Origin of the sequence: Tolypothrix sp. FACHB-123 (genome assembly GCF_014697075.1) — a bacterium.
GTDB lineage: Bacteria > Cyanobacteriota > Cyanobacteriia > Cyanobacteriales > Nostocaceae > Aulosira.
The window spans coordinates 1-57,671 of record NZ_JACJRE010000018.1; the positions used below are offsets into that span (position 1 = coordinate 1).

Genomic DNA, 57,671 nt, shown 5'->3' on the forward strand with positions numbered 1-57,671 from the left:
AGTAGCGCGTCTAGTCTAATTTGTTGGGTTCAAAAAATGGAAATGCCATAATTGCGGAATAATATCATTAATCAACCAAACATTTTAAGGTTGCCGCGCTAGTAGGTTGGGTTGAGGAACGAAACCCAACATTTTCGCGACTTTGGTTTAGTAGTTTTGTTGATTTTGGTAACTAGTGATGTGACAGGTTACTCGGCTGTTACCGTTAAGCCATAAAAGTGATTTGTGGGGCCGCCATAACAAAAGATGTAATAATCTCCAGAAGATGGAACTTCATAGGTAAAGTTATTGCGTTTTGCATTCGCAGTCAGTACAGCCAATTGTTTACCATTTGTGTCAAAAACATAAACTCCTGCACGAGCACCTGTATTATCAACGTTAATTTCTAAGCTATTACCTTTTTTGAGATTGAGCGTATAAACTCTATCAGTTGCTCCTCGAATTACCACTCCTACAGTAAAAGGTGAAAATTGTAACCGCGTGGATGGCGTGTTACGTAAGAGATCTTTAACGTTTAAATGTTGCGCTTTTACAGGGGGTGCAAGCAACAAACTAGTTACGAATACAGTTAAGATGAGCTTTGAGCGCAAAGATAAAAACATACTCATCGTTATAAATAAAATCCGTATAATCTTACCGGACTGAACTGTTGATTACAAGGTTTTTTGGTTACTTGCTGAGTTTGCAGTCAGCCAGTTATATTTAATTGCGCCGACTGACTGAAAATCGAATTGCTAGATATTACAGGACTTACGCACAATTTACGGAAAATTGAACCGCAGAGGACGCACAGTCCACAGAGGAATAAGAGTTTCGGAGATTTCTGGCGTAAGTTCTATATTATTCATCCTCATCGCGAATAATTGTTAAACCTAAATCCTTATACGCCGCCAACATATCATTAGATACTGTGGGTGCAGTGACAAGATAAGTCAATGCATGAATTGACTCGACTACATAAGGTGCGGCTGTGTCTAACTTTTGCGCTGTGACTAATCCGACTACCTCAGCCGAACCCGCAATCATGGCGCGTTTCACATGGGCTTCATCTAAATTTGGCACACTAATTCCCACTTCTGGATGCAAACTGCACACTCCTAACATGCACAAATCTGCACGAATCATCCGCAATGACTCAATGGTGACTGTACCGACGTTAACTAAGGCTTTTTTGTAGAGCTTACCGCCTAACATCACAACTTCTATATAATGATGTTCCGCTAAAGCGATCGCAATTGGTGGGCTATTCGTCACCACAGTAGCTTGCAAATCTGGCGGTAAATGGCGCGTTACTTGCAGCGTTGTTGTCCCGCCATCTAATATTACCACCTGCCCCGGACAAACTAATTTAGCTGCGGCACGCGCGATCGCTTCTTTTTCTTTCGGTGCTTGTTTTTGGCGATCTGCATAACTGGCGGTTGCTGGAGAAGTCAGCAATGCACCACCATGTACCCTCTGTAAAAGTCCCGCTTCTGCAAGTTCACGCAAATCCCGCCGAATCGTATCTTCGGAAACCTTCAATACAGCACTCAGTTCCGTTGATAGCACCTTCTTATCACGATGGAGAAGTTCAAGAATGAATTGTCGGCGTTCAGCAGTCAACATAAAAATTTTCCTGAAGTTGCGTTTTTAATCTTGAAATTGCACGTTTGTGAGTTTATACTTATTGCATAAAGTCCAATACCAGCAAATCACAAGCATTAGACTCAATCTGATGTCCGCCTAATTGCCGATCAATAAAAATACCCCCGTGCCCATTGCTCTGAATCTCCACAGAGTAAGGGTTTCAATTGACATGTGTCAACCCATCGATCAGTGTTTAACCGGACTTGATATAACTCCTAACTGCTTCTTCCTATACCAGGAGGGAGACAATTCAGCCTATCTTCTGTCAAAAGAGAGATTGCTGCTAGGGTTATTCATTTCACAATAGCGGTAAAGTGCATGTTTTCGTACATTTAACCGTATCTTCACTTGCATACAAGCAGATTCGTGCAAACTTGATTTTTGACGGTTGACGGTTGACTGATGACAGTTGACTGTTCTCAATGCCCAATGCCAAATGCCCAATAATTAACAAAGGACAAATAACAAATGACTAAATTCCCTATCGATCTCGGTGCTTACAAATATTTAGCGCTCAATCCTGGGAATGCTACCCTAACAGCAGAACAGCGAGATACGCTCAAGGCAAATATTCAACTTTGCCGAGATGCGATCGTGTTTTTTACAGCCACAGGTGCGGCTAGAGGCGTAGGCGGGCACACTGGCGGCCCCTATGATACAGTTCCAGAAGTGATGATTCTTGATGCTTTCTTCCGGGGTGCGGCTGAACAATTTGTGCCGATTTTCTTTGATGAAGCCGGACATCGCGTGGCTACTCAGTATCTCATGTCAGCGCTACACGGGGATTTACCCGCAGAGCAGCTTCTACAATATCGTGCAGCCCATTCTCATTTACCGGGGCATCCAGAATTAGGATTTACGCCTGGTGTAAAATTTAGCTCTGGACGTTTGGGGCATGTGTGGCCTTACGTAAATGGTATCGCAATGGCGAACCCTGGAAAAGTGGTTTTCTGTCTCGGTTCCGATGGTTCCCAGCAAGAAGGTAACGATGCAGAAGCGGCGCGTTTGGCGATCGCGCAACATCTCAATGTTAAACTCATTATTGATGATAATGATGTCACTATCGCCGGACATCCTTCTAAATATTTACCTGGGTTCACCGTCGCCAAAACCTTAGAAGGACATGGTTTAAAGATACTTGAGGGCGATGGGGAAGATTTAGACGATTTGTACAGCCGCCTTTGCACAGCTGTAAATACACCAGGCGCGATCGCAGTTATTAACAAACGTCCCATGTGTCCCGGTATTGCAGGTTTAGAAGGCTCAACCCACGGACATGATGTGATTTCCGTCGATTTGGCGCTTAAATATCTCGAATCTCGCGGACAAACTGCGGCGGTGGAATACCTGAAAAATATCGAAAAACCCAAGCAAACCTATACATTTCTCGGTGCTAGCGACAAATGGGGCGCAAACCGCAACGTTTTTGGGGAAGCTGTGGTAAATGTCCTCAGTCGCATGAGTGAAGCCGAACGCAAGGAGAAAGTCAGAGTAATTGATAGCGACTTAGAAGGCTCCTGTGGATTGAAGAAAATCCACGATACCTATCCCGAAGTATTTATCCCCTCAGGCATCATGGAACGGGGTAATTTCTCGGCTGCGGCTGGGTTTGGGATGGTAAAAGGCAAACAAGGGATTTTCGCCACCTTCAGCGCCTTTTTAGAAATGTGCATTTCCGAAATTACAATGGCGCGGTTAAACCAATCTAACGTTCTCTGTCATTTTTCCCATGCAGGTATCGATGACATGGCGGATAATACCTGTCACTTCGGCTTAAATAATATGTTTGCCGATAATGGCTTGGATGATCGCTATGACACAAAACTCTACTTTCCCGCCGATGTCAATCAAATGACAGCTTGTGTAGAAGCTATATTTTCCGATCCGGGATTGCGGTTTATTTTCTCCACCCGTTCCAAAGTCCCGAATATATTGGATAGTAAGGGTAATGAATTGTTTGGCGATGGTTACAAATTTATCCCCGGTAAAGATGAAATCATCCGCGAAGGAAGCCAAGGTTATATAGTCAGCTTTGGCGATGCTTTATACCGTTCCTTGGATGCGGTAGAACGCTTAAAACAGGAAGGCTTAGATGTGGGTTTGATTAACAAACCGACTTTAAATGTCGTGGATGAAGAAGCGATCGCTAAAATTGGTAAAGCACCCTTTGTTTTAGTCGTCGAAGCCTTCAACCGTCGCACAGGCTTAGGTAGCCGTTTCGGTACCTGGTTATTAGAACGGGGGTTAACTCCCAAATATGCCCACCTGGGAACTTATAAAGAAGGTTGCGGTGGTTTGTGGGAACAGTACCCGCATCAAGGTATCGATCCAGTGGGCATTATCAAGAAAGTGAAAGAATTAGTTGGCTAGATAAAGTGCGATCGCTAAAATAGCATTGAAAAATCTAGCTATAAGCCTTGAAAACTATACCTGTTATTTTGGCTTTTCTGTCAATGCGTAAGTTCTATACCTATCGTTAGAGATGGTAGAGCAAGTGCTGACGTAAAATGTAGAATCCCCACCCTTAATCAAATCTAGGGTGGGGAATTTTAATACTTAGAACAAATTTTGACAGGATAGAGCAATGCGTCGCTTTACTGTGTTTACAGTTTTGTATCTAACCGTAGGAACTTGTTTAGCCGCAATCGCGCTTCAGCAACCTGACACCGCTTCACAGCTTAAAAACGTTCTGTTCTTCAATGTAGGGCTATTGTACCTTTTCGCAGTGCTTAGTACCTTTCAGTTTTGGCGGCAATACCTTCTCAATAGTCACAGTAGACTCCGTGAGCGAGCTGTATGGAGGCAAAAAATAGGCGCGATTGCTCCCTGGCTAATCATTGCCACAACGCTTTTTTCCTTCGTCTTTATCGTGCTGACTGAAAACTGGACAAATTATGCAATCGGACAAGCAGCAACGACGCTAACGATCATCTTGTTATGTGTTGAACAGCTTTTCATCAGACATCGAAACTCATTATAAGCGAAACTCAACGACTGACTTGAAATTAAATAATTCTCGCAACATATCAATATATTCTAGAGGGCATGGCAGTGCCAGTGCCCCTACAATCTGCCCCATTATTTTTGCAATTGGTATAAGATTTCACAGGTATGAAGCATTATTAGCTTTTCCCATGCCCAATGCCCCATGCCCAATGCCCAATCTCAATTCATCCGCCGCCAATTGCCAGAAGGAATAAAACTCGCCCAAAAATAAGGATGCTGATATTGCGGATTATTGAGTAACTCTAACTGCACCTCTCGCAACGCTTCATGTCTACCCTTGCCCGCTTGCAATTTCTCATAATATTTCACCATTAAATCTTTAGTGCCATCATCAGCTACTTGCCACAAACTTAACAGTTGAGTTTGCGAACCTGCAATTACCAAAGCACGACGCAAGCCGTAAACACCGCCACCAATTTTCACATCACCTAGTCCAGTTTCACAAGCAGATAAAACTACTAATTCTGTGCCGCGTAAATTTAAACCAGCAACTTCTAAAGCTGTGAAAACTCCATCATCTGTATCAGTTTTTTGTTGACGGTTGTTGAAACCAGCTAAAGCTAAACCAGAACGTAATAAGGGATTTTCTACATTTAAAGCTGGGGTTTTATCTAATTGCTGATTAAAATCATTGGTTGGTGGTTTAACTTCTTCATCTGGTAAAAAGAATCCATGAGTAGCTAAATGTAAAATCCTCGGTGCATTTAATTGTTTAATAGCGGCTTCTGTGGCTTGTTTTCCTAAGATGATATTTGTCTGGGGAAGAATCTTTTGGATTTGTTGCCCTTCGGCTAAAGTCGCTGCCAATGGATAAAATTTTAAATTAGCAAAGTCAATAGAACGTTTATTTTCAGAACCACGAGATTTAGCTGCAACTGTGGTATCTTGTTGTTCGTAGTCAATATCTGCAAAAACTACAGGATTTGCGGTGGCTTTAGCTGTGGTTTGCAAGCTGAGTAAGTCTCGCCCAGTGGTGAGGTAAGAGAAAGCGTAACGCTGGACGAGATATTGATTTTGCTCATCTTTGAGGGCTTCAAAGGGTATCAAGTTTAACTGCCCATCTGGTGAAAGCAACAGGTGACGCGCATCACCTAACAGGGGACGAATGGGAGCCATGATTTGCTCATCTAAAGCGCGGGCGGCTTTTTGGAGGCGAGATTCCGGGGTGTTGCCATCAGCTGGTTTGGGGACAATTCCACCCCGTTGTTTGGAATTAGTGTTATTTTCTTGAGTAAATGCTGGCGCATACACCAAAACCTGGCGGAAACTCGCAACAGATTTATCAATAGTTGCAGCATCACCCAAATCAACCCACTTCGGCTCACCCGCAGCACGCAATACCACTGCTGCATAACGCGGTTTACTCCATTGTTCGCCTTTTTTAGCTTTGGGATTGTATGGCTTATATTGCACAATTTCCACCAATGCAGCATCCTGGGGAATTTGGGCTTGGATAGCAGCTAATTCCACAGGTTGAATTGCTTGGCGGAACTCGGCACTTTTAGCACTTACCTGTTCTTCTAAGCGTTCTTGTTCGGCTTCTAGTTGTTTGATTTGCCCTTGATAAACTTCAAATTTTACTTCCCCCTGTCCGCGATATACTAGGGCGGCTAACTGTTGCTGTACTTTCAACCAATCATCAAACAGCTTTTTGGTTTCTGGGTTGTTTGCTAACTGGGTGCGTAATGTCTGCACTGTGTCAGTCATGGCATCTAGCACTCGTCCTTTACGCCTCAGTACAGTAGTTAAGGCGAGTTTGGCTAATGTGGGGTTTTTGGTAGATTGTTGTAGGGCGAGGGAAATAGTAGCGTTGGTACTTTTACTAAACTTTTGAGCGTAGTTTTGTTTTCTTTGTTCTGAACCCACAGCATAAATGAGTTGCAAATTTTGTTCTTGAATTGCGAGTCCACGGGTGAAAAAATCAGTGGTGCGATTGATATCACCCTGTGCCCAATAAAGTCCTGCTAAGTTGTTCAGGCTAACTGCCACATTGGGATGTTCTTTACCCAGTACTTTCTCGTAAATAGCCAGAGAGCGAAGGTAAAGGGGTTCGGCTTTGGCATAACTCCCCTGTGAGTCATAAAGTTGAGCTAAATTGTTCAGGCTACTAGCCACATTGGGATGTTCTTTACCCAGTACTTTCTCGTAAATAGCCAGAGAGCGGAGGAACAGGGGTTCAGCTTTGGCATAATTCCCCTGTGACTCGTAAAGTCCTGCTAAATTGTTCAGGCTAGTAGCCACATTGGGATGTTCTTTACCGAGTGCTTTCTCCAAAATTCCCAGGGAGCGGAGGAACAGGGGTTCGGCTTTGGCATAATTCCCCTGTGAGTCGTAAAGTGCAGCTAAATTGTTTAGGCTAGTTGCCACATCGGGGTGTTCTTTACCCAGTACTTTCTCCCGAATCGCCAGGGAGCGGAGATAAAGGGGTTCAGCTTTGGCATAACGCCCCTGTTCCCTGTAAAGTGCAGCTAAATTGTTCAGGCTTAGTGCCACATCGAGATGTTCTTTACCCAGTACTTTCTCCCGAATTGTTAAAGCTTTTTCTGCAAGAGGGATGGCTTCACTATATTTGCCTTGCTGATACAACTGCATCACTTGTTGACTCAGTCGCTCGGCTTCGGCTAATTCTGCGGACTGTTGGGCTGATAGTGGTGGTTGGGTTTGTCCGGCAACTTCCCTGGGTATACTCACCAGTAGTCCTAATGTCATTGCTGTAGCGATTGACCAAGTTAGCAATTTTATGGGGTTATGCTTGGGGGGTTGTGGCTGGGATAATTGAGGAGACAAGTTTTTCTGCTTCCTGGTGCGGGGGGTAAATACGGGGAAATTCGTAATTCGTAATTCGTAATTCGTAATTTTTAAGCGGGGAAGGTGGTTTTTGGCTGTTTTAGTTAGTATGGCAGGGTTTATCCGTAGTTTTGCGGGGATTATTTGAAGATTTAATAAAAGTTGTCTGAGCATAGGAATCGCCTGACGCTGTTGGTGCTGAGTTTTTTGGCGTTGCGATTACATATATCTCTGACGGTTGAGGGGTTATGCAGTTTGTCATCGATTATCTCGTTTCCAGCCTCCGGCGGGAAATGCGTATTTGTTGGCTACCGCCTCGCTTGCTCATAAATTGAGACGGAGCCTCATGCTCTGTGGAGCTAGATGGAAAGTTGACTAAATCTCTTTGCATACCCTGAATTTACTTCAGTAGACTCAAGTCCTGAATACGAAATAAATTAGGGAACTCCAAAAAATAAATTATTCCGTTCAAGTCGTTGACGGTTGACAATTCACTGTTAACAGTCAACTGTCAACAGTGAACAATAGTAATGGTAGTAATGGAATATTTTTTTACTTGGAAGTCCCTTACAAACTTATTTTTTTAATATCACCGTAAGCGCGATAAAATCCACCGCTAGCTGACTCGCGAATTTCTTGCACCAGATAACGCTGTCCTTCTTGACGAATATCTTTAGGAAACTGCACTTTCCAATTGGGGTTATATCCTGGCGAAACAACTCGCACCCGCAGTTTACTTCCCTCCCGATAGCATTCCACAATTACACCTTGGCTAGTATCTGTTGTTGTTTCCACCACAGATGAGGGTGCTGCACCTTCTGTAGTTGGTGCTTTAATAATCGCGGCTTGGGGAATTGTCCCTCCTTGTGCGGCTTGAATCGCTGCTTCACTCGTATCAATACAAGCTAAAGCACCATCGGTAGTGACAATATATATACGATTGTCAAAAAACTGCATCGATAAAGCAGAACCGCAATCAGTCGCCAGTTTCCACAAACGTTCCCCTGATTGGTTAAAGCAGTAAATCGAAGAACTGCTATCACCAGCAAATACATATTTCCCATCCTGCGCAGTAGCACAAGAGTAAACAGACGCATCACATTTATATACTGCGCCAGCTTCACCTTTTTTACTAAAGCTGTAAATTTTTTGGTCGCTTGCACCTGCATAAACGGTTGATGCTTCTTGCCAACCAAATAATACACCACCACCGGTTTTTTGATGCCAGAGCATTCGCCCTTCTTGAGTATCATACATAGTCACACCTTGACTATGACCGTGATAAACACCAACTTCGTCACAGCGTACCATCCAACCATATTGGCCTTGGCTTAAACGAGTCCACTGGGATTCATCATCATGATCGATGATAGTGACACCACCGTTAGCATCAGAAACGCCTAACAACCCGTTTTTGATATCTAGCCAGAAAATATCCACATTTTCGTCAATTTCGTAGGCGACTCGCGGTAATTTACCTGTGAGGTCGTAGACATTGCCATTATCGCAGCCAGCATAAATCCAGATATCATCAGCGACTAAACACTTTACACCATCGGGTAACTTGAATTGATTAATCACTTTACCTTGGTGATTAAGTGCAAAGACTTGACCTGCTTGATTACCTAGCCAACAGCGATCGCTATCTATAAAAATACCAAAAGCTGCGGAATTTGCATTAAATTTCCAAAGAATTGGCGCTTGTTTCGCTGTAGAGGCGGTACTGGTAACAGCGCGACGGGTAACGGAACGTTTTTGGCGCACACCCATCACAGCATGTTCGTAACCCTTGGCTAATTTCTCTTTGATTTTTTTGTTCGCGTCAGCTTTCGCTTTATCTGGGGTAGGATAAGTTTTCGTCTGCGTTTGTCCTTTGTCACCTATACGACCATAGCGAATACTAACTTGCGTATCTTTAACGATAACTTCATAAAATTTATGAGCGCCACCATCCGCCTCAGAAAGCTCTAAATAAGTCTTTTCTTCCGACATAGTACTTTCTCGCTTATATAAAATTTAAAATTTATATTTTAGACTTGTTATAAATATTACTTTAAAAAAAGCGGAATAATGCGATCGCTTATTCAGTCAACAGTCAACAGTCAACCGTCAACTGTCAACAATACTGTTCAACGTCGCCTCAGTTTACAAACAACCTGAAGCCTTATCAGAACATTCAAATAGATGTAAACCTAGCTGTTGGGAAAGTTCTTCACATACCTTAACCCCCCGCACGCTGTTACCCCTTCTATCTAATGGGGGTGAAAATACAGCAATTCCCATTTTCTGGGGAACAACAGCCATAATACCACCGCAGACTCCGCTTTTTGCCGGAATACCAACTTTATAAGCCCATTCTCCCGCAAAATTGTACATGCCGCAGGTATACATCACACTCAGAATATCTTTAATATAAGTTTTCTTAACTGCCTGTTCCTGGGTAATGGGGTTAATACCTTTATTCGCCAAAGTCGCCGCCATCACAGCTAAATCGCGACAATTTACCATCACCGCACATTGCTGGAAGTAAAGATCCAAAGATTCTTCTATATTTTGGTCAATCATGCCAAAATTCAGCATGAGATGAGCCATAGCGCGGTTACGATGTCCTGTGCTGCGTTCTGAGGTAAAGACAGAAATGTCAACGAATACATCATGACCAATATAGCGTTTAAACATATCTAACATGCGGTTGAGGCGTTCGGTGGCACCAGCACCTTTAATTAAACTAGTAGTAGCGATCGCCCCAGCATTTACCATTGGATTTAATGGTCGATTTGACTGTTCATCCAGGATAATGGCATTGAATGCATCTCCTGTTGGTTCCACCCCAACCCTGGTCAACACATAATCTCTTCCATGATCCTCAAGGGCCAGTCCGTATGCAAACACTTTAGAAATCGACTGAATTGTAAATAGGTGTTCCAAATCCCCAACTTCGTAAATCTGACCATCTACAGTCACAATACAGATGCTAAACAAGTCGGGATTTACCTTTGCTAATTCAGGAATGTAGTTTGCTACTGCACCTTCCTTTAGTGACTTGTACTGGGAATGCAAGTCCTTGAGAACTTCCAAAAAAGGTAATGGGACTGTTTCTAAATCTCCTTGAGTTGCCATGAAATCTACAGTTGGTTCTAAAAAATGATACTCAATCAACTATAGGGCTTATGTTACAGCCAAGAGTTACAGGGGCGGTTTTTGGGATATATTTAAGCGTTGACGGTTGACGGTTCGCTCAAACAACTGACAACTGTACGGGCGGGTTCACAGATATCTTCATCCATCAAAGACGATCTAAATAAACCCGCCCCTACTGACATTTATCTATAACTTTTGTGTTATTTTCGTTGATACATCTTCTTGCTTGGTAACAAATAACACATGCCACTTTTTTGGTTAATATCACTGAAGAGTACAAATACTTAATGTATTTTATATTACTCAAACTTAAAATATCAGAATTGTTACTATATTAATATTTGTAACAAAAATAACTATTAGAATATCTAATAATAGTCTGCTATTTTTATAAATAGAAAGCTGTAACTCTTGTTACAGAATGCTTAAAAGGCAATATAAAGATTTAATAAAAATATTAATATTAAGTAATTATTCCCAATAACTAAATTTTAAAGTTATTTTTTATTTAAAGTTTATCTAGTTGATTATTAGAATACAGAAAATCACCTACAGAGCCAATATTTGAGTAAAATTTGCAGTCTATAAATTCTATTTGAGACGCCAAAAATGTTAATTTTCCATAAAAAAAGTATGACTTATCAAAAAAAACGTTACACAGTTGAAATCCGCACTTGAGAAAGGTTTGAGGCTTGAAAAAGACACAAAAATTTGCTAAAGTTACCAAGACTTACGCTAAATCCCTGATCCCCAAGCTCAAAAGTTCGTGTTAGTCTGTTGCAGTTATGAACAAAAAAGTGAAAGCGGAACGAGTTCGAGTTGTAGGGTACTCACTTTCAGTGGTCAAAATCCCACGAACCGTAAAACTTCTGTTCTAGAGTCGCTTTAAAAATCGGACGCATGAATCAAAGACATTTGTGGACTATTGTCGCCCTGTTTCTGACTGTTGTCGGGATGCCCTCAGTCGGTCGCACGCAAACTACCAAAGAAACTACCCTTGCTTCCCCAAAATCGGCAGCAGGTGATGTTGTTAAGGTAGGAGAGTATCAATCCCTCGCAGGGAAACAGACCGCTGATGCTGCGATCGCCCAAATTCATTCTCACAGCATTGAAGGTCGCCAGGCGGCAACCCTTTTCATCCGAAATATTCCTGTTCTTACCTTTTTGAGTTCTTTACCTTCAGCTAGTGCTGATAGTAAAGTCGGCGTTATGGGAAATTCTGGGGGCGTGCAAATGTACGCCCCTATTGCTAGCAACGCCACCAAGGTAGCAAGCATTGGCAATGTTTCGGATGCAGGTAACCAAATAACTGCGGCGCAAGATGACCCGATCCAAAAAGCTGGCGTAATAGCAGCAAAAATTAACCAGATGTTTCGGGACAATGTAGACGCTAGCCAGATTAGTGTCAGTTGGAGAGGAAGCAGCGAGGCGAAAGTTGCCGAGCAAGCCCAAAATAAAGCTGCTGACTCCCAACAAAAAAGCGATCGCTATACCATCAAGGTCAACGGTCAAGAACTGGTGGAACTCAACGAAAATACTCGCCTAGCCGATTCCACCAACAACTCCGCCCAAGATGCATTGCAAGCAACCAACCGGATGCGTAGACTCATTGGCAATGCATCCCCCATCAGCGAGATTGCAAATTTACCCACTCGTTCTCCCGTATCAATAGCTAAGCTACCACAACAAATTGCCATTGGGCCAGTGCGAATTACCCTGCGTGGCATAGCTTCCTGGTATGGATATGATGGTTCTGGCAGCCGTACTGCCAGTGGTAAGAGATTTAATCCAGAAGGAATGACTGCCGCTCACCGTAGCTTACCCTTTGGTACCAGAGTTCGCGTAACCAACACCCGCAATGGTCGTTCTGTAGTGGTGTCTATTACCGACCGAGGCCCATACATCCGGGGTCGAATTATTGACGTTTCTGCTGGTGCGGCGCGAGTTTTAGGCATGATGGGCAGTGGTATTGCACCAGTGAAGATTGAGGTTTTGGGAAGATAAAAACCAGCTTCATGAGTGTCAAACAAAGACAGAAGGCAGGGGGTAGGAGGAATTTTGTTTTCCTATCCTGCCAAGATGAGGATACCAAAATCTTCTTCTCCAGAAACCCTACGAGAAGGATTTAGTGAACTGCTATTGTGATGAGTCTCAACCCCAAACATAGCTACCTTCTGCCTTTTGCTTTTTGCCCTCTGCCTGCTTCACCCCCTTTGCTTAGCCGCATTTCACTCCCTACACTCGAGTTTTTATTAGCTATCACGGAAATTCCCCTAGTTAAACATCTTTGCCCCCTATTTCAGATATAAACTAACGGGGGAGAGACAAGAAAAACTAGGGGTATTTTGTGCGCCTGCTGACAACAGTTGCAGCTTTAAGCTGCTATTTAACTCAACGCCGCGCGGAAAACAATTGTGCGGTTTTAGATGATGTAGTGCTAGATGAAATGACTAGTTGGGATCGGACTGCTGTTGGTTTAGTGCCGACAATGGGAGGATTACACGCTGGTCATTTAAGCTTGATTAAACGAGCTAGGCAAGAAAATTCTACCGTAATTGTCAGCATATTCGTTAATCCGCTGCAATTTTCCCCAAATGAGGATTTTAATCGCTATCCCCGGACTTTAGAGCTAGATATGCAACTGTGCGAACAAGCTGGGGTAGACGTAATTTTTGCGCCCACTCCGGAAAAAATGGGAGTTCCACAGAAGAGTATACAAGAAGCTAAGGTTACACAAGTAATCCCTCCATCTGCTATGATAACAGGCTTGTGTGGTGGGTTTCGGCAAGGGCACTTCCAAGGTGTGGCCACGATTGTGACCAAGCTTTTCAACTTGGTGCAGCCTGACCGAGCCTACTTTGGGCAAAAGGATGGTCAGCAACTAGCGATTATTAAACGCTTAGTAGCAGATCTGAATTTTCCTATAGAGATTGTTGCTTGTCCAACGGTGCGAGAAGCCTCTGGTTTGGCCTTAAGTTCTCGCAATCAATATTTGACTGCAACTCAAAAACAGCAAGCTGCGGTGTTATATCGCGGCTTACAAAAGGCTGAGGCTATGTTCAAGTCAGGGGTGCGCAACAGCAGTCAGCTGATTGGCGCAGTGCAGCAAGAAGTAGCAATGGTCAGTAATGTTTTAGTGGAATATATTGAATTGGTTGAGCCAACTACATTGATGTCTTTAGTAAAAGTTCAGGAGGAAGGAATGCTCGCGATCGCAGCTCGAATGGGTTCTACAAGGTTGATTGACAACATTTTGTTGTGCGATCGCCTGCCAATTATCGCCATAGATGGCCCTGCTGGTGCAGGCAAATCTACAGTGGCTCGGCAAGTCGCTAATAAATTAGGGTTAGTGTATTTAGATACTGGTTCAATGTATCGTGCTGTTACATGGCTCGTACTGCAAAAAGATATTCCCTTAGATGATGAATGCGCGATCGCGGAATTAGCTAGTTCTTGCGAAATTCAACTGACTCCCAGCCAAAATTTACAATCCCCCGTGCAGGTTTGGATTAATGGTAGCGATGTCACTCAAGAAATTCGCACCATTGAAGTCACATCTAAAGTATCGGCGATCGCAGCTCAAGGTGCTGTGCGTAAAGCTTTAGTCAAACAACAGCAAAGCTGGGGTAAAAGAGGTGGTTTAGTCGCTGAAGGTAGAGACATTGGTACTCATGTCTTCCCCGACGCAGAAGTGAAAATCTTTTTAACCGCTTCTGTCAGCGAACGCGCCCGTCGCAGACAGCAAGATTTTAAAAAACAAAATCAGCCAGAAGTCAGTCTAGAGCAGTTGGAGCGAGATATTGCTGAACGTGACTGGAAAGATAGCACGCGCAAAGTTTCACCCTTACAAAAAGCCGCAGATGCGATGGAAATTCAAACCGATGGCCTCAGCATTTCTGAAGTCACAGATAAAATCGTTAGCTATTGTCAACAACAGTTCTCTCAAACCTCATCCCTGTAATTTTCTGTTAATTGCTGATGTGGATGTACAGAGGTGAGTGATTTAGCACCCACTCACCACTCTGAAAATTTGCACATCCAAAATTTGAGTGCGATCGCTTTAGCGTTAGTTTTTTTATCAAGCTTTTTATCTTTAAAAATTTTTAATTTTATAATTAATACATCTAACTAAAGACTGATTTTGTAAATATTGAATATTTCCTACTTGAGTTAGAAGTTTTTCAACTCCAGAAATTAGCTAAATGTAGTAGCAGTGTCCACCAAAACTAAGATATGGTGGGCATTGCCTATTATCGCTCAGGAGACTTTTGCCAAAATCACATCTGATTTATATAGATAAATTATTATCATTTCAGTCAATGAATTTGCATACAAAAAAATACCCAAATTTTCCGGCACACCCAGCAAATAGCTGTTTTGGTCAAAGTTTGTGGCTGCTACCTACTTATGGAATCTGGGTTTTTTTCTCTCCACCCAGCAAAATCGTCCATTAATCCCTGACTCATAAAAGGTGGGACAATTGTGCGAAAATCAACCGAGATGGTTTTTTGTCTTGACAAACTTTTTGCGAGCAATTTGGGAATTCCCCTCAGCCCTACTGGGGATTTTACTAATTTGAGAAACCCTGTGTTTTAATTTTCACTTTGGTAGTAGAATGACGATGTTAAGTTTTATGTTCCAGTATGAAGAGCATAAAACTTATCAAAACAAAACCTGCAATTTCCTAAGCTTCTAAATAGCTGTAAACTGGAAACCGGTACAGAGAGGATTTTACACAATGGCATTTCAACAGCCCCCCCTACCCTACGACTTTAATGCCCTAGAGCCGTATGGTATGAAACCTGAGACTTTCGAGTATCACTATGGCAAACACCACAAAGCTTATGTAGATAACCTCAATAAGCTTACCGACGGTACAGAACTTGCGGATAAATCATTAGAAGAGGTAATCAAAACCACTTTTAGAGATGCTTCTAAAGTAGGAGTTTTTAACAACGCAGCGCAAGTTTGGAACCACACCTTCTTTTGGAACTCACTCAAACCAGCAGGTGGCGGTCAACCTTCCGGCGCACTAGCCGATAAAATCGATAAAGATTTTGGTAGCTTCGAGAAATTTGCAGAAGAGTTCTCCAACGCTGCTACAACTCAATTTGGTAGTGGATGGGCTTGGTTGATCGATGATGGTGGTACTTTGAAAGTAATCAAAACACCAAATGCAGAGAACCCCCTAGCTTATGGACAAAAAGCACTTCTCACCTTAGATGTTTGGGAACACGCCTACTACATCGACTACAGAAATGCTCGTCCTGCATTCATCAAAAACTTCCTTGAGCAATTAGTCAACTGGGACTTTGCTGCGGAAAATTTAGCTAAAGCCTAAGTTTAGAGCCAAGCTTAAATTATTCCGTTAGTGCAAGTATCACTAAGATTACTTCATATTTTCAGGTAAATAACCAAGGAGTAGGGGTTTAAGCATTGCTAAACCCCTACCTTAATTCAAATTATACTGGTTATCGTTGACACGCTTACTATGGAGAAAATTGGCAGTCCAAGTCTCCAATATTAACCAGGACGCTGCTCAGTTAAAACCTGATAAGCATAATTAAAATCATCCGTAGTAATCCGGATATCAGCAGGCGAGGTGTGTCCTTGGGAACGGAATCGGCGAATAGACTCAACCGCCGCTTGATTACACAGCAATGTCAAGTCTGCACCGTTCCAACCTTGAGTCATTTCTGCCCAATATTCCAAATCCACATCTTGTAGCGGTCGTCCTTGGCTATGAACTTGTAAGATTGACAGACGACTGGCTAGATCTGGTAAATCGACTTTCATCTGTAAATCTAAACGCCCAGCGCGTAATAAAGCTGGATCTAGAGCATCAGGTCGATTTGTGGCCCCAATCACTAAGATAGTGGTTCCTACTTGTAACCCATCTAATTCTGTAAGTAATTGACCAACTACGCGATCGCTCACTCCCGAATCCCCATTGTAACTACCTCTAGCTGGAGCCAGGGTATCAATTTCATCAATAAACACTACACAGGGGTCGGCTTGTCTGGCTTTAGCAAACAATTCTCGCACAGCTTGTTCACTAGCTCCCACCCAACGGCTGAGTAATTCTGGCCCGTTGACACCAATAAAATTGGCTCTGGCTTGGGAAGCTACAGCTTTGGCTAACAAAGTTTTTCCAGTTCCCGGAGGCCCCCACAATAAAATCCCTTTCGGCGCTAAAGCTTTGGTTTGCAAATACAATTCGGGATACAGTAACGCCCCTTCTACCGATTCACGCAGAGTTTGCTTAATGGTCTCCAAACCACCAATATCTTCCCAAGCCACATGGGGAACTTCAACTTCCACACTCCGCAATACCGCGGGTTTAATTTCTTTTAAGGCTTGTAAAAAGTCAGACTGGTTAACCGTCATATTCTCTGGAATTTGCTCGTCAATCGAAGGTACGTGACGGCGCAACGCAGTATAAGCAGCTTTCTGACAAACAGCTTTCAAATCAGCCCCCACAAATCCCACAGCTCGTTCAGCGATGAAATCCAGGTCAACCGTATTATCCAAAGGCATAGCGCGGCTAAGAATTTGCAGAATTTCCTTGCGACCGTTGCAGTCAGGGATACGAAACTGAACTTCCCGGTCAAATCTACCAGGACGGCGCAAAGCAGGGTCAAGGTGGTCAGGGCGATTTGTCGCCGCTAACAAAATTACACCTTGGCTTTGAGAAAAACCATCCATCAAGCTTAATAGCTGCGCCACTAGGCGTTTTTCTACTTCCCCTTCTACCGCACTCCGGTCTGGAGCCAAACTATCAATTTCATCAATAAATACAATACAGGGAGCATTTTTAGCAGCTTTTTCAAAAATAGCTCGCAGTCTTTGCTCAGCTTCACCGTAATATTTACTGATCACTTCTGGCCCCACAAGGGCGATATAGTTCACACCCAGTTCTTCCGCTAAAGCGCGGGCGGTAAGGGTTTTACCAGTCCCCGGAGGCCCCACCAACAACACACCCCTTGTGGGTTCTAGACCCAGTTTTGCCAATAGGTCGGGACGTTTTAAGGGGATAGCAATCAGTTCCTTCAGTTCTTTGAGAACTTCACCCAATCCCCCCACATCTTTGAGACTATGATCGGACGGTGCATTAGGTGGCACAATCGGGTCAGATCCTGGTTCATTCCCACCTCCACCCCCAGAATTAGCCGGAGGTTGAGTGCGGAAGCGGCTAGTACCCACATCATTAGCCATATTATTTGGACGCGGCATATTCCCATACCGAGGAATACTGCTCATCGGACGAGAATTTATTTGCACATCTGTCTTAATCTCGCCTTTTTCTACCTTTTCTTCCAGAGTTTTGACTAACTCTAATAACTGCTCAAAACCCTTAAACAACTCACTCATAAAATACCTCTGATAGTTGATTTCCAAATCCCACTATTTCCTGGTGAAATTTAGCTGTTATTGGCAATTAATTCCTCGAATTCAAATAACAGATGTGCTGCACATTGAATTCTCGCCAGTGGCTCTACAGAACGTGGTAAGCGTGGTAAGCGAATAATCGTTTGTTCGGGAAATAAACTTCCTTGTACTTCTGCTTCTGGGCTGTAGCGATTCTGTACCACATAATGTTGATTAACTCCCATCTTTGCCAATGATTCTGTTAATCTTATGTGTTCGGCGATAATTGCTGATTCTGCTTGAATCACACCAACAAATTGAGTTTCCTGGGGATTTTTCAATTTCTTTTGCGCCTGCACAACTTGTTGGCGTAAACCCCGCAACCGCCCAATTACATCTACATGACCCAAAACATTTTGATATTTCATCCACAACTTAAATATCCAGGTTAACCAATCTCCTAAAGCCGATGGCATTTCCAAAAAGCGCAGCAGATGGCCTGTAGGTGCTGTATCTAAAATAATCAAGTCTTCTTGGTTGCTGCTTAATAAATCCATCACCGTGACGAGAGATAATATCTCATCAATTCCCGGTAAAGCTTGCGACATAATTTGTCGCCAAGCCTCAGGTAAATAAGCCACATTTACTGTCGAATCTGTTTGTGAGCCTTCCCCACTAATCATATCTGCTAATTCCCACAGATAATCAGATCGGAATTTGTCTAAAACCTGAGTTTCATCAACTTCTTGCCCGCTCAAATTAGGAGTTAACATTAGCGGCTCATGACCTAAAGTTTGCCCAAAAGCATCGCCTAAAGAATGAGCCGGATCTATGGAAATTACGCGAATATTTTTATGGGGATAATGCTGCGCACAAGCCCAAGCAATTGCAGCTGCTACTGTTGTTTTACCTACACCTCCTTTACCACCAACAATAATTAGTTGACATCCTTCCGCCAAAAAATCGCTAAAACTAGGTAGGATTTTATTCGGCCATTGGATGAGTGGTGGTGGCGCAAGTTCAACATGATTGATAGTTTGAATTTGGTCAACTAAACTATCTAGTAACATTCCACCTAAGGGAAGTGCTTGCTGTTGGGGGACAATAAAAACAGGTTTTTCAGGTGCTATCTGTAAGTATTTATTGAGTAAATTTTGCTGTTCAGCGTAACGGTCGTTTTCGAGAGCCGCTTCTGTCAAAATTCGATTGATAAATAATCCAGCATAGGGAATTTCTAACTCTTTTAAACTAGCTAAAAAGCGTTCAGTTTCTAATAAACACATCGGTTCAGAAACTGCTACCACTAAACAACCAGTAAAATTTTCATCTTGCAGTAAGCGTCTGCCTTCTGCTAGTTGAAACTTCATATCTACCAGGAAGTTGTCAACCTCATCTTCTTGATAACTTCCCTTAAAAGTTTTAGTGATTACACGATGTTTTTCTTGAAATAATTCAAAGGAATTTAAAATAACATCTAAAAAATCTTTTAACCTTAATAAATTTAATGTATGCCCCGAAGGAGCCATATCGAGTACTATCCGATCTACCTTCTTCTCGGAAAGCAGCCGTTGAATTTCTAGCAAGCCCATGAGTTCATTTAACCCCGGCCAGTTTAAATCCCAAACTGGTGCTAAATCTTCTCCATCTGCTAAACTACCTCGCTCAACTAATAATTCTAAAAAGCGGCTATATTTTGCTTTAAATTCTAATAGCAATTTTTGGGCATCTAATGCCTGAATGCTCAAGTTAGATAAATCGCTTATAGGTAAGGCATTATCTGTAACTTCTGCAAGTAAAATATCGCCTAAAGAATGGGCTGGATCTGTAGAAATTAATAAAATTCGCTCTTGGGGAAACTTTCTGGCCCAATAACGCGCAAAACTGCAAGAGATGGTGGTTTTACCAACCCCACCTTTACCGCTAAACATGACTAAATTTAGAGAATCGTAGTTTTTCATCATCCACCTATTTAAACGAAGTGATAGGGAGGTAGACCTTCTCCTAAGAAGAAATCCCAAGATGGGCAAGCTGTTTGCCAAATATAAAATTGCTCTAAAAATAAAGCTTTATCTTGGTCGCTAATTAAAATATAAATCCGAATTTCTTCGCCTTTGTTTTGGATAACAACGGAAGATTGATAAATTTCCGTAATTAAATTAATCAGACTAGATTTTTCATCAGTCTGGGAAATCATGAAAGTTTTTTGCTGTTCAAAATGCTGTTTTTTCGCCAGAAAATAGTCTCTACCTCCGCCTATAGTTGCTTTTACAGGTTCTTTAAAAATCTGAGGTACGAGTCTTAAAGTATATTCAGTTTTACCCTGAATATTTTCTAATTTTTCTCGATATTCTTGACTATGAACTTCTATATGGTGAAGTAATGTGTCAACAGAAGTAAAAGAAGTACCAAACCGTAAAGGTAAAACTGTGGTTTGATGAAATAGCTCGCAGATAACGCGATCGTGCGCTAACACCATTTTAATGACTTCTTCATCATTATCTTGAACTGATTCTAAAGATATCCCTTGTTCAACCACAGCAGAAATACCAGAACCATGAATTAAGCATAATTGACCTAAATTACCTGTTGGTAAAGTTAAGGGTATATGAGAGGTTTTTAAAAAAGCATAAGTATAAATATTTAATGATTCCATTGTTGTAAATGCATCCAAATGAGTGAGATTTTCGTTACTATTTATGACACCCATAATCACCTGAAATAAAAAAATAATAAATTAACTTTTAGCCTTTACAATCTTATTTTGTTGGTTATAATACAATCAATTGTTCAGGTTAAGTAAATGAAAATTCTTCGTAATCGCGGTTCTATTAGACCTAAAGTAACTACTATGCCACGTAGTAAATCTGAAGCTTCTAGTCAGTTAGAACTTTATAAACTGGTTACCGAACAGCAAAGAATTAAGCAGGAGTTACAGTTTATAGAACAGCGAACAGTACTTTTAAAACAACGTTTGAGTTCGCTCAAAACCCAGATAGCAGAAACTGAAATCAATATTAGTAAGTTACGTCAATCTGATTCTAGACATTCTCATTTACCCAAGCGTCCTAATATTTTCTCCGAAGCTAAAAATTACCAAACTTTTGAAATTGAATATTAATTTTCACTGCTTCAATTAATAATTAAACTATTAACCCGCAAACGCGGGTTTTTAATTTAATATCAACATTCAAGTTATGTACTCAGAAGATTAGGGTGATAAAACGAGATTTTCATTGTCTTCATATTGCTGATTACCCCGAAATGCATCTGCAACCAGGACTTTAGGTTCTTCAGATTCTGGAATAAAGTAGGTTTCTTCTACTTCCTCTTCTTCGTCCTCTTCATATTCTTCATCTTCTAAAGATTGCGCTTCTAGTTGAGCTTGTTCTTCCAAAGCTTGAATTCTCAGAAGTAGTTCTTCCTCTCTTTCTTCAAATTCTTCTTCAGAAATTTCACCAATATCAAAAGAAAGTTGCAAACTTAATAATTGTTTATTCAGGTTTTCTTGAGCGTCAAATTCAGTATTAGTACGTTCTTGAATTTGTTCTCCGATCCACATCAATCCACTAATCGGCCCCATGACAGGAAACAGTAAAATTTTTCCAAGCATACGATTTTCTCCAATTAAGATATCTGGGCAAATGTATAAGGCGCAGTAAAATTGTTGTAGCGAATACGTAAACGGTTACTAAATTGTTTATCAATGGCTTCTACACGTTCGCTAAACTGAGATTCGTTATCCCAAGGAATTAAAAAAGCAGCGTTGTAGATCATTTCCTCAGTCATGGGGTCACTTTCTACAACTTCGTCTGCTAAAGGCTTTAGTTCGTTAAAAAAGGCTTGAATTACAGATTCTTTGCGGAGTTTCAAATTGGCCTCAATTAATTGACCAATTTCAATCACTTCCTCCATACTTAAGTTTTTACCTTCCATGCGATCGCGCTTCTGTTTCAGATCAGAATTTGACTCCATCATGGCTTGTAATTCAGCTTTTGTATCCCAAAGAATCTTAATGCTAACTTCTCGCTTACCTGCCAATTTTTGGAATAGTTCGCGCAATTGTCTTTCACAGGGTTTAATTAGTTGGGTAATTACTGTTTCCCAATTTTTGACCACTAATCCAAACCTTAAAGGTAGCAAAGTGCGGAAGCCTTCCTGCATTGCTTGTTCTAAAACTTTTTCATGGCTAATTAAATTTCTCCGCGAAGCTAAATATTTTTCTTGTTTAGCATCGGAATATAAAAAGGTAAATCCCTCGATTACTTCACTATAAACAGGCTGAGAATCTAATCCTTTAAGATTAATTGTAGAAGGAATTGAATCGGAAAAAATACCGTACAAATAAAGACCAGCATCCATAACAAAAAATTACTTTGTAATTACAAAGGTTTTGAGGTTAATACTACCCGCAATTTAGCGTGAATGAGATTGAGTTGAGCAACTCCTAAATCTATTTCGCCGTCTACAACAATGCCAGTATTTAATAGACGGTCTAATAGTTCTAAGATAGACGGAGAATTTCCAGTTTCCCCAGGATAATAAGAGCCAGCAGGAGGAAACAGACTACCAAGCTCTCCTAAATGGATATTTAAGTCGGCTGGATCAATCTCAAAAATTTGACACAAATTTAAAACTTGTTCTTCTAACTTTTGCAAACTTTCTGCAGCTCGCTCTATGTCAGATTCAGTGAGGCACTCCTGTTCCATGCGGCGAATTACTTGAGCTTCCATCAGCTGACGTATTAGTTCCACTACAGTTAACAGTAAGGGAACTAATCCGGCTTGATTATTAGCTTGAGAATTGGTAGCTACCAAGTCGTTGGAATTTTCAACTGGAGTGCAGGCCATTGCCATGATGCCACCTTTGGTTAATTTCTTTTGTGAGTAAACTCAGTCTAGTCATCAAGTTGAGAATTTATTGGCAATGGCAAATTTTCGGCATCGCTGTGTCCATGATCTTCAGCTTTTACTGTGAATAATTCTGGCTTCTTGCTATTAGCTGCTGTCAGCGCTTTTAGTTGCGCTTCTAGACTGGCAAGTCGTTGCTGAAGTTCTTGGTTTTCTTCAACTAAATGTTGATTCTTATTACTGAGATAGGGGTCATTTTCCCACCAATTAATACCAAGTTCTTTGGCTTTATCAACGGAGGAAATTAACAAGCGAATGCGAATATGCAACAGTTCAGTTGAAGCGATAGATACAGAAATATCACCAGCAATCACAATGCCCTTATCTAACACTCGTTCGAGAATATCTGCCAAGGTAGAACCTTGAGTAGATGTGGTAATAGCTCGACTAGAGTTAGATTGAGGACGTTGTGGCAGGATGGGTGTAGTAGTCACGGTAAATTAGACTCTTGAATGAAATAAAAACAGTCTTTTTTGCGCAATCAGCTTGTTGTTAGTACATCAATTGGGATTGTCGCTTAATAAGCTTTCGTCTAGGGTGACAGGTTCAGCGATAGCTTCTGTTTGCGGCTCAAGTTCACCACTTATTTCCTCTTCGGCGACATCATAGGGATCGCTATGATCAACTTGTTCTACCGACTGTGATTGTACCCGTAAGTGATTGAGTAGTTCTAGGAATACAGTTGTAGATTCACTGGCAGATAATTTTGTCCGATTGAACAGAACATCTGCACAAATTTCACGAAAATCGGAATTTTCTGGTGTGACCACAATATCGTGTTCTGCACATATCTTCGCAATGATCAAACAAGACCGTAATCCAGAAGTCTTTTCGCCACCAGTCAACGAGCGAAATGCTTTGACTAATCGCACAACTAGTTGAGCATATTCGTGATTTAAACCTGTTTTATGTGTTAATATTTCGGTTTGAGTTAGCTCATCTGGTTCTGGCATATTAATAGTTACCAGCCGATCCATTAAAGCATCTTGAGTTGCATGAACTCCACAATATTCTTCAGGGTTAGAGGTAAAAATAGCTCGAAATTTAGGATGAACGTGTAAATATTCTGGCTGATTACTGCTAGGAGGAAGGGTCAGAATTTTTTCTTCTAAGGCTGAGAGTAAAACATTATTAACTTCTGGTCTTGAACGGTTGAATTCATCATAGACCAAGGTTAAGCCTTCCCGACAGGCTAAAGTAAGCCGAGAATCAACCCAATTTTGTTTAAACTCATCTTCGACTTTGAGAACGCTGTGAATGTAATTATCTAATAATTTTTTGTGGGTGTAACCAGATTCACTACCAATTAAATCAGAACTTTTAAATTCGTCATCTCCGAAAATCAGCATGATTGGTCTATCTAGACAGTTGGCTAGATGCATGGCTAAGGTTGTTTTTCCTGTTCCGGCTGGGCCACGTAAGTGAATTGCAAATCCTGACGTGAGATAACGTAGCGCCCGAATTGCTACTCGCTCAATCGCAGGTGTGACTACAAACTGACCAGGACGGACACGAAGAACGGCTCTTTTTTTATGATTTTCGGTATTAGTCATAAAGTTGATGATGATGGGGAGAAAAATTTGCAAAAATAACAGAAATTAGATGCGGTTTATGCATCTATGTGCTATGATGGGAATAGAAACTATAAATAACCCTCTAATCAGTTTTTGGGATAATTGTTACTCATTAGAGTGATATTGTTCGCTGATAGAAGAGAGATAAATAGGTTGTCAGTACTGCTTACTGAAGCCTTGTCATCAGTGACAATATGTGTTATTTGTGTTTCGTGCTAAAACTCATTGTTGAATTTGACTACCCCCTGGTCTTACCAGTTTTACCTGGAAGACTAGGGGGTTTTACTATTTGGCCCCGTTCTTCAACAGATAAACTCCGTTTGTTCGGAGCATTGATTAACCAATAGATATGCCAAAAATGCTAGCAAACAAATCTTGGCGGAATTGGTGCAGCTCTTGTTTTTGTTCTTGAGCTTGCTCCATTCTTTCTTTAGCTGTTTCGGCTAAAAATTCATGGGTTGTTTGTTCAAGATTTTGATGGAATTCGTGCAGTTGTCGCGCTTGTTCCATAGCTTGCGCCATTCTTTCTTTAGCAGTTTCAGACAAAAACTCCTGGGTGTTTTCTTCCATTTCCTTATGGAATTGGTACAGATTTTCTGCTTGCTGTTTAGCTTGCGCCATTCTTTCTTTAGCAGTTTCTGTCAAAAACTCTTCGGTGTTTTGCTCCAAATCCTGATGGAATTGGTGCAGATTTTCTGCTTGCTCTTTAGCTTGTGCTTTTCTTTGAGCTGTGGTGACGGACAAGAATTCTTGAGTATCTTTAAATAGTTGAGTTACTTCCTCAGCTATTCCTTGATGCTCTTGCCGGATTCTTATCATTAAAGGAGTCATGAGGTTCTCCGCAATAAAACTAAATCATCGTGAATTAACTACATCCACTGCATAGGTTCTACCCAGTGAATGTAGCTCAAGGAATATCTGCTCTTTTCCTTTTATCTTTGGATAAGCTTGGTCGGAGCAGATCCGGATAATCAGAAAAAAGCAGAATAAACATCAGAATCTCAACCCAAAAATTCTGATTTTGAATGCTGCTTAAATAATTAAGCAGGTACTGCGGCTGACTGAGTTAAACCAACAGCTTCTGCATATTTCAAGTAGGTTTCAACGGAAGCGATAACGATCCGAGCTTCAATAGCTAGTAATTCAATACCTACCAAAGAAACACGTACCCAAGCGTCTACAACGATACCTTTGTCTAGGATACGATCGATAACTTCTGCCAAGCTGGAGGAAGAATTAGTTTTTTCAACTGCCATTGTTTTGCACCTTAAATTAGTTATGGTTTGCGTTGGATTCGGACAAGGGTGAGACAATAGAATTAGTTAATTAATTAGTTGCTAATTCTATTGTTTTTCTATCTACTTAATAATTAAGCAGGTACTGCAGCTGATTGAGTTAAACCAACAGCTTCTGCATATTTCAAGTAGGTTTCAACGGAAGCGATAACGATCCGAGCTTCAATAGCTAGTAATTCAATACCTACCAAAGAAACACGTACCCAAGCGTCTACAACGATACCTTTGTCTAAGATGCGATCGATAACTTCTGCCAAGCTGGAGGAAGAATTAGTTTTTTCAACTGCCATTGTTTTGTACCTTAACTCATTGTTGTTGTTTATAAGATTGATTCGCTTTCGCTTTTCTCAATCTCTAAAACCATACTATTAACCCTTTCTTGAAATGTAAAGAGCGTTACATGGTTAATGCTGTAAACAAATATAACAACACTTAGGCAGTATCTACGCACGTTTATTTAGATTGTATGCTTTGTCATCCTTTATAACGATTTATTCAAGGGATTTGAGTGTTTTTTACTTGCTGACGTTTATTTTGTATAAATTCATTCTATGACACATTTTGTAAATCAGAATTCAGAGCCGACGCGAATCACTTATTAATAGTGATAATGTGGTTTTATTTCAGTGTAATTACGGATACAAAATAGTCAGTTACATGAAATAGGATGATGGCAACAATTATCGATATCGAAAAAACATGTTTAAGGAAGCAAATCCAGATCCAGTTCGACAAGAAGCTTTAGCGGGCTTAATAGCTCATTTGGTGCAACAAGGGCATGAACCGAAATATGCTCAATTGATGGCAACTTCAATTATTTTTCAGACAGATCTAGATTTAAGAAATGCCCAGATGGCTAACCTTTTAACTTGGCTACAACAGGAACATAATGATATTTATTCTTTTGCTGTTGGCGTAGTTGAAAAAACTCGTTCAGATTTTGAAAACCGAGTGCAACGCGGTTAAATTAATATGTCTATTTATTAGTGCGATCGCCAGCAGTTGATTTTCCACTAATTATTGATATTTGGAGATGAGGATGAGGCAAAGATAGCTATCTTTTATGGGGCACAACAACTGTTGTGCCCCTGCCGTTTGGAGATAGAGTTAAAACAAAAGAGTAATAAACTCAAGTAAAGAATTAGTTTATGTAGTAACTAAGGTTGCTAGGATAGGGAAAAAGGCAAAGATTGTGGCCGTACTGGAAATTTGTTGTTTGCTATGACTAGTCTGGAAATTGCTTCTCCCCTAATTGCGATCGCGCAAAAAACTCGCTCTGCGGCAAGTAAGTTAGCTGTTCTCTCGACTGAGGCGAAAAACCAAGCTATTGAAGCGATCGCTCAAGCTTTAGAATCAGCAACGGATGAGATATTGCGAGCCAATCTTGCTGATTGTGAAGCTGCAACTGCCGATGGCATTGCCAAACCATTATATAAGCGCTTGCAGTTGGATGCACATAAATTAAGAGATGCGATCGCAGGAGTCAGAGATGTTGGTAAGCTAGCCGATCCAGTAGGGAAAGTGCAAATTCACCGCGAAATCGACACAGGCTTAATTCTCAAGCGGATTACCTGTCCTTTGGGAGTTTTAGGCATTATTTTTGAAGCACGTCCCGAAGCCGCAATTCAAATTGTCTCTTTGGCGATCAAGTCAGGTAATGGCGTCATTCTCAAAGGTGGTAAAGAAGCAATACGTTCTTGCGAAGTGCTTGTGAAAGCGATTAAGCAAGGTTTAGCAAGCACTGCTGTGAACCCAGATACAGTCCAGTTGCTGACAACTAGAGAAGAAACTTTAGAACTTTTGAATTTAGATAAATATGTAGACTTAATTATTCCCAGAGGTTCTAATGCCTTTGTCCGGTTTGTCCAAGACAATACCCGCATTCCCGTACTCGGACATGCTGATGGCATTTGTCATCTATATATAGATAAAGCCGCCGAACTAGAAAAAGGCGTTAACATTACTGTCGATGCTAAAACTCAATATCCCGCCGCTTGTAATGCGATTGAAACTTTACTAGTTCATGCTGATATTGCGAGTGAATTTCTCCCCAAAGTTGCAGCCGCTTTGCAAGCCCATCATGTGGAACTGAGAGGAGATGAGCGCACCACCAAGATTTTGCATCATATTCCCATTGCTACAGAGCAAGATTGGCAGACAGAATACAGTGATTTGATTTTAGCAATTAAAATTGTCAATTCTTTAGAAGAAGCGATCGCTCATATCAACGCATACGGTTCGCGCCATACAGAAGCCATAATCACCGAAGATTTAGCTGCTGCGGAAACTTTCTTAGGATTGGTGAATGCAGCCGGAGTTTATCACAACTGTTCTACCCGCTTTGCTGATGGCTTCCGCTATGGCTTTGGGGCAGAAGTAGGAATTAGTACTCAACAAATGCCCCCCAGAGGCCCCGTTGGTTTAGAAGGCTTAGTCACCTATAAATATCAAATGATCGGTGATGGTCATATTGTCACCACCTACACTGGGGCGAATGCTAAATCATTTACCCATCGGGATTTAGATTAGGGCATGGGGCATGGGGCATGGGGCATGGGGCATGGGGCATGGGGCATGGGGCATTGGGCATGGGGCATGGGGCAACAGTCTGTAGGGGCGGGTTTATTTAGATCATTGTTGATCCACGAGGATGTCTGTGAACCCGCCCGTACAACAGTCAACAAACAGACAATGGTGATTTTTCCCCCTTGTCTCCCTTGTCTGCCTTGTCCCCTTCTAGCCCCTAGCCCCTAGCCCTTACTTAGTGATTGTCTCCTCTGCACCCGTATAACCAGTGGCTACCCAAAGTATCGCTCTCGCACCATCGCGTAAAGTTTTTTCAATAGGTTCCGATGTATTTTTTGAGGGAACGGGTACAGCTTTAAATTCAATCCCCCGACTACCTAAAACAATCTCAGCAATGACACAAGCACGCCGCATATGGAATTCGGAGGTAATTAAGTAAACACTTTTGATGCCACGAGCTTGCAAATCATCTACCAAGGTTGTAAAATTAGTAACTGTATCTACAGCTTCATAATCTAAATTCAAACGCTCAGGATCGACTCCTGCTTTGGTAAATACCTTTTGAGTTGATCTAGGTGGACTACCACCACTAATCCAAATTGGTAAATTCGGATGCTTCTTGGCAAAATCTGCTGTAAACTTTTCTCGTTCTAAATTTTTTGTGGAACCGCCTAAGACTAACAGTGCTTGCGGTTGGACAATTTGGTTTTTGATTTCCTTGTATCCCAACCACATGAGTAGCGGTAGGGCGCAAGCCATAAAGCGGAAAGATTTACCTGTAAACAATAGCTTATTCAAGGCTCTATTACTTAGTCTACTGAGTCCAAATTTCTCTAACTATAAGAAACAATAATGATGTCAAGCAGCAGAGTTTCCCAAAAACCTAGCCAAATAATAATTTGGTAATTTTTCTGGTAAAAACTCAATTAACTTGAGTTCGATAAATGGGATTTTGCCTCTCTGGAATCAAAGTAGAAGCGGAAGACCCTGATTTTTAGATTACTTCTTCGTTTACTCGTAGTCTAGAGAGTTGAGGTAGGAGAGGTAGATCGAACTTACATTCTATTTAAAGGCGTTTTAACACTTTCTTTGTTAATTGTCGATGTCTCATCCTACCCTGTATCGGTACTTGATTACTAGTCTGCTGATACTTTGATACAGTTGGATTTTGTGCTGGCAATAGAACCTGCCAAGTTTCCATTTTCAAAATTGGGCATTCGGAACAGGAAAGACAGATTTTCAACAGGTGCTGCTGTACGCAGAGTTTGGGAACTGTTTTCCCGTAAAAATTTTAGCACCTCATGCCTAATTTTCTTTTAATCTTAAATCGATGACCGTGGCATTAAAGTTGTAGTTAAAGCCTTCTAATTCAAATGGCATCCCAATTTTGACTTTGCTGTTACCTAAAACTGGGCCATTGGCTGTAATTTGAGCTTTCCCTTCTAAGGTCAGCAGCATATCTGTACTATAGTTGTTGGTTTTGGGATCTGGTAACTCTTTGAGGGTACCATCTGGTTGGGGAACGTTGACTGTTCTGGGTAGTTGTTTAACAGATTTAATCGTAATTTCACCGTGGGGTTGATTGCGGATAATTACGTTAGTTTTACCATTGGCTTTCAATCCCTTATCAAATAACTGCTGCGGATCGCGAACATTCAAGCCGCGAACTACTAGATCTACCTCCATCGGTACTGTTTTTGTCCCCACTTGAGCAACAGAACCGGAAGTACCAGGGAAAACAAAGATACCGAAGATAACTAGCGCAATTACCAGTAAAGCACCTAAGTCCAGAAGATTAATTTTGCCGAACAAGCGGCCTTTGGAATCTAAAATAGCCATAACAAGTTTTTCCCCATACGAGCGGAGTCATCGATTTTAGCGGTAGGCTTGACTAGGGATATAGAGATTTTCCCTATTTGCTAAGTCCCAAAGTTAGCTGGGCGTTGCAGTCAAGCGACAGTTTATCACGACTTCTAAAATTCCGGGACGAGGCAAGCAATTTTCGGAATTCTTTTCCAGAAATCACCTTAGTTAAGTGCAAAAGCGGTTACGCATTTTGCGTTTTGGGTAGAGAATGCAACATAGAAAGACCTAAATTCGTCTCATTATCTGATGTTCTTCCACGATTATCCATAAAGACTGGATTATGAATGCTTGGAATGCGTTTTTAACAAATTACCGTTTTTGGCGGCGTCGTTGGTTTTACCCGATAGTTTCCCTGGTAGTAACCCTGAGTGTCTGTGTGACTGCACCTCTTCCTGGAAGGGCGATTGACTTATTACCGCTGATATTCCAGGGAGTGCAAATACTTCAGCTATCTAATATATCCGATCGCCAAGAGGTCGATCTGGGTAAAGATATTAATCAGCAAGTAAATAATGAACTTCGGCTTTATCGCAATGCAGAAATTAATCGCTATGTCGAACAAATTGGTAGGCGGTTGGCTGCAAATAGCGATCGCCCAAATCTTCCTTATACATTCCAAGTAGTGGACGATCCGGCTATTAATGCTTTTGCAACAGCGGGCGGCTTTGTTTATCTTCATACGGGTTTACTCAAAGCCGCAGACAATGAAGCGGAACTAGCAAGTGTGATTGCTCATGAAATCGGTCACATTGGCGGTAGACATTTAGTCAAACAAATGCGACAACGAGCCATTGCTAGTGGTGTCGCTACCGCCGCAGGTTTAGATCGCAATACCGCAGTGGGAATTGGTGTGGAACTAGCACTTAACCGTCCCCGCAGTCGTCAAGATGAATTTGATGCCGATCAAAGAGGTTTAAGAACTTTGACGCGCAGTGGTTACGCTCAATCTGGGATGGTTTCCTTTATGCAAAAGCTGCTAGGAAGGGGTTCGACGCCAACATTTTTAAGTACTCACCCAGCAACGAGCGATCGCATTAATTCTCTAAAACGCTCTATTAATCAGCAACCTAGCAATGGGCGTTATGGATTAGACAATGCTGCTTATAAAGCGAATATCCGAGCCTTACTTTAATTTTCGATCTATTTTCGCTATTTTATTTACACCTATGCTCGCTGCTTATTGCGGCGAGCACCTTTTATTTCATATGGATCGATGGTGACGGCTGCTTCTTCTAAAGGTAAGGTGCGGATGCGGTTTTTAAACACGTTCACTTGATAAACTAACTGATTTGTCACATCCAGTGCTGTCAACCAGCCACTACGGGGATGATATGCGCCAGTATCTATGTCTAACCAGCCCTGTCCTTGCGCCAGTTGACCTGGAGTAACACCAGGAAAGGTAAAAGTAATAGTATGACCAATAATAATTAATTTATCAGGGAAGTATGGTTTTTCCATACTGTGAAATTCTTCTCTAATCCAGCAGAATTGCTCAGCTGTTTGTTTGTTTAAAGGCATGAAGGGGTCAACACCTGCATGGGTTAACCATATATCGCCTAAATCAATATATGTAGGTAGGGTTGTTAACCAATCGATATGTTCTTGGGGAATTGTCGCTTCTTGGTAACTGGCTATGGTTGCTTGTCCGCCACTGTATAACCATGCTTGCATCGTTGAATTGGAAGCGTTGCCACTGGTTAATACATTTAACAACATCTGTTCGTGATTTCCCAACAGACATGGATAGTTATTATTTTTGACAAAATTAACTACCTGGGAACTTTGAGGCCCGCGATCGATTAAGTCTCCTAGAAAATAGAGGCGATCGTTAGACCCTGGCGCAATTGCTGTCAATAAGGTCATTAGTCCTTCATATTGACCATGTACATCGCCAATTACAATTCTACGCTGGCTAGTTTCGCTCATTTGCTCTTAGCTGGAATGATATTGCCCACTACTTTTGCTACAGTTTTACCTGTACTGTTTTCTTACAAAAGATAATAATCTTTTGAGAAAGTTTGATTTTATTGTATTCTATTTATACATGTATTTGAAATATAAGAATCCTAACTGATTTTTGCCTACATAGGTAGTTTTAATACCGAGAGTACAGAACCAAAGTCTGCAAACAGTGGTAACGGACTCTGTGTTAACACACTCTATAAATGAATAGCAGTTACTTAAGCAAAAGTTGCTGTCTAGATGCCAGATTGCTTCAAGGCGCAGCGGATATAAACTCCGCTTAAGTAAGTTACATGCCACCCTATAAATACTGAGATTTTGGCTCTAATTAAATTGGATTGTGATAGCGAATATTGCAGATTTATACAGTCAAAATTACAAATAACTAATCCAATCACTCCAACTACCTGCATAGAGTTTACCTGTAGAAATACCTGCTAACTTCAATGAAAGTAAATTCACACAAGCAGTCACACCAGAACCACAATAAACGATAATTTCGGCAGATTGTTCTAGGTTTTTCCACCTACGACTTTGTTCTGTTGGAGGTAGTAAATATCCTGAAGAATCTGTAACTTCTTGCCAAGGATAGTTAACTGCACCGGGAATATGACCGGCAATTTTATCAATTGGTTCCCGTTCGCCTCGATAGCGATCGCTCTCTCTAGAATCTACCAAAGCTACCTCTGGTAAATCTTTTTTACTCTTGACTCCATGAATATCTAATACCATATCTGTTTTGATTTGGGGTATAAAGGTAGCAGTTTGTGGTTGAGGAATTATATTTGTCAAGGGATAACCAGCTTTTTGCCATCCCGTAAAGCCGCCATCGAGGACAGCTACTCGTTCATGTCCTAAATATTGCAGTAACCACCACAATCGCGCTGCAAAGGCGAAACGGGAATCATCGTAAGCTACAACCAAGGTTTGTTGGAAATTGACGCCAATTTCTGACAATTTGCGCGCTAAATCTTGTGGATTAGGTAAAGGATGTCTTCCGCCATGTTCTTCTACAGGACTGGAAAGATCCTGGTTCAAATCTAGATAATAAGCTCCAGGTATGTGGTTTACTTGATATTGCTGTTGTCCCAGTTGTGGATCGGCTAGCGAAAAGCGACAATCTACGATCGCCACTTGCGGATCATTTAGATGTTCAAATAACCAGGCTGGTGAAATAATTGTTTTGTCAGTTGTCATTGGTCAGTTGTTAGTGGATATGGGCATGGGGCATTGGGCATTGGGCATTGGGCATTGGGCATTGGGCATTGGGCATTGGGCATTGGGCATTGAGCAAAAATAATTTCTCCCCTGCTCCCTGCTCCCTACCCCCTTATCTCCCTTTTCTTCCTTGTGGTTCCGAAAATGCCAGATTTTGAGCAATTTATCCCCCAAACTACAGCAGATGGTTCTTTTACTTTCACTTCCCAGGAGTTTGGCGAAGACTTTCATAGTCATTACGGAGCGAAGCAGGAGAGTTTTCTTAAGTTTGCAGTTCCTACTCAACTAGCTGAACGTGCGCAAACACCATTATTGCGGCTATTGGATATTTGTTATGGTCTAGGATACAACACCGCAGCAGCTTTGCAGACTATTTGGGATATAAATCCTGGTTGTAATATTGAAATCATTGCTTTAGAACTTAATCCGGCTGTTCCTCAAGCGGCGATCGCTCATAAATTATTTGATAATTGGGACTACAAGTATATTGATATTTTGCATCAGCTGGCTTTTGAGTATCAAGTGCAACAACCGCACCTGAAGGCTGAGTTAATTATTGGCGATGCGAGAAACTCGATTCAATTACTCAATCAGTCTGGTTTTCTTGCTGATGCAATTTTTCTCGATCCTTTTTCACCGCCTCAGTGTCCTCACTTATGGACTGTAGAATTCATCAAGCATGTTTCTCAGTGTTTACATCCAGACGGTATTCTGGCTACTTATTCCTGTGCGGCTGCTGTCCGCGCGGCTTTCTTGAGTGCTGGTTTAACTATCGGTTCTACCCCACCAGTCGGTAGGCGATCGCCTGGTACAGTTGCAGTGCATCAGGGATATTCTGGTAATTTAGCACTTCCTCCACTTTCAACAGCAGAAACAGAGCATTTGCTCACTCGTGCGGCTATTCCCTATCGCGATCCTCAATTGAGTGACTTGGCTAATGTCATATTAATGCGGCGACAACAAGAGCAACAAGCTTCTACATTAGAATCTACCTCTCGCTGGCGCAAAAGATGGCAAATGGAATAGTGCAATAGCAATTCTTAGGGAACTCCAGAAAATAAATTACTCTGCTTTATTTCGTTGACTGTTGATTGTTTACGGTTGACTGCGAACAATAGCAATGGAATATTTTTACCTCATTTTTAATTTGCTCATAGAGAAAAAATGATTTTTCTCTCAAAAGTATTTTTGCTACATAACTTATATTTTGTCAGCAAAACAACCTATGTACTTGTGAATGATTAAAAATACATTCTTGATAAGTACAGAACATTTTTTAAGTAATTATACTAAAATATGCAGATTTACTCTTGTGAGAGATTTGTGTAACTGTCTAGCGACCGGGATTTTTCTACACACATCTTCAATCGACAATACCAAATTGGTGTTATTTCTGATAGTGGCTTGAGGCTTTGCTAGTAACTAAGATCATTACTCTCTGTGTTCTAAATCACTCAAACCTAGAGATTATTTAGTAGATAATAGATTCGAGCCGATTAGCGAAATTACTGAGAAGCTCTATCAAAATCTCAAATTTAAATTCAACCACGTACCGATAGATAATGATAGTAAAAATAAAAAAATCAAAATTACGAAGCGTTGCAACATTTCTTTGAAAATTGTCCTGTAGAGTGAAAAAACGATTTTCAAATTCAAGGCGATCGCCCAGATCAAAATCCTCTATTGCCTATTAATTATAGAATATGGAGTTTCCAGCGCGATTTATCACCCCCTAAAACCCAAGACAGTAGTGACTTTGCTTATCTGTGATCAGAGCAATTTTCATCTATATCGATAGTTCCAATTGACGATTGGACTAAATTATACTTAAGAGCATTTGGACAAATCCGGCTTAAAAACAGGATTGCAGATTTAAGTAAATAGGTACTGGATACTTTATTTAATTTTTTTTAATATTTATTGAAAAAAATAATGGCTATAAGGTTGAAAAATATGTATATCATAAATTAAATAACTTTGTATAATAATGGCTGACTGTGATAACGGCAAATACGAAAGTTAGATATTTTGAAAAACTAACAATTGTTGGCGTTTTTTGAAAAAACCTGGAGCAATTCTGTGAGAGAAAGGGAATCCAAGCATACAAACTCTACCGAAACAATCGTTAATGGGTCTAACCCCCTAAGCAAATTAACGAATATAAGTTCCAATCATTCCCTCGAATTACAAAGTGTAGAGGGTGATTCAATGGGCTTATCTCCAGGGGAGTTGATGCTTGAAAAAAACCCAGAGTTGTCTTCTTGGATAAAACAGAAAAATGCTAATTCCGATGGCGAGTCATTGGATTTTAAAACTCCACAAGCCGAAAGTTCTCAGGTTAATAGTTCGGATTTAGATCTACCAAAAATTTTAGTAGTTGATGACCATGCGGCTAGTCGGATGACTGCTGTGGCACTGTTGGGAATGGAAGGGTACGAAGTGATTGAAGCTGACAGTGGTTTAATGGCAGTAGACATAGTTGCACAACAACAACCAGATCTGGTGTTGCTGGATGTAATGATGCCAGGAATGGATGGGTTTGAAGTCTGCCAGATTCTCAAACAAAATGAGCATACAAGGCTGATTCCCATAATTTTTATTACTGCTTTAAATGATAGGCGATCGCGCATTCGGGGGATTGAAGTTGGTGCAGATGATTTTCTCACCAAACCCTTTGATCGTGTAGAACTAGTCGCGCGTGTTAAATCTCTCGTTCGTCAGAAGCGGCTGAATGAAGACTTAGATCATGCTGAAAAAGTACTATTTTCAGTTGCAAGAGCGATTGAAAGTCGAGATCCTAATACTGGCGATCACTGCGAACGGTTGGTAAAACTCGGACAAGCTTTTGGTGAATACCTCTGTCTCTCACGCAGTCAAATTCGGGATTTGATGTGGGGTGGCTATCTGCATGATATTGGCAAAGTAGGCATACCTGATGCCGTGCTATTGAAAAAAGGCAAACTTACCCCCGAAGAGTGGGAGATTATGAGACAGCACGTTTCTATTGGGGAAAAAATCTGCCAGCCACTACGCAGTATGCGCGGTGTCATTCCCATTATTCGCCATCACCACGAGCGCTGGGATGGAACAGGTTACCCTGATGGTCTTCAAGGTAATAATATTCCCTATCTGGCACAAGTATTTCAGATCATTGATATTTATGATGCTCTCACCAGTGAAAGACCTTATAAAAGAAGTTTTACCCTAGAGGAAGCACTTAATATCATGCGAGAAGAAACTAATTCTGGTTGGCGCAATCCCGAACTCGTGCAACAGTTTATAGATTTCATCACCACAAAAGTTGGTTAGCGGGCTGATGCCATGAAGTTCATTTTGAAGCTAGCCTAGTATGATAAACAGGAAAGGATATTTCAAATAAACTTGATGGATTCTCTCACCACTTTAACTTCTGAGGCGATCGCTGCTGGCTTTCATGCACTTTCTGAACCTTTGCGAATTCAGGTTTTGGAACTGTTGCGCGAGCAAGAACTGTGTGTGTGTGACTTGTGTGCAACTTTAGGAGTTACTCAGTCAAAGCTATCTTTTCACCTGAAGACTCTTAAAGATGCTGGCTTAGTGCGATCGCGTCAAGAAGGGCGCTGGATTTACTACAGCCTGAATGTAGCTCAATTTCTCGTTCTCGAAGAATATTTATCTGATTATCGCCGCCTAGCTAAAATCTTACCTGCTCGACCCTGCGAAAATTACTAATAGTACATCAAGTTTTTTTGATGAATTTTTATATTCTGGTAGTTGACAAGACACGGACATATCAAGTTTCATTGAAATGAGACTTATAAACATTTAGCTACAACACAGGGTGGAGAGATGGAAGCCAAACTCAAGCAATTGGCTCTCGCACTGGGAATGATGACTTTAATTAGTAGTTGTGCAGGTAGCTCAACTTCTAGTACCGAAAGTCAACAGCCCTCAAATGCTATTGAAGCTAGTAATATTACCAAAGCTGGCACGAAGATAAGAATTGATGGTTCTAGTACGGTATATCCAATTACCCAGGCGATCGCTAAAGAGTTTCCCAAAGACTCCAATGACAAGCTGCAAGTAGAAGTAAAATTTTCTGGGACTACCGGCGGATTTGAAAAATTCTGCGCTGGCGAAACAGATATCAACAACGCCTCCCGACCGATTTTGCTCTCAGAGATGGAAGCTTGCAAGAAAAATGCAGTAGGGTACATAGAGCTTCCTATAGCTTTTGATGCCCTTACCGTTGCTGTTCATCCGCAAAATAACTGGGCAAAAGATATCACCGTTGCAGAATTAAAGAAGATTTGGGAACCTGCGGCTGAAGGGAAAATCACCAAATGGAACCAAATACGCCCATCTTGGCCAGATCGTCCTTTGACTTTGTATGGTGCGGGTAAAAAATCTGGTACTTTTGACTACTTTACAGAAGCGATTGTAGGTAAAGCTAGATCATCTCGCAACGACTATACAGCTAGTGAAGATGATGAGGTACTGGTAAATGGGATACGCAAAGACCCTAATGCTTTGGGTTATTTTGGCTACGCATATTACGAAAAACATCAAGATAAGTTAAAAGCACTCTCCATTGATAACGGAAAGGGTGCAGTATTGCCATCACGTCAAGCTGTAGAGAAAGCCCAGTATCAACCACTTTCTCGGCCTTTGTTTATCTATATCAATCCTCAGTCTTTACCAAATAGAGGAGCGCTATACACGTTCACAGATTTCTATATTAAGAACGCACCGAAAGCAGTGAGTTCTGTGGGTTATATACCTTTACCAGATGATGGCTACCAGGTCAATTATGTTCACTTGTATAAAGGCAAAGTAGGAACAGTATTTGATGGCAAAGCCGAAATGAACTTAACAATTGGTGAGTTGTTACGCAAAGAAGCGAAATTTTAGCAATTCCTGTTAATTGTAGGTGAATTTCAATGAATGATAATTCGCAAATTAGTACAGCCAGAATCAAGGCAGGAAGCAATCTGAGCTTTTTTGAAAAATACCTTACTGTTTGGGTATTTTTGTGTATCTTTTTCGGCATATTCTTAGGTAGATTATTTCCAGGGATAGCAGTAGCTCTTGATGCCATGAGCCTGTATCAAGTATCTATTCCCATAGCTGTATGCTTGTTTTTCATGATGTACCCCATCATGGTAAAAATTGACTTTACACAAGCAGCAAATGCTATCCGCGCCCCCAAACCAGTGATTCTGACCTTAGTAGTGAATTGGTTAATTAAACCATTCACGATGGTGATATTTGCGCAATTCTTTTTAGGATGGTTATTTCGTCCCTTGATAAGTGCAACTGAGGTGATTCGTGGCAGCGAAGTCACACTGGCTAATTCTTACATTGCTGGCACCATTTTATTAGGAATTGCGCCTTGTACAGCGATGGTGTTGATGTGGGGATATCTTTCCTACGGCAACCAGGGACACACTTTAATCATGGTGGCAGTAAATTCTCTGGCGATGCTGTTTTTATATGCACCATTGGGTAGATGGTTATTAGCAGCGAATGATTTAATTGTGCCCTGGGAAACCATTGTTTTGTCTGTATTAATTTATGTGGGCTTACCTTTAGCAGCGGGAATGTACAGCCGTTACTGGATTTTTAAATACAAAGGTAAAGAGTGGTTTGAAAGAAGATTCCTCAAGTATCTCACCCCAGTGGCGATTACGGCTTTATTGTTAACTTTAGTACTGTTGTTTGCATTCAAGGGTGAACTAATAGTTAACAATCCCTTGCATATTTTATTAATTGCTGTACCACTGTTTATCCAAACTAATTTTATTTTTTTAATTAGTTATGTAGCCGCATTAAAGCTGAATTTATCCTATGAGGATGCAGCACCGGCAGCATTAATTGGAGCTAGTAATCATTTTGAAGTTGCTATTGCCACGGCTGTGATGTTGTTTGGTTTAAATTCGGGTGCAGCACTGGCTACAGTAGTCGGGGTTTTAATCGAAGTTCCAGTGATGTTAATGTTAGTTGAATTTTGTAAGCGGACAGCACCTTGGTTTCGGCGAGAGCCGCAAAAAGCAACATTACCAGATCCGCGTTGTTTTGGTGCTTTTAAATAATTACCAAATGGTATTACTTGGATTAAACCAAGGCTCGAATAAGGCTCAAACTAATGGAGCAAGAAACAATTCAACCAATTTTAGAAAACCTGTGGTGGGTAATTCCAGGGAAACTAGCAGGTGTTCGCAAGCCCATAGCAGAGGAGTTGACAGAGTTACAAACAGCAGGGATAGAGGCAATTGTCTCCGTTATGGATGATTCCTCCAACTTAGATTTGTATCAAACGGCGAATATTCCTTATCTGTGGTTGCCAATTAAAGGTGGTACTACACCCAGCTTGGAGCAACTTCAGGATTTACAAAATTTCGTTGATCATCAAAATATACTTGGTAACGCTGTTGCAATTCATTGCACCAATGGTAAACGACGAACGGGGACAATACTAGCTGCTTACTTGATTTGTACTGGCTCATCTTATAACGATGCAATCGAGGCGATTGGGCGTGCAAACCCCGAAATCGAACTGCGAGAAACCCAACACAACTTTCTAAAAGAATTAGAGCAGGGTAGACAAATAACATAACTCATACCATTTTGGATTTTAGATTTTAGATTTTGGATTGTGAAACATCTATTGGATAAGCGTTTCAGATTTCCATCTGTCGCAATCATTTTCAAATTGGTATCACCTACTAATCGTTGCTGGTGACGACGTAGGTAGAGAGCAAAGCTTTTGACAACACAATCATATTTTTTTAATTAACGGTAGGAAAAGTAATGAGCATTCGTATTGCTATTAATGGATTCGGTAGGATGGGACGGCTGGCTCTGCGTGCTGCATGGGGTTGGACAGAATTAGAGTTTGTTCATATCAATGAGATTAAAGGTGGAGCAGAAGCGGCCGCTCATTTACTCAAGTTCGATTCTGTTCATGGGCGTTGGAAACCAGAAGTAGAAGCACAGGGAGAACGCATTCTTATTGATGGTACACCCTTAAGCTTTAGTGAATATTCCCAACCTGGTGAAGTGCCTTGGGAAGACTTAGGCGTTGATATTGTACTGGAATGCTCCGGTAAGTTTAGGACTCCCGCTACCCTAAACCCTTATTTTAAGCGAGGAGTACGGAAGGTAATTGTGGCTGCTCCTGTGAAGGAAGAAGCCTTGAATATTGTTATGGGGGTTAACGATCAACTTTATGAGCCAGATCGGCATCATCTGCTAACTGCAGCTTCTTGTACAACTAACTGTTTGGCTCCAGTTGTCAAGGTAATCCATGAAGGTTTGGGAATTAAACATGGAATTATTACCACAATTCATGATAATACTAATACTCAAACTATCGTAGATGCGCCACACAAAGATCTGCGACGGGCACGAGCTACCAGTCTTTCTCTAATTCCTACTAGTACTGGATCGGCAACTGCGATCGGCTTAATTTATCCCGAACTCAATGGCAAACTCAATGGTTTAGCAGTACGAGTGCCATTACTCAACGCTTCTTTGACAGATTGTGTATTTGAAGTTGCGCGATCCACCACAGTAGAAGAGATTAATAGTTTGCTGAAAGCTGCTTCTGAGCAAGAACCTCTGAAAGGTATTTTGGGCTATGAAGAGCGTCCTTTGGTATCTATCGACTACAAAGATGATCCTCGTTCTTCCATTATTGATGCCCTCTCCACAATGGTGGTAGACGAGACGCAAGTGAAAATACTTGCTTGGTATGACAACGAATGGGGCTATGCCAACCGGATGGTTGAACTCGCCCGTAAGGTGGCTTTGAATCTGAAAGCTTGAAATATTTTCATTCAAAAATACTCTGCGTTTAAATCTCTGTTACCTCATGGTTTCTACTACAGCTCATAGTGCCAATTTCAAGAACTATATCCTAGTCACCCTCGCCTACTGGGGCTTTACCCTAACTGATGGTGCCTTGCGAATGCTGGTGTTGCTATATTTCAACCAAATTGGCTATACCCCAATACAAATTGCCTTTCTGTTTTTGTTCTACGAAGTCTTCGGAGTTGTCACAAACTTTTTAGGCGGTTGGATAGGTTCCCAGTTCGGATTGAAGGTAACACTTTATAGCGGCATCGGATTACAGATTTTTTCTCTAGTCATGCTGTCTTTCCTAAATCCAGATTGGGTACAGTGGATTGCAGTTGGCTATGTGATGGTGGCACAGGCATTTTCTGGGATTGCTAAAGACTTGACCAAGATGAGTTCTAAAAGTGCCATTCGGTTGGTAGTACCCCAGGATGCTCAATCATCTTTGTTTAAATGGGTGGCAGTGCTGACGGGTTCTAAGAATGCCCTCAAAGGAGTTGGCTTTTTTATCGGTAGCGCTCTGTTAGGGGCGGTTGGCTTCATCAATTCCCTGTGGATTATGGCCGGGGGACTTTCCTTGATTATGTTTTCTGGGCTAATGCTGCCTAAAGGAATGGGCAAAATCAAGAAGAAAGTCAAGTTTAGTCAACTGTTTTCCAAGAGTGAAGAGATTAATATTCTCTCAGCTGCACGATTTTTTCTCTTTGGCTCTAGGGATGTGTGGTTTGTTGTGGGATTGCCAGTATTTTTACGTGGCGTTTTGGGCTGGTCATTTTATCAGGTCGGTGGATTCTTGGCTTGTTGGGTAATTGGTTATGGCATGATTCAGTTCTTAGCACCAACGCTAATTCAGCGATTTGGTTCTGGTCGTCCACCACAATCAAAGACTATCCAGTTTTGGACATTTACTTTAACAGCAGTTCCAGCTGCGATCGCACTTGCTCTCCAATTAGGTATACCTGCAAATATTGCGATCGTTGGCGGACTCTTGATTTTTGGCATCGTGTTTGCCTTTAACTCAGCAGTTCACTCTTATTTAGTGTTGGCTTTTACTGATGATGACAAGGTAGCGCTGAACGTTGGTTTTTATTACATGGCAAACTCAGGTGGTCGATTAGCTGGCACTGTTTTATCAGGTTTGATATATCAGTTTTTCGGTTTAGTGGGCTGTCTGTGGACATCAATGTTCTTTGTACTAGCCGCAGCATTGATTACTCTGAAGCTACCCAATCCTCAACCAAGTAAAGCGATCGCCTGGAAAGCAGGGGATGGAGATTAAAACAGTTGTCTAGTGCCAAATTATTAAATTATTTAGCACTAGATCCACCCCCGGAAAAACTGTATGATTAGGCTCTAAAAGGCAGAACGTTGATGGACAAGAATAACTCATCTGCACTAGAGCGATCGCGTCTTTTGCAATTATCCTTTCTCTACTCTGTACCGATTGGGGTGTTAGGAGGATTAATTGGCTTGGGGGGTGCAGAGTTTCGCCTACCAGTATTGGCTGGTGTCTTGGGTTATTCAGTACGGCAAGCTGTACCCCTAAACCTAGCTGTGAGCTTGGTGACAATTGCTGCATCTCTAGCAATTCGGGGTAGTACCCTCTCCTTTAGCTCAGTTATTCCGTTGTTACCTGCGGTATTTTCCTTAATTTGCGGAGCGGTTATTACTGCCTTTTTCGGCGCAGCAATGGCAGGAAAGCTTTCAAATGAGCAGCTTGAGAGAATTATCCTAGTGCTATTAGTATTTATTGGCGTTGCCCTAATAGTTGAAGGTTTTCTTCCCCAAAAAATACCAGCCCTTCTACCTCCCAGCTTGGTTTGGCGCATTGGAGCAGGTATCTTGTTTGGTTTAGCGATTGGGCTGGTAAGCAGTCTCCTTGGGGTTGCAGGTGGTGAAATAATTATTCCAACGCTGGTTTTTGCTTTTGGTGCAGATATTAAAACCGCAGGTACAGCTAGTCTTTTGGTTAGCTTACCCACAGTACTGGTGGGGGTGGTGAAATATGCCAGTCGTGGGGCGTTTGCAAACCGTGCAGCTTTGAGGAATACCGTTGCGCCTATGGGAGTGGGTTCGGTAATTGGCGCTGTTATTGGCGGAATGCTTGTTGGGGTTGTTCCCGCGTCAGTACTCAAAATTACACTAGGGGTAATTTTAAATGTCTCTGCGTTTCGAGTGTTTCACAAAGCTAAATCTCACAATTCATAATTAGTTCAATCTGGAAAGGTTAGAGCTTTTCGTAATATCTCAAACCTTGCTGGTACTAATCGATAGTAAATCCAAGTACCGCGTCGTTCTTTCTCTAGCAAGCCAGCTTCATACAACACCTTGAGATGATGGCTGACAGTAGGTTGAGATAAACCCAGTGGCTCTACCAATTGGCAAACACAAGCTTCTTGTGCAGGTTGAACTGCAATATAACTGAGCAACTGTAACCGAGCCGATTCGCCCAGTACGCGAAATAACGCCGCCATTTGGGCGGCTTCATCTGGCTGCAATAGGTTTTGCAACAGGGAAGAACAACAGCTTGAAGTAGAGTTTGCAGAATTCATACTTATATATTGACACTTATCAATATAGTTGGCAATATATAGATATACATAAATATTGATGACTATCAATTTAAGGAGAACTGCGATGTCCCGTGTACAACTGGCGCTGAATGTAAGTAATATTGATGCTGCGGTTGAATTCTACAGCAAGCTTTTCGGTACTGAACCAGCAAAACGCCGTCCTGGTTACGCCAACTTTGCGATCGCCCAACCGCCTCTTAAACTTGTATTGATTGAGAATTCGGAAGCAGCTGGAAGTCTTAACCATTTAGGTGTGGAAGTAGAGACGACTGGGGAAGTAAACACAGCAACCGATCGCCTGCAACAACTGGGACTACAAACTCGGACAGAAGAACAAGTAACTTGTTGCTATGCTCTGCAAGATAAAGTATGGGTGCATGATCCAGATGGCGCACCTTGGGAAATTTATAAAGTTTTGAGTGACTCACAAGTACGGGATATCAAACCTGTAGAAGTCAGTCATAAAAGCTGCGCCTGTTCTTAATTTGTAGCTCTGCACTTATTTATCTGTATGTGGAATTTTTATGACAACATTTGACCATCCCCCCAGAATTTTGTTTTTGTATGGTTCTCTGCGCGAGCGTTCCTATAGCCGCTTGTTAGCAGAGGAAGCGGCTCGCATTATTGAAGAGTTTGGCGCAGAGGTAAAGTTTTTCGATCCCAGGGAATTACCAATTTACGGTAGCGTTCCCGACACTCACCCCAAAGTGCAAGAGTTGCGCGAATTAAGCCAGTGGTCAGAAGGACAAGTCTGGTGTAGCCCAGAGATGCACGGTCAGATTTCTGGCATTATGAAAAATCAAATTGACTGGATTCCTCTAAATATTGGAGCTGTTCGCCCGACGCAAGGGAGAACTTTGGCTGTGATGCAAGTAAGTGGTGGATCGCAGTCTTTCAACGCTGTCAACACCTTGAGAATTCTGGGGCGCTGGATGCGGATGTTTACTATCCCCAATCAATCCTCGGTGGCTAAAGCTTATCAGGAGTTTAACGAGGATGGTAGCATGAAAGATTCGCCTTACCGCGATCGCGTTGTGGATGTGATGGAAGAACTTTATAAGTTTACTCTGTTGCTCCGAGACAAAGTAGACTACCTCACCGATCGCTACAGCGAACGCAAGGAGAAAGCCGCAAAACAAATAATTGAAGTAGCAAACCAAGCTCTGCGGTAATAGCTTTAGATATAGATCTATTGACTGGGTATTTCAGTCTATGATGATTAGCTGGTAATATTTGAGGCTCAATCTCAAAACACCAAGCGTACAAGCGCAATTCATTAATAGCTGAAAGCTAAGTTATGGTAGTTGTAGCAATTCTAGCGGCGGGACGCGGCACAAGGATGAAATCAAACCTACCCAAAGTATTACATTCTTTGGGTGGGCGATCGCTAGTTGAAAGAGTTATTAACAGCGTAGAACCTCTTTCTCCTTCACGGCGGTTAGTCATTGTCGGATATCAGGCACAGGAAGTGAAAGCTGCTATGCAGTCAATTCCTGGTTTAGAGTTTGTCGAACAAACCGAACAAAAAGGAACTGGTCATGCAATCCAGCAATTACTGCCTCACTTGCAAGATTACACAGGGGATTTAATTGTCTTAAACGGTGATGTGCCCTTATTAACTAGCCAAACCCTGGAAAATCTCTGGCAAACTCACCAAGAACATCAAAATGATGCCACTATTCTCACCGCATACTTGCCTGATGCTAAAGGTTACGGGCGAGTTTTTTGCGATAGTGAAAATATAGTGCAACAAATTGTGGAAGACAAGGATTGCACCAGTGCGCAAAGACAAAATCGCCGGATTAATGCGGGGGTTTATTGCTTCCGGTGGCAAAATTTAGCCAAGGTTCTGCCCCATTTAGAGGCTAATAATAGTCAAAAAGAATACTATCTCACCGATGCAGTCACTCAAGTAGGTAAAGTGATGGCGGTGGATGTCCAAGATTATCAAGAAATTCTTGGGATTAACGATCGCTTGCAACTCGCAAATGCCTACGATATTTTACAAACCAGAGTTAAAGAAAAATGGATGTTGGCGGGTGTCACGCTGATTGATCCTCAGAGTATTACCATTGATGACACTGTAGAATTGCAGCCAGATGTAATTATTGAACCCCAAACTCATCTACGTGGTGATACTGTAATTCATGCAGGCAGCCGCATCGGCCCTGGTAGTTTAATTGAAAATAGCCAATTAGGTGAAAATGTTACCGTACAGTATTCCGTAATTAGGGATAGCTTTGTGCAAGCAGGAAGCCAGATAGGCCCCTATAGCCATTTACGCGGTCAGGCTAAAGTGGGTGCAGGCTGCCGTATCGGTAATTTTGTAGAATTGAAAAATACTCAATTAGGCGATCGCACTAATGTAGCTCATTTGTCTTATTTAGGCGATACAACGGCAGGTACTAGAGTAAATATCGGTGCGGGTACAATTACTGCTAACTATGATGGCGTGAAAAAACACCCAACCAAAATTGGCGATCGCACGAAAACTGGTTCTAATAGCGTTTTAGTTGCGCCAGTCACCTTGGGTAATGATGTTTACGTCGCTGCTGGTTCAACTATCACAAAGGATGTCCCTGATGATGCGCTAGTAATTGCCCGTGCGCGTCAGGTAGTCAAACCTGGTTGGCGCAGTAAAAGCGCTGAGAGTAAGCCATAAGAAATGCGAGCTGAGATACTGCGACATTCTCAATAACCGTAGGCTGGGCATTGCCCAGCCTACGGTTATTTAATTGTGACACCTGCGTAAGTCCTGTAAAAAAATATCTCCATTATTAACTTACCAAGCCCCCAACCTTGTAGGGGCGGGGTCACCCCCACCTGTGTCAACTTAAGCTAAAAGCTATATACAGCGAGTGTTGTACAAAAACCCTCGCGCCCTAATCCCCTAACCCCTTCTCCCTGAGGGAGAAGGGGAATTAAATCTCTTGCTCCCCTCTCCCTGAGGGAGAGGGGTTGGGGGTGAGGGCAAAACCTTGTCACAAAGCGGGTTTCACGTTAAGTTGACACCAATGGGTCACCCCGCTCCTACCGTCTGTCGCATTCTTTTTTCAAATTCGTATCGTATAGCATTACAAAATAACACAAAAAACTTTCTGCTAACGGGAATTTAGTTCTCAAACCGCAATTTGTTTTCTCAAACCGCAATTTGTTTTCTCAAACTGGAGTTTGCTTTCTCATTTCAGTATATTCAGCAAGCAAAAGCTAATATTGTTTTCTCAAACCTGAGTTTGCTTTCTCATTTCAGTATATTTAGCAAGCAAAAGCTGATATTGCTTTCTCAAACTGGAGTTTGCTTTCTCATTTCGGTATATTCAGCAAATATACAAATTAAATCTTTTCTCATGTCGAGAAATGAGAAAATATCCGGTAAAAACCAATACCAGATATTGAATATGCAAAAAACCAATCTATTGTAGGGGTTTAGTATTGCTCATACTTGTCAACTTAATGTGAAACTACGCCAAATCCATAGCCCGCCTCCCTTATGAATTTGGAGTCTAATAGCAAAAGTAAGCTAAAGCTAATTAAAAATTATCATTTATCCCCAGTTTACTTTAGTAGGGGCGGGTTCACAGATATGCTCCAATAATTCACCACTATCTCGCTTAAGCCGCCCCTACTTGGATTATTAGTCTTGGAATTCATTCCAAGGCGAGCAGGTAAGCCTTGCAATCAGCCATCTGTGACTTAAGTTGACACGTATGAAGCACTGCTAAACCCTGCTCAACTGCATAGCGCCGTTATATTTTTTATATAAAATAGCACTATAATCTTGTATCCCTACGTATATTTATCATTGATAATAATTTATCGCCAATCATCTATAACAAACACATCTGGGCGATTATACCCTGGTTCATTCGGTCGATGCATAGCTACACCAATATGTTCGCTACGATACCCACGAGCGAGCATTCTCCGATAAGCTTCATCACGGCTAGTATTCACCCCACCCACTAACTTAGACATTCCTTGGGTAACAGTTAACTGTTCGCACAAATCTAATAACTGCTCAAAACGTTCTCCAGCATTTTTTGGCGATCGCACTACACCAAACTTAATAAAACAAGTATTACTACCAGCTTCTGTATCTGCGCCGTAATGACAAACTGCAAATCCGGCTAAACCGATATCATCCCAAAATAAAACTGTATCGCCTAGTGCTTGCTGTTGCACCGCCTGAATTTCCCTAGTGACATCTAACCCTTGATAAATCGAATCAGTTAGCTGGTAACTCGCTTTCAGGAATTCTTCACGTTCATTTTCAGTTAACTTGGAGTATCTCATACCTGGGGCTATGGGCGCAGAAGACTGCACTGTCTTACCCATGATGTAAGTTAAAAAACGTAAATGAAAGCCAAATTTTTGATAGAGTGCGTGATGCTTAGCACTGGTAGCAAAAGTATATAGTCCAGCTAAGCGAGTATCCCATTGGGTAAAACAAGCGATCGCAGCTTCTATGAGTTGTTGTCCGACTTTTTGCTGCCAAAAATCAGGATGAACGCTTAAAGGGCCAAAATAACCAAAACTTCCCCAATTAATCACCAAATTAGAACCGATTAATCTCCCATCAAATTCAGCGGCAAATACTGCATTTGGATGAGCGTGCCAACGATGAGGAATGTAAGTTGCATCTCCAGCAAATTTACTGGGTTCTGGTAAGCCGATAAAAGTGCCAAAAGCCAACCGAAAAATATAGTCAGCATCAGCTAATTCATGTGCCTGGAGTAACCTAATAGAAGTGTTCATTTTTGATTATGGATAATTTTTTTCAGGCGATCGCTGCCTAGTTTAATATAGTCGGCAATGCCTGAGATGATTTTTTAATCGTGCGGCGCTTGGCGACAACACACCCTACATTTAAACTAGCAGCCCCTAGTCCCTAGTCCCTAGTCCCTAGTCCCTAATTCTAAAATTTCTGTAGTTGCTGTTAATAATTTTCCTAATTCCACTGGCTTAGATAAGTGCATTTGAAAACCGGCAGCAATAGCTTGTTTTTGATTTATCTCCCCAGCAAAAGCAGTCAGTGCGATCGCGGGAATTGTTCCTCCTTGTTCTGGTGGCATAGCCCGAATTAAACGTATTAGCATATAGCCGTCAATTCCTGGCATTCCAATATCACTTAACAGTAAATCTGGGTGAGATTTGGCAATTATTTCTAAAGCTTCGCCAGCAGAATGTACTGCTGTGACTGATGCTCCTAAATCTTCGAGCATAATCGTGATAAATTCACCTGTATCGCTATCATCATCTACTACTAAAATTCGTAAACCTGCCAAATTTTCATACTTATTTAATGTTCCATTATCGCTAGCAATTATTGGTGGATTGGGCATTAACGGTAATTTCACAGTAAATTTTGCCCCCTTACCTTCTCCTTGACTTTCTACTTGCACAGTTCCACCATGTAACTCTGTGAGATGACGCACAATTGCTAGTCCTAATCCTAAGCCACCGAATTCTCTGGTAATTGTGCCATCAGCTTGGCGGAAATATTCAAATACATGGGGGAGAAAGTCTAAGCTAATACCTTTACCATTATCTTTGACTTGAATTACAGCATGGCTATCTACTTGTTCTAGCCTTACTTCTATCTTTCCTCCTGATGGTGTAAATTTCACGGCATTAGAAAGTAAATTCCAAACTATTTGCTGTAAACGAGCCATATCCCCAGCCACAAAGCCAATGTTTGGATCTAAACAAGTTTGAAGTTGAATATTTTTAGCTTCTAATGCTAAATTTACAGTCTCCAAAGCTGCTGTAATAGTATTAACTAAATTAACTGATTGAATATTTAAAACCATTTTCCCTTGTTGAATGCGGGAAACATCTAATAAATCTTCAATGAGTTGAATTTGTAACTTAGCATTGCGCTCGATAATTTCTAAGCCGCGAAATAATTTTTCTCCCTCATATTTATACATTTTAATTAACGATGTCCAACCTAAAATAGGGTTGAGGGGAGTACGTAATTCATGGGAAAGTACGGCTAAAAATTCATCTTTGAGTCGGTTAGCTTTTTCAGCTTCAGCCCTTGCAGCTTGTTCTCTATTTAATAACTGTTCCCGTTCTACTTCTGCTTGTTTGCGTCTAGTGATATTTCTAAAAAAGATACCCAACCCATCTTCTGAGGGATAAGCATGAGCTTCAAACCATTTATTATCAGTTTCAGAAAAAGCTTCAAAATGTACTGCAATTTCCTCAGTTAAGGCTCGATGATATTCAGAATCGAACTTTGTCCCTTGAATATCCGGCCACTGTTGCCAAAAATTTTTACCCAAAAGTTTATCTGAGTCTACACCGATAATTTTGACTGCTTGTTGATTGACATAAGTTATTTGCCAATCTTGATTGACAGCAATAAAAGCATCAGTCATGCTTTCGAGAATATTCGCCAAACGTTGACTCAGAGATTGTTCACGCTGGAGTAATTTATCTTTGTCTCGGTTAGATTCCTCCAGGCGAATATTAGTTTCTACTAGAGAATCATTCAGGTATATCAGTTTTTCTGAAAGTTTAGCACGGGCTTGATATTCACCAAGTCTGACTCTTTCTACTGCTAATGCAACTTCGCTTTTAGCTTTTTCTGTAATTGCCGTTCCTACCAATAACCCAACAGCACATTGCACTAATAAACTTAGTTTATGAACATGTAAAACTTCTGCGGGGACTGGGAAATTGGGCATTAAAATCGCATTAGGATAGACAATAAGATAACAAAATAAAGTTACCAAAACGCAGAATGTAGAAATTACCATCCCACTGGTAACACCAAAGCGACTTGCAGCCCATAAAACAGGAATAAAGCTGAAAAAAGATAATTGTTGGAATCTAAAGCCTGTGTGCTGAGTTTGGGTAACGGTAAGAATGGCGATCGCTACACACAATAAAATAATGATGCTAATTTCAATATTGAATCGCTGCGACTGCTGAAAGTTCACCGTATTCAGGCTAGAATCTGCGGCTTCTCTATGATCTATCCATCCCCTAGACTGGAAAAATGGCGTTAACACTAATAAAGCAGTTGGTGTAATTGCCATCACTCCCATAGCATTACCTAACCACCAATGAGGGATACTTTGCGCCAAGCTAGCCAAGGGCATTTTTCCGGTAGCTACTAAACTTAAACTACCAATCACAGCTATAGTAGTGCAAGCTGCTATTGGTACGCTTAAGGTAAAAATTGCCGCATCTCTGAGGTTATTTAACCTCAACGAACCTCGTTTTACACGACGATAGAGTAACCAAGCTACAAAAGGTTCTATACCATCAGTAAAACCAATGAGTTGTTCCCAACCATACAAGCCCCAAAACGGTGCCATCAAAAACGATGCCAACCCTGTAAGCAAGATACCATAAGGCCCTAACCAAAAAGTCAGCGCGATCGCCACACCTGATGGCGGAAACCATAAAGATACACCAGGCTGAATTCGGTAGATTAGGGCCATTTGATGAGCCAAAATTAAGGCTAATAACCCTAAAAATGTAATCGCAAGCCTTCTACGCATAGTTATAAGCAACAAATCTCCTGATTTTTAGCTCAAACGTCGTTGCAACCACAAACCTAATAACGGCAAAGCTAGTTTATAATCCTGCTCTGCATTGTAAATTAAACCCTTATGCTGTAAACCAGTCAACGCACCTTGTAGGCTGCCACCTCTTGAGAGTCCATGTTTTTGAATATATTCTTTACTTTGCGGTTTTTCTGTGGGATCTAAAGCTAAACATTCCAGCAAGTGTACCTGATTTGCTGGTAATAGCATCAGTAATGACTCAAAAGTAATCGATAAATCTTTGAGTAATCCGGCAATAGCTTGTTGTACATGTTCTTCTGTAATTAATTCATCAGCAGGGCACAAAGTTTGCAAGCGGCGAATCAATGCCATTGCATCACCTATATGTCCTTGTACTGCATCTAAGAAGAGTTGTAAAGCACAAGAACGAGAATCAAATTTTAATCCCTGTGTATGTAACATCTCCCTTGCCCATAATCCTAAAACATCTTTAGCTAAGGGAGGTAACTGTATAATTTCTAAAGGATAGTTCGCCTCATCTGTATGCTGGCTCGTCTCGGCAATAGTGGCAATCAAAACATAACTAACTTCCGTTTGCGCCTTAATTTCTCTACGAAATGTTACTTCCCACAAATTATTGCGATCCCAAGAGCGAATGTGGGGAAAACTCTGCAAAATTAATACTACTCGTTGCTGTAAATCTACGGCGATTATTTGTGTTAATTGCAATAATAATTCAAATGATTGCCATAACTGTTTTTGGTTGAGGGAAGGCAATATTTTGAGTTTTCCTTCAGGATTCCCAATAAAAAACTCGCTAGCATTCTCAGCTACCCAGCTGTGGATTTTTTCTGGTTGCCAATTTTGGCTAATCGTCTCCGCCAACAATTGGACAAATCGCTGTCCATCGATAGCGCGGATACAATCTATTTCCAAGGCGATCGCACCTACTTCTTGAGCCGCACCTCGCACTAAAGTACGCCTCCCACTCCCCGGTACTCCCGTAATCAGCAAATCACCATCTCGCGCCAGCACTTCGACAACATGCTGAAATTCCGCCGATCGCCCGATTAATTGCAAAGGAGTAGCCAAGTCCAAAATATACCCACCTGCTGAATGCAGCCCTATCTGTAACGCCAAGCATACTAAGTTGTGGGAGTAGTGGGCAACCGTGGAATTGGTTGGTGGTTGACGGTTGACGGTTGACTGTTGTTCTATGCCTAATACCTATGATTATTATTGAAATGTTTTAGTGTCTATTCAATTTTGACACTAAGTTTTCGTGTTATACAAAATATAACACTTGAAAAAAAGGTAATAAAGAGTTATGGCTCCAGCTGTATCTACCATCGCTCCAGAAGATAAGCAGCTGACTGTTTGGCATGGCTTGGATATTTCGGAAGCGATCGCGCGTTTGCAAAGTGATGCTGAATATGGGTTGAATGATGCAACAGCAGTTATGCTGTTGAATACATTGGGCGCAAATGAACTGGTGGCGAAGCCGGGTAAACCTTGGTGGTTGAAGTTTCTGCTGCAATTTAACCAACCGCTATTAATTATTTTGTTGTGTGCGGGGTTGGTGAAGGCGGTAACAGGTAGTTTTGTCAACGCTGGGGTGATTTGGGGTGTGACGACTACTAACGCCATTATTGGCTTTATTCAAGAGTCAAAAGCCGAAAGTGCGATCGCGGCTTTAGCCAAAGCCATTACTACGGAAGCCACAATTATCCGTGACGGTCAAAAAATTCGCATCCCTTCCCGCGAGTTAGTCCCTGGAGATATTGTATTACTCACCTCTGGCGATAAAGTCCCAGCAGATTTACGGTTAATTAAAGTAAAAAATTTGCAAATCGATGAATCTGCGTTAACTGGGGAATCAGTAGCCATAGAAAAACATACCGCAACCTTAAACCCAGACACCGCCCTAGCCGAACGGAAAAACATGGCTTACGCAGGTGGTTTTGTTACCTTTGGACAAGGTACGGGAATTGTCGTAGCTACAGGAAATGAGACGGAAACCGGGCGCATTTCCCAGCTAATGGAGCAGCATACCAACCTTTCCACACCTTTAACCAGAAAATTTGATAAATTCAGTCAAAATTGGTTGTATATGGTGCTAGGGCTAGCCACCCTGTGCTTTTTCGTCGGCTTAAGTTCTCGCAGCCTTCAAGATGCGTTAGAAGCGGCGGTAGCGTTAACAGTCAGCGCCATTCCCGAAGGTTTACCAGCAGTGGTGACAGTTACCCTCGCCATTGGCGTTTCCCGGATGGCGCGACGCAATGCAATTATCCGCAAATTACCGGCTGTAGAAACCTTGGGTAGTGCAACTGTCATTTGTTCCGATAAAACCGGAACTTTGACAGAAAACCAAATGACAGTACAAGCCATCTATGCAGGAGGACATCAATATACTGTTACAGGTGTAGGTTATGCACCAGACGGGGAAATTCTCAACGATGAGAAACCTGTAGATTTGAACAGCGATAAGGGTTTGCAAGAATGCTTAATCGCCGGCTTACTCTGCAATGATTCCCACCTAGAGACGAAAAATGGTAGATGGGTAGTCATGGGAGATCCTACCGAAGGTGCATTAATTACAGCTGCAAACAAGGCTGGATTTAGCCAGCCCACCTTAATCAAGCAAATGCCTAAATTAGATGGGATACCCTTTGAATCAGACTTTCAATACATGGCGACTTTACACGCCACACCCAAGGGTAAAACCATCTATATCAAGGGTTCCGTCGAGGCAATTTTGCAGCGCTGCACTTTGATGTTAAATACAAATGGACAACCTCGTCCCCTCGATTGTGTTGAGACATTAAAACAAACTTCCATCGAACGGGAAGTGAATATTATGGCGCGACAAGGCTTGCGGGTGTTGGCGTTAGCGAAAAAGCCTGTTAGCGATGCGCAAAATACAGTAGATCGTGCAGATATTGAGGATGGCTTGATATTCTTAGGCTTACAGGGAATGATCGATCCGCCCCGTGAGAGTGCAATTAAAGCCGTGCAAGCCTGTCAATCAGCCGGAATTCAGGTGAAGATGATTACCGGAGATCATGCTATCACAGCTCAGGCGATCGCTCGTCGTATGGGCATCAACAACAATGGTTCAGTTCTCGCCTTCACAGGTGCAGAACTAGCAAAAATGGAACCAACAGAACTCGCCCAAGTCGCCGAAGAAGGTGTAGTCTTCGCCCGTGTCGCCCCCGAACAAAAGCTACGTTTAGTCGAAGCCTTACAATCAAAAGGCGAAATCGTCGCCATGACAGGAGATGGTGTTAACGACGCACCCGCCTTAAAACAAGCAGATATCGGGATTGCGATGGGTGGCGCAGGTACAGAAGTTGCGAAGGAAGCCGCAGATATGCTGCTTACCGACGATAACTTTGCTTCCATAGAAGCAGCTGTAGAAGAAGGGCGTGCGGTTTACAAAAACCTCATCAAAGCGATTTGCTTTATTTTGCCTGTTAACGGTGGCGAATCAATGACAATTTTGATTAGCACATTATTAGCCAGAGATTTACCGATTTTATCCTTACAAGTCCTCTGGCTAAATATGCTCAACTCCATCACCATGACAGTACCCTTAGCCTTTGAACCCAAAGGACAAAACGTCATGGAACAAGCACCGCGCCATCCCAACGAACCGTTATTATCAGCAAGTCGGTTAAAGCGGATTTTAGCAATTTCATTATTTAACTGGATTGTGATATTTGGCGTATTTGAATATATCCGCCAAACCACAGGCGATTTAAATTTAGCGCGGACGATGGCGATTAATTCTTTAATTGCTGGGCGGATATTTTATCTGTTGAGCATTAGCCAATTAATCCCCAATTTAATTGCCAAAATGGACGGCACAATTCAAGAGAATGTGGATGTTCCTGCCATTGCTTTCGGGATTTTAGGGGCGATTATTTTGCAAATTGTCTTTGCCCATGTGCCGTTAATTAATTATGTGTTTGAAACAGCGCCTTTAAGTTGGCAGCAGTGGTTATTCTGTTTAGGTGTTGGTTCACCGATGATTCTTTGGGCAGCCTTTGTTAATCGTATCGATCCGCCCAATTAATAGTAGGGTGGGCAATGCCCACCTAATTTTTTAATTAAATTGCAAACGGTTAAAAAAAGTTTGATTGATGAGAAGATAGCAGCTTTTATGAAATTAGTATCTCTTTAAGAAAAGTTTTAACCTATGTGGAATTTCTGAAGTACTACGGTAACCTAAACCCACTATCTTCACTGTATATGGAAAATGCCCTGCTGGAGCATCAAGGCTAAAAATAGCCTTTTCATATCTACGCCATTCACTGTCTACAAGGTTTGTCAGCCAGCCAACACGATCGCCAAAACGTTTAAAATCTTCTCTAGAATCCTGCCATATTTGCTTTTGAACACTAAAACCAAACTTCCCATCACTATATTTCAGCCAAAGATTGTTAATAATTCGCAAGTCATGACGCGATAACTTCTTAATTTCTCCATCGTCTAACCAACTTTCGTCTTCTCTATCCGAAATTCTCAGAATATAGAGATAAGTTTCTTTATCTGCTTCTTGCCATTTATGCTCTGCTAACAAATCCCGTAACTTACTGTAGTTTATTCCAGAATTCGGTGATATGAGAGTTAATTCGGCTTCCAGTTGATAAAATTGCGATCGCAAGCTTGATAAAGATTCTAAAATCTCCTTTTGTAAATCACTTTCAGGAGACTTTTGATTTGTCTGACAAAGTTGAGATACTTGCCCTTTAATTTGGGCTAACTCTTCAATAATTTGTAAATTTATAGTTGATTCAGGTAGACTATCTTTAAAATTCTGGATTTTAGCCTGAGCTTCATTAGCAGCTTTTTCTGCTTCTATTGCAGTTTTTTCAGCAGATTCAAGCTTTTCTTTAGTAAGTTGAAGCTCAGATTTCAATGAATGTATTTCTGTTTGAAAAGACTTAATATTTGATTCTAAAGCTTGTACATTACTAGCTTTGATAGTTTCTAACTCGTCTTGCAATTCTTCTTTTGCACGCCTGAGTTCTTCTATTGCTCTTTCGTAGTATCCCAATGGAGTTTTCCAGTCACTGACATCAATATTGTTCATCACATTCTCCATGAATTTTTATATAGCTAAATACAAATTAAAATATTATGGTTTTAGCTTATCTGCTCCAACTCTTACGGTATGATGCCATATAGGGCCACGTTCCCATATACAGTATGTGTCGTATTTACCATCTTTCATATAGTGAAATCTCATCCAATGTTGATCGTCTCTTGCTTGTAATAATGATGCTGCTTTGACACGAATATCATCATGCCAAGTATCATCAATTCTCCAAACTTGTAAACAATGATGATTGACGCTATCAAGTTCACGGAATCTTATCCAATTCCTATCATCTTTACCACGTAACATTAAAGCCTTTTGTGCAACAATCGAACCATCTTCAATACCAGCTTTAACAGATTTAATTTTTGCAATAGCAGAGTCAGTTTGCTTTTTGGTTTGTATTAATGAATCTTCAATTTTTTGTTTTGTCTTTTGTAACTCTACTTTGGTATTATCTAATTCTTCTTTAGTAGCTTTAAGTTCTGCTTGCGTTGCTGCTAGCTCTTGTTTAGTAGCTTGAAGTTCAGATTTTAAATTGGCAAATTCAGACTGAATTGTCCTAATGCTCTGTATTTCTGCCTGTAGTTCTTCCTGTGTACGTCTTAATTCCTCTATAGCTATTTCACAATATTCTAAAGCTGTTTTTCCGTATTTTGAATCAGTTTTATTCATAAACAACCTATAGTTAATTTATTTACCGGACAAAAACTTTTGTGATTGCTGAGACTCTAATAAAGAATTGTCTGTATGAGCATAATCTCTCATAGTTTTTCTCCAAAACTCACACAGTAAACCATACTTTAGCCAGTCTTCAATAGCTCGTCTTTTCAATTCTGGAGATTTTTTGACTAATGCAGCCATTCTTGCTGCATTTAGTTGCATTTGCCCATAAGTTTTTAATACTTCATCTATTGAACTATTTTCATTTAATTTACTTATTTCATAACATTGATTTAATTCATAAAGCTCAACGTCAGATAGCATAGCTCCAGGCTTTAGCCCTATCTTTAACTTTTGTTTACATTTATCGAAAGGATTCGGTAGAGCATGAGCTAAATTCTTTTTTAATTCATATCGAATTAATTCTAGCTTTTCATCAATATTTTCATTAATTTTATCTACTATATAGTTTATGTCTTGAAATAATTTCTCTTCTAAAGTATTAATATCTTCAAAAATAATTTGACTTATTTCTTTAGTTTGGCTCAAGGCTTTCATTACTGTCAAAGAAATTTGATTTATTCTATTTTCTACATAAGCATCAACTTCACCAACAGTGTCTCTTACATCTCTGAGAGCCGATTCACGTATTTCATTAATTTCCTGAAGATTTTTCTTAAGTTTATGATCGGCTTTATCTAG

The 57,671-nt window shown here is 41.2% G+C and carries 49 protein-coding genes (1 of these 49 running past the window's edge); 22 read left to right on the forward strand and 27 right to left on the reverse strand.

What is annotated here, in order from left to right; genetic code table 11:
- Positions 1-188 precede the first annotated feature (188 nt).
- Together H6G41_RS13930 and H6G41_RS13935 are read right to left on the reverse strand one after the other, a co-directional pair.
- Positions 189-602 carry a PPC domain-containing protein gene (locus tag H6G41_RS13930; RefSeq protein WP_190746782.1) on the reverse strand — a complete coding sequence of 138 codons (414 nt, stop codon included), beginning with the start codon at positions 600-602 and terminating at the stop codon, positions 189-191.
- 238 nt (positions 603-840) lie between these two features.
- A complete protein-coding gene (locus H6G41_RS13935; protein ID WP_190746783.1) occupies positions 841-1,605 on the reverse strand; it encodes a DeoR/GlpR family DNA-binding transcription regulator in 765 nt (254 codons plus the stop codon).
- A gap of 489 nt (positions 1,606-2,094) precedes the next feature.
- Between H6G41_RS13935 and H6G41_RS13940 the strand changes: the two genes are divergently transcribed.
- On the forward strand, positions 2,095-3,996 hold the full coding sequence (locus H6G41_RS13940) for a transketolase C-terminal domain-containing protein (RefSeq protein WP_190746784.1): 1,902 nt from the start codon (positions 2,095-2,097) through the stop codon (positions 3,994-3,996).
- 214 nt (positions 3,997-4,210) lie between these two features.
- Positions 4,211-4,606, forward strand: a complete 396-nt coding sequence (locus H6G41_RS13945; protein WP_190746785.1) for a hypothetical protein — start codon at positions 4,211-4,213, stop codon at positions 4,604-4,606.
- 185 nt (positions 4,607-4,791) lie between these two features.
- Here H6G41_RS13945 and H6G41_RS13950 read toward each other — a convergent pair whose 3' ends face one another.
- From H6G41_RS13950 to glsA, 3 genes are all read right to left on the reverse strand, one after another.
- Positions 4,792-7,419, reverse strand: coding sequence for a CHAT domain-containing protein (locus tag H6G41_RS13950; protein WP_242037926.1), 2,628 nt, complete (start codon positions 7,417-7,419; stop codon positions 4,792-4,794).
- Between the two features lie 567 nt (positions 7,420-7,986).
- Positions 7,987-9,411: a WGR domain-containing protein gene (locus H6G41_RS13955; protein WP_190746786.1), complete on the reverse strand. Its 1,425-nt coding sequence runs from the start codon at positions 9,409-9,411 to the stop codon at positions 7,987-7,989.
- 153 nt (positions 9,412-9,564) lie between these two features.
- Positions 9,565-10,539 (reverse strand): glutaminase A, encoded by a 975-nt coding sequence (gene glsA, locus H6G41_RS13960; protein ID WP_190746787.1) that lies wholly within the window; start codon positions 10,537-10,539, stop codon positions 9,565-9,567.
- Between the two features lie 921 nt (positions 10,540-11,460).
- Here glsA and H6G41_RS13965 point away from each other — a divergent pair.
- The 3 genes from H6G41_RS13965 (at position 11,461) to H6G41_RS13975 (ending at position 15,901) form a co-directional block, all read left to right on the forward strand.
- Entirely contained in the window at positions 11,461-12,564 is a 1,104-nt protein-coding gene (locus tag H6G41_RS13965) for a septal ring lytic transglycosylase RlpA family protein (RefSeq protein ID WP_190746788.1), read from the forward strand.
- A 343-nt stretch (positions 12,565-12,907) separates the two neighbouring features.
- On the forward strand, positions 12,908-14,521 hold the full coding sequence (locus H6G41_RS13970) for a bifunctional pantoate--beta-alanine ligase/(d)CMP kinase (protein ID WP_190746789.1): 1,614 nt from the start codon (positions 12,908-12,910) through the stop codon (positions 14,519-14,521).
- A 777-nt stretch (positions 14,522-15,298) separates the two neighbouring features.
- Complete coding sequence (locus H6G41_RS13975; protein WP_190746790.1) at positions 15,299-15,901, forward strand: superoxide dismutase; 603 nt, start codon at positions 15,299-15,301, stop codon at positions 15,899-15,901.
- A gap of 182 nt (positions 15,902-16,083) precedes the next feature.
- On the opposite strand, the gene H6G41_RS13980 is transcribed toward H6G41_RS13975, so the two are convergent.
- The 3 genes from H6G41_RS13980 to H6G41_RS13990 are packed head-to-tail and all read right to left on the reverse strand — an operon-like array spanning position 16,084 to position 20,635.
- Complete coding sequence (locus tag H6G41_RS13980) at positions 16,084-17,931, reverse strand: AAA family ATPase (RefSeq protein WP_190746791.1); 1,848 nt, start codon at positions 17,929-17,931, stop codon at positions 16,084-16,086.
- A gap of 50 nt (positions 17,932-17,981) precedes the next feature.
- Positions 17,982-19,889 carry an ArsA family ATPase gene (locus tag H6G41_RS13985; RefSeq protein WP_199316162.1) on the reverse strand — a complete coding sequence of 636 codons (1,908 nt, stop codon included), beginning with the start codon at positions 19,887-19,889 and terminating at the stop codon, positions 17,982-17,984.
- Positions 19,890-19,897: 8 nt separating this feature from the next.
- Positions 19,898-20,635 carry a GvpL/GvpF family gas vesicle protein gene (locus tag H6G41_RS13990; RefSeq protein ID WP_242037927.1) on the reverse strand — a complete coding sequence of 246 codons (738 nt, stop codon included), beginning with the start codon at positions 20,633-20,635 and terminating at the stop codon, positions 19,898-19,900.
- A 93-nt stretch (positions 20,636-20,728) separates the two neighbouring features.
- Here H6G41_RS13990 and H6G41_RS13995 point away from each other — a divergent pair, with 93 nt between their 5' ends.
- On the forward strand, positions 20,729-21,046 hold the full coding sequence (locus tag H6G41_RS13995; RefSeq protein ID WP_190746792.1) for a gas vesicle protein: 318 nt from the start codon (positions 20,729-20,731) through the stop codon (positions 21,044-21,046).
- Positions 21,047-21,136: 90 nt separating this feature from the next.
- On the opposite strand, the gene H6G41_RS14000 is transcribed toward H6G41_RS13995, so the two are convergent.
- The 8 genes from H6G41_RS14000 to gvpA (H6G41_RS14035) form a co-directional block, all read right to left on the reverse strand.
- Positions 21,137-21,538, reverse strand: a complete 402-nt coding sequence (locus tag H6G41_RS14000; RefSeq protein WP_190746793.1) for a gas vesicle protein GvpG — start codon at positions 21,536-21,538, stop codon at positions 21,137-21,139.
- 14 nt (positions 21,539-21,552) lie between these two features.
- Entirely contained in the window at positions 21,553-22,287 is a 735-nt protein-coding gene (locus tag H6G41_RS14005; protein ID WP_190746794.1) for a GvpL/GvpF family gas vesicle protein, read from the reverse strand.
- A 20-nt stretch (positions 22,288-22,307) separates the two neighbouring features.
- The gene (locus H6G41_RS14010; RefSeq protein WP_199316164.1) at positions 22,308-22,775 is read right to left on the reverse strand and encodes a gas vesicle protein K; all 468 of its coding nucleotides are present in this window, start codon (positions 22,773-22,775) and stop codon (positions 22,308-22,310) included.
- Between the two features lie 47 nt (positions 22,776-22,822).
- Positions 22,823-23,269: a gas vesicle protein gene (locus tag H6G41_RS14015; RefSeq protein ID WP_190746796.1), complete on the reverse strand. Its 447-nt coding sequence runs from the start codon at positions 23,267-23,269 to the stop codon at positions 22,823-22,825.
- A 66-nt stretch (positions 23,270-23,335) separates the two neighbouring features.
- Positions 23,336-24,388, reverse strand: a complete 1,053-nt coding sequence (gene gvpN / locus H6G41_RS14020) for a gas vesicle protein GvpN (RefSeq protein WP_242037928.1) — start codon at positions 24,386-24,388, stop codon at positions 23,336-23,338.
- A gap of 357 nt (positions 24,389-24,745) precedes the next feature.
- A complete protein-coding gene (gene gvpC, locus H6G41_RS14025) occupies positions 24,746-25,240 on the reverse strand; it encodes a gas vesicle protein GvpC (protein ID WP_190746797.1) in 495 nt (164 codons plus the stop codon).
- Between the two features lie 209 nt (positions 25,241-25,449).
- The gene (gvpA, locus tag H6G41_RS14030; RefSeq protein WP_045871251.1) at positions 25,450-25,665 is read right to left on the reverse strand and encodes a gas vesicle structural protein GvpA; all 216 of its coding nucleotides are present in this window, start codon (positions 25,663-25,665) and stop codon (positions 25,450-25,452) included.
- A 113-nt stretch (positions 25,666-25,778) separates the two neighbouring features.
- A complete protein-coding gene (gene gvpA / locus H6G41_RS14035; RefSeq protein ID WP_045871251.1) occupies positions 25,779-25,994 on the reverse strand; it encodes a gas vesicle structural protein GvpA in 216 nt (71 codons plus the stop codon).
- 409 nt (positions 25,995-26,403) lie between these two features.
- On the opposite strand from gvpA (H6G41_RS14035), the gene H6G41_RS14040 reads away from it, so the two are divergent.
- On the forward strand, positions 26,404-26,670 hold the full coding sequence (locus H6G41_RS14040) for a hypothetical protein (protein WP_190746798.1): 267 nt from the start codon (positions 26,404-26,406) through the stop codon (positions 26,668-26,670).
- Between the two features lie 255 nt (positions 26,671-26,925).
- Positions 26,926-28,233, forward strand: coding sequence for a glutamate-5-semialdehyde dehydrogenase (locus H6G41_RS14045; RefSeq protein WP_190746799.1), 1,308 nt, complete (start codon positions 26,926-26,928; stop codon positions 28,231-28,233).
- 228 nt (positions 28,234-28,461) lie between these two features.
- Here H6G41_RS14045 and H6G41_RS14050 read toward each other — a convergent pair whose 3' ends face one another.
- Entirely contained in the window at positions 28,462-28,989 is a 528-nt protein-coding gene (locus H6G41_RS14050) for a YdcF family protein (protein ID WP_190746868.1), read from the reverse strand.
- A 546-nt stretch (positions 28,990-29,535) separates the two neighbouring features.
- Positions 29,536-30,069 (reverse strand): DUF4330 domain-containing protein, encoded by a 534-nt coding sequence (locus H6G41_RS14055; protein ID WP_190746800.1) that lies wholly within the window; start codon positions 30,067-30,069, stop codon positions 29,536-29,538.
- A gap of 307 nt (positions 30,070-30,376) precedes the next feature.
- Here H6G41_RS14055 and H6G41_RS14060 point away from each other — a divergent pair, with 307 nt between their 5' ends.
- Complete coding sequence (locus H6G41_RS14060; protein ID WP_190746801.1) at positions 30,377-31,228, forward strand: M48 family metallopeptidase; 852 nt, start codon at positions 30,377-30,379, stop codon at positions 31,226-31,228.
- A 32-nt stretch (positions 31,229-31,260) separates the two neighbouring features.
- Here H6G41_RS14060 and H6G41_RS14065 read toward each other — a convergent pair whose 3' ends face one another.
- Positions 31,261-32,022 (reverse strand): metallophosphoesterase family protein, encoded by a 762-nt coding sequence (locus H6G41_RS14065; protein ID WP_190746802.1) that lies wholly within the window; start codon positions 32,020-32,022, stop codon positions 31,261-31,263.
- Between the two features lie 411 nt (positions 32,023-32,433).
- Complete coding sequence (locus H6G41_RS14070; protein WP_190746803.1) at positions 32,434-33,255, reverse strand: sulfurtransferase; 822 nt, start codon at positions 33,253-33,255, stop codon at positions 32,434-32,436.
- Positions 33,256-33,420: 165 nt separating this feature from the next.
- On the opposite strand from H6G41_RS14070, the gene H6G41_RS14075 reads away from it, so the two are divergent.
- The 9 genes from H6G41_RS14075 to H6G41_RS14115 all read left to right on the forward strand — a co-directional run bounded on the left by H6G41_RS14075 (position 33,421) and on the right by H6G41_RS14115 (position 43,320).
- Entirely contained in the window at positions 33,421-34,302 is an 882-nt protein-coding gene (locus H6G41_RS14075; RefSeq protein WP_190746804.1) for a tRNA (5-methylaminomethyl-2-thiouridine)(34)-methyltransferase MnmD, read from the forward strand.
- Positions 34,303-35,484: 1,182 nt separating this feature from the next.
- Positions 35,485-36,585, forward strand: a complete 1,101-nt coding sequence (locus tag H6G41_RS14080) for a two-component system response regulator (protein WP_374939430.1) — start codon at positions 35,485-35,487, stop codon at positions 36,583-36,585.
- 75 nt (positions 36,586-36,660) lie between these two features.
- Complete coding sequence (locus tag H6G41_RS14085; RefSeq protein WP_190746806.1) at positions 36,661-36,987, forward strand: helix-turn-helix transcriptional regulator; 327 nt, start codon at positions 36,661-36,663, stop codon at positions 36,985-36,987.
- 117 nt (positions 36,988-37,104) lie between these two features.
- On the forward strand, positions 37,105-38,166 hold the full coding sequence (locus H6G41_RS14090) for a PstS family phosphate ABC transporter substrate-binding protein (RefSeq protein WP_190746807.1): 1,062 nt from the start codon (positions 37,105-37,107) through the stop codon (positions 38,164-38,166).
- Positions 38,167-38,195: 29 nt separating this feature from the next.
- Positions 38,196-39,347 carry an ACR3 family arsenite efflux transporter gene (arsB, locus tag H6G41_RS14095; RefSeq protein ID WP_190746808.1) on the forward strand — a complete coding sequence of 384 codons (1,152 nt, stop codon included), beginning with the start codon at positions 38,196-38,198 and terminating at the stop codon, positions 39,345-39,347.
- Between the two features lie 53 nt (positions 39,348-39,400).
- Entirely contained in the window at positions 39,401-39,871 is a 471-nt protein-coding gene (locus tag H6G41_RS14100; RefSeq protein WP_190746809.1) for a dual specificity protein phosphatase family protein, read from the forward strand.
- A gap of 194 nt (positions 39,872-40,065) precedes the next feature.
- Positions 40,066-41,082 (forward strand): ArsJ-associated glyceraldehyde-3-phosphate dehydrogenase, encoded by a 1,017-nt coding sequence (locus tag H6G41_RS14105; RefSeq protein WP_190746810.1) that lies wholly within the window; start codon positions 40,066-40,068, stop codon positions 41,080-41,082.
- 46 nt (positions 41,083-41,128) lie between these two features.
- On the forward strand, positions 41,129-42,391 hold the full coding sequence (arsJ, locus tag H6G41_RS14110; RefSeq protein ID WP_190746811.1) for an organoarsenical effux MFS transporter ArsJ: 1,263 nt from the start codon (positions 41,129-41,131) through the stop codon (positions 42,389-42,391).
- Between the two features lie 92 nt (positions 42,392-42,483).
- Positions 42,484-43,320 (forward strand): sulfite exporter TauE/SafE family protein, encoded by an 837-nt coding sequence (locus H6G41_RS14115; protein WP_190746812.1) that lies wholly within the window; start codon positions 42,484-42,486, stop codon positions 43,318-43,320.
- 5 nt (positions 43,321-43,325) lie between these two features.
- Here the strand turns inward: H6G41_RS14115 and H6G41_RS14120 are convergent, their stop codons facing one another.
- Positions 43,326-43,664 (reverse strand): helix-turn-helix transcriptional regulator, encoded by a 339-nt coding sequence (locus H6G41_RS14120; RefSeq protein ID WP_190546836.1) that lies wholly within the window; start codon positions 43,662-43,664, stop codon positions 43,326-43,328.
- An 85-nt stretch (positions 43,665-43,749) separates the two neighbouring features.
- Here H6G41_RS14120 and H6G41_RS14125 point away from each other — a divergent pair, with 85 nt between their 5' ends.
- The 3 genes from H6G41_RS14125 to glmU all read left to right on the forward strand — a co-directional run bounded on the left by H6G41_RS14125 (position 43,750) and on the right by glmU (position 46,347).
- Entirely contained in the window at positions 43,750-44,169 is a 420-nt protein-coding gene (locus tag H6G41_RS14125) for an ArsI/CadI family heavy metal resistance metalloenzyme (protein ID WP_190746813.1), read from the forward strand.
- Between the two features lie 40 nt (positions 44,170-44,209).
- The gene (gene arsH, locus H6G41_RS14130; RefSeq protein ID WP_190746814.1) at positions 44,210-44,857 is read left to right on the forward strand and encodes an arsenical resistance protein ArsH; all 648 of its coding nucleotides are present in this window, start codon (positions 44,210-44,212) and stop codon (positions 44,855-44,857) included.
- A 125-nt stretch (positions 44,858-44,982) separates the two neighbouring features.
- The gene (gene glmU, locus H6G41_RS14135; RefSeq protein ID WP_190746815.1) at positions 44,983-46,347 is read left to right on the forward strand and encodes a bifunctional UDP-N-acetylglucosamine diphosphorylase/glucosamine-1-phosphate N-acetyltransferase GlmU; all 1,365 of its coding nucleotides are present in this window, start codon (positions 44,983-44,985) and stop codon (positions 46,345-46,347) included.
- Positions 46,348-47,498: 1,151 nt separating this feature from the next.
- On the opposite strand, the gene H6G41_RS14140 is transcribed toward glmU, so the two are convergent.
- The 3 genes from H6G41_RS14140 to H6G41_RS14150 all read right to left on the reverse strand — a co-directional run bounded on the left by H6G41_RS14140 (position 47,499) and on the right by H6G41_RS14150 (position 52,303).
- Complete coding sequence (locus H6G41_RS14140) at positions 47,499-48,440, reverse strand: GNAT family N-acetyltransferase (RefSeq protein ID WP_190746816.1); 942 nt, start codon at positions 48,438-48,440, stop codon at positions 47,499-47,501.
- A gap of 140 nt (positions 48,441-48,580) precedes the next feature.
- On the reverse strand, positions 48,581-51,199 hold the full coding sequence (locus H6G41_RS14145; protein WP_190746817.1) for an MASE1 domain-containing protein: 2,619 nt from the start codon (positions 51,197-51,199) through the stop codon (positions 48,581-48,583).
- A 27-nt stretch (positions 51,200-51,226) separates the two neighbouring features.
- Positions 51,227-52,303: an ATP-binding protein gene (locus H6G41_RS14150; RefSeq protein ID WP_242037929.1), complete on the reverse strand. Its 1,077-nt coding sequence runs from the start codon at positions 52,301-52,303 to the stop codon at positions 51,227-51,229.
- Positions 52,304-52,532: 229 nt separating this feature from the next.
- Here H6G41_RS14150 and H6G41_RS14155 point away from each other — a divergent pair, with 229 nt between their 5' ends.
- Entirely contained in the window at positions 52,533-55,280 is a 2,748-nt protein-coding gene (locus H6G41_RS14155; RefSeq protein WP_190746819.1) for an HAD-IC family P-type ATPase, read from the forward strand.
- Between the two features lie 93 nt (positions 55,281-55,373).
- Here the strand turns inward: H6G41_RS14155 and H6G41_RS14160 are convergent, their stop codons facing one another.
- The 3 genes in view from H6G41_RS14160 to H6G41_RS14170 are tightly spaced (at most 45 nt apart) and all read right to left on the reverse strand, a layout consistent with a single transcriptional unit that may run on beyond the window.
- Complete coding sequence (locus H6G41_RS14160) at positions 55,374-56,300, reverse strand: GUN4 domain-containing protein (RefSeq protein ID WP_190746820.1); 927 nt, start codon at positions 56,298-56,300, stop codon at positions 55,374-55,376.
- Between the two features lie 45 nt (positions 56,301-56,345).
- Positions 56,346-56,981, reverse strand: coding sequence for a hypothetical protein (locus H6G41_RS14165; protein ID WP_190746821.1), 636 nt, complete (start codon positions 56,979-56,981; stop codon positions 56,346-56,348).
- A gap of 18 nt (positions 56,982-56,999) precedes the next feature.
- On the reverse strand, positions 57,000-57,671 hold the 3' portion of the coding sequence (locus H6G41_RS14170) for a hypothetical protein (protein ID WP_190746822.1). Its footprint extends 216 nt past the window's final position; the window shows 672 of its 888 coding nt (coding positions 217-888); the start codon falls outside the window, past its right edge; it ends in the stop codon at positions 57,000-57,002.

Excerpts from the sequence above, each read along its gene's own strand:
- gvpA (WP_045871251.1), bottom strand. The coding sequence starts at position 25,994 with ATGGCAGTTGAAAAAACTAATTCTTCCTCCAGCTTGGCAGAAGTTATC.
- H6G41_RS14010 (WP_199316164.1), bottom strand. The coding sequence starts at position 22,775 with ATGGCCTGCACTCCAGTTGAAAATTCCAACGACTTGGTAGCTACCAAT.
- H6G41_RS13935 (WP_190746783.1), bottom strand. The coding sequence starts at position 1,605 with ATGTTGACTGCTGAACGCCGACAATTCATTCTTGAACTTCTCCATCGT.
- H6G41_RS14145 (WP_190746817.1), bottom strand. The coding sequence starts at position 51,199 with ATGCGTAGAAGGCTTGCGATTACATTTTTAGGGTTATTAGCCTTAATT.
- H6G41_RS13930 (WP_190746782.1), bottom strand. The coding sequence starts at position 602 with ATGTTTTTATCTTTGCGCTCAAAGCTCATCTTAACTGTATTCGTAACT.
- H6G41_RS13995 (WP_190746792.1), top strand. The coding sequence starts at position 20,729 with ATGAAAATTCTTCGTAATCGCGGTTCTATTAGACCTAAAGTAACTACT.
- gvpA (WP_045871251.1), bottom strand. The coding sequence starts at position 25,665 with ATGGCAGTTGAAAAAACTAATTCTTCCTCCAGCTTGGCAGAAGTTATC.
- arsH (WP_190746814.1), top strand. The coding sequence starts at position 44,210 with ATGACAACATTTGACCATCCCCCCAGAATTTTGTTTTTGTATGGTTCT.
- H6G41_RS13975 (WP_190746790.1), top strand. The coding sequence starts at position 15,299 with ATGGCATTTCAACAGCCCCCCCTACCCTACGACTTTAATGCCCTAGAG.
- H6G41_RS13990 (WP_242037927.1), bottom strand. The coding sequence starts at position 20,635 with ATGGGTGTCATAAATAGTAACGAAAATCTCACTCATTTGGATGCATTT.
- H6G41_RS13980 (WP_190746791.1), bottom strand. The coding sequence starts at position 17,931 with ATGAGTGAGTTGTTTAAGGGTTTTGAGCAGTTATTAGAGTTAGTCAAA.
- H6G41_RS14050 (WP_190746868.1), bottom strand. The coding sequence starts at position 28,989 with ATGGCTTGCGCCCTACCGCTACTCATGTGGTTGGGATACAAGGAAATC.
- H6G41_RS14055 (WP_190746800.1), bottom strand. The coding sequence starts at position 30,069 with ATGGCTATTTTAGATTCCAAAGGCCGCTTGTTCGGCAAAATTAATCTT.
- arsB (WP_190746808.1), top strand. The coding sequence starts at position 38,196 with ATGAATGATAATTCGCAAATTAGTACAGCCAGAATCAAGGCAGGAAGC.
- H6G41_RS14065 (WP_190746802.1), bottom strand. The coding sequence starts at position 32,022 with ATGAGCGAAACTAGCCAGCGTAGAATTGTAATTGGCGATGTACATGGT.
- H6G41_RS14000 (WP_190746793.1), bottom strand. The coding sequence starts at position 21,538 with ATGCTTGGAAAAATTTTACTGTTTCCTGTCATGGGGCCGATTAGTGGA.
- H6G41_RS14085 (WP_190746806.1), top strand. The coding sequence starts at position 36,661 with ATGGATTCTCTCACCACTTTAACTTCTGAGGCGATCGCTGCTGGCTTT.
- H6G41_RS14120 (WP_190546836.1), bottom strand. The coding sequence starts at position 43,664 with ATGAATTCTGCAAACTCTACTTCAAGCTGTTGTTCTTCCCTGTTGCAA.
- H6G41_RS14100 (WP_190746809.1), top strand. The coding sequence starts at position 39,401 with ATGGAGCAAGAAACAATTCAACCAATTTTAGAAAACCTGTGGTGGGTA.
- H6G41_RS14105 (WP_190746810.1), top strand. The coding sequence starts at position 40,066 with ATGAGCATTCGTATTGCTATTAATGGATTCGGTAGGATGGGACGGCTG.
- H6G41_RS14060 (WP_190746801.1), top strand. The coding sequence starts at position 30,377 with ATGAATGCTTGGAATGCGTTTTTAACAAATTACCGTTTTTGGCGGCGT.
- arsJ (WP_190746811.1), top strand. The coding sequence starts at position 41,129 with ATGGTTTCTACTACAGCTCATAGTGCCAATTTCAAGAACTATATCCTA.
- H6G41_RS14070 (WP_190746803.1), bottom strand. The coding sequence starts at position 33,255 with ATGACAACTGACAAAACAATTATTTCACCAGCCTGGTTATTTGAACAT.
- H6G41_RS14075 (WP_190746804.1), top strand. The coding sequence starts at position 33,421 with ATGCCAGATTTTGAGCAATTTATCCCCCAAACTACAGCAGATGGTTCT.
- H6G41_RS13965 (WP_190746788.1), top strand. The coding sequence starts at position 11,461 with ATGAATCAAAGACATTTGTGGACTATTGTCGCCCTGTTTCTGACTGTT.
- gvpN (WP_242037928.1), bottom strand. The coding sequence starts at position 24,388 with ATGACTAATACCGAAAATCATAAAAAAAGAGCCGTTCTTCGTGTCCGT.
- H6G41_RS13985 (WP_199316162.1), bottom strand. The coding sequence starts at position 19,889 with ATGATGAAAAACTACGATTCTCTAAATTTAGTCATGTTTAGCGGTAAA.
- glsA (WP_190746787.1), bottom strand. The coding sequence starts at position 10,539 with ATGGCAACTCAAGGAGATTTAGAAACAGTCCCATTACCTTTTTTGGAA.
- H6G41_RS13940 (WP_190746784.1), top strand. The coding sequence starts at position 2,095 with ATGACTAAATTCCCTATCGATCTCGGTGCTTACAAATATTTAGCGCTC.
- glmU (WP_190746815.1), top strand. The coding sequence starts at position 44,983 with ATGGTAGTTGTAGCAATTCTAGCGGCGGGACGCGGCACAAGGATGAAA.
- H6G41_RS14080 (WP_374939430.1), top strand. The coding sequence starts at position 35,485 with ATGGGCTTATCTCCAGGGGAGTTGATGCTTGAAAAAAACCCAGAGTTG.
- H6G41_RS14165 (WP_190746821.1), bottom strand. The coding sequence starts at position 56,981 with ATGAATAAAACTGATTCAAAATACGGAAAAACAGCTTTAGAATATTGT.
- H6G41_RS14160 (WP_190746820.1), bottom strand. The coding sequence starts at position 56,300 with ATGAACAATATTGATGTCAGTGACTGGAAAACTCCATTGGGATACTAC.
- H6G41_RS14040 (WP_190746798.1), top strand. The coding sequence starts at position 26,404 with ATGTTTAAGGAAGCAAATCCAGATCCAGTTCGACAAGAAGCTTTAGCG.
- H6G41_RS13945 (WP_190746785.1), top strand. The coding sequence starts at position 4,211 with ATGCGTCGCTTTACTGTGTTTACAGTTTTGTATCTAACCGTAGGAACT.
- H6G41_RS14140 (WP_190746816.1), bottom strand. The coding sequence starts at position 48,440 with ATGAACACTTCTATTAGGTTACTCCAGGCACATGAATTAGCTGATGCT.
- H6G41_RS14005 (WP_190746794.1), bottom strand. The coding sequence starts at position 22,287 with ATGGATGCTGGTCTTTATTTGTACGGTATTTTTTCCGATTCAATTCCT.
- gvpC (WP_190746797.1), bottom strand. The coding sequence starts at position 25,240 with ATGACTCCTTTAATGATAAGAATCCGGCAAGAGCATCAAGGAATAGCT.
- H6G41_RS14155 (WP_190746819.1), top strand. The coding sequence starts at position 52,533 with ATGGCTCCAGCTGTATCTACCATCGCTCCAGAAGATAAGCAGCTGACT.
- H6G41_RS14125 (WP_190746813.1), top strand. The coding sequence starts at position 43,750 with ATGTCCCGTGTACAACTGGCGCTGAATGTAAGTAATATTGATGCTGCG.
- H6G41_RS13955 (WP_190746786.1), bottom strand. The coding sequence starts at position 9,411 with ATGTCGGAAGAAAAGACTTATTTAGAGCTTTCTGAGGCGGATGGTGGC.
- H6G41_RS14090 (WP_190746807.1), top strand. The coding sequence starts at position 37,105 with ATGGAAGCCAAACTCAAGCAATTGGCTCTCGCACTGGGAATGATGACT.
- H6G41_RS14045 (WP_190746799.1), top strand. The coding sequence starts at position 26,926 with ATGACTAGTCTGGAAATTGCTTCTCCCCTAATTGCGATCGCGCAAAAA.
- H6G41_RS14115 (WP_190746812.1), top strand. The coding sequence starts at position 42,484 with ATGGACAAGAATAACTCATCTGCACTAGAGCGATCGCGTCTTTTGCAA.